Source organism: Croceibacterium soli (assembly GCF_009828065.1).
Taxonomy (GTDB): domain Bacteria; phylum Pseudomonadota; class Alphaproteobacteria; order Sphingomonadales; family Sphingomonadaceae; genus Croceibacterium_B; species Croceibacterium_B soli.
Window position 1 is genome coordinate 1 of record NZ_WTYK01000001.1, and the last position, 53,433, is coordinate 53,433.

Annotated in this window: 62 protein-coding genes (1 of these 62 only partly in view); 16 read left to right on the forward strand and 46 right to left on the reverse strand. The window is 68.3% G+C overall.

Features of this window, described 5'->3' with window-relative positions; all coding sequences use genetic code 11:
• Positions 1 to 66: 66 nt before the first annotated feature.
• The 4 genes from GRI75_RS00005 to gluQRS form a co-directional block, all read right to left on the reverse strand.
• Positions 67 to 492, reverse strand: a complete 426-nt coding sequence (locus tag GRI75_RS00005) for a hypothetical protein (RefSeq protein ID WP_202389504.1) — start codon at positions 490 to 492, stop codon at positions 67 to 69.
• A 52-nt stretch (positions 493 to 544) separates the two neighbouring features.
• Positions 545 to 1,126, reverse strand: a complete 582-nt coding sequence (locus GRI75_RS00010; RefSeq protein ID WP_160744901.1) for a cob(I)yrinic acid a,c-diamide adenosyltransferase — start codon at positions 1,124 to 1,126, stop codon at positions 545 to 547.
• 96 nt (positions 1,127 to 1,222) lie between these two features.
• Positions 1,223 to 1,450 carry a hypothetical protein gene (locus GRI75_RS00015; protein ID WP_160744902.1) on the reverse strand — a complete coding sequence of 76 codons (228 nt, stop codon included), beginning with the start codon at positions 1,448 to 1,450 and terminating at the stop codon, positions 1,223 to 1,225.
• Positions 1,447 to 2,298 (reverse strand): tRNA glutamyl-Q(34) synthetase GluQRS, encoded by an 852-nt coding sequence (gene gluQRS / locus GRI75_RS00020; protein WP_160744903.1) that lies wholly within the window; start codon positions 2,296 to 2,298, stop codon positions 1,447 to 1,449. The genes GRI75_RS00015 and gluQRS overlap by 4 nt, the downstream gene beginning before the upstream one ends.
• Before the next feature lie 200 nt (positions 2,299 to 2,498).
• On the opposite strand from gluQRS, the gene GRI75_RS00025 reads away from it, so the two are divergent.
• Positions 2,499 to 3,107: an HNH endonuclease gene (locus tag GRI75_RS00025; RefSeq protein ID WP_160744904.1), complete on the forward strand. Its 609-nt coding sequence runs from the start codon at positions 2,499 to 2,501 to the stop codon at positions 3,105 to 3,107.
• Positions 3,108 to 3,312: 205 nt separating this feature from the next.
• Here the strand turns inward: GRI75_RS00025 and kynU are convergent, their stop codons facing one another.
• From kynU to dksA, 6 genes are all read right to left on the reverse strand, one after another.
• Positions 3,313 to 4,536, reverse strand: a complete 1,224-nt coding sequence (gene kynU / locus GRI75_RS00030; protein ID WP_160744905.1) for a kynureninase — start codon at positions 4,534 to 4,536, stop codon at positions 3,313 to 3,315.
• A 339-nt stretch (positions 4,537 to 4,875) separates the two neighbouring features.
• Positions 4,876 to 5,667: a tryptophan 2,3-dioxygenase gene (locus GRI75_RS00035; protein ID WP_160744906.1), complete on the reverse strand. Its 792-nt coding sequence runs from the start codon at positions 5,665 to 5,667 to the stop codon at positions 4,876 to 4,878.
• A gap of 247 nt (positions 5,668 to 5,914) precedes the next feature.
• Positions 5,915 to 6,343, reverse strand: a complete 429-nt coding sequence (locus GRI75_RS00040; RefSeq protein ID WP_235911079.1) for a DUF4112 domain-containing protein — start codon at positions 6,341 to 6,343, stop codon at positions 5,915 to 5,917.
• A 23-nt stretch (positions 6,344 to 6,366) separates the two neighbouring features.
• Positions 6,367 to 7,860, reverse strand: coding sequence for an ABC transporter substrate-binding protein (locus GRI75_RS00045; RefSeq protein WP_160744907.1), 1,494 nt, complete (start codon positions 7,858 to 7,860; stop codon positions 6,367 to 6,369).
• Between the two features lie 38 nt (positions 7,861 to 7,898).
• The gene (locus GRI75_RS00050; protein WP_160744908.1) at positions 7,899 to 8,270 is read right to left on the reverse strand and encodes a PilZ domain-containing protein; all 372 of its coding nucleotides are present in this window, start codon (positions 8,268 to 8,270) and stop codon (positions 7,899 to 7,901) included.
• A gap of 143 nt (positions 8,271 to 8,413) precedes the next feature.
• On the reverse strand, positions 8,414 to 8,872 hold the full coding sequence (gene dksA / locus GRI75_RS00055; protein ID WP_160744909.1) for an RNA polymerase-binding protein DksA: 459 nt from the start codon (positions 8,870 to 8,872) through the stop codon (positions 8,414 to 8,416).
• A 302-nt stretch (positions 8,873 to 9,174) separates the two neighbouring features.
• Here dksA and GRI75_RS00060 point away from each other — a divergent pair, with 302 nt between their 5' ends.
• Positions 9,175 to 9,510, forward strand: coding sequence for a sel1 repeat family protein (locus GRI75_RS00060; protein ID WP_160744910.1), 336 nt, complete (start codon positions 9,175 to 9,177; stop codon positions 9,508 to 9,510).
• Between the two features lie 68 nt (positions 9,511 to 9,578).
• On the opposite strand, the gene GRI75_RS00065 is transcribed toward GRI75_RS00060, so the two are convergent.
• The 6 genes from GRI75_RS00065 to GRI75_RS00090 form a co-directional block, all read right to left on the reverse strand.
• Entirely contained in the window at positions 9,579 to 10,292 is a 714-nt protein-coding gene (locus GRI75_RS00065; RefSeq protein WP_160744911.1) for a DNA helicase, read from the reverse strand.
• Between the two features lie 207 nt (positions 10,293 to 10,499).
• A complete protein-coding gene (locus tag GRI75_RS00070) occupies positions 10,500 to 11,636 on the reverse strand; it encodes a GNAT family N-acetyltransferase (protein WP_160744912.1) in 1,137 nt (378 codons plus the stop codon).
• Positions 11,637 to 11,646: 10 nt separating this feature from the next.
• Positions 11,647 to 12,423, reverse strand: a complete 777-nt coding sequence (locus tag GRI75_RS00075) for a glycerophosphodiester phosphodiesterase family protein (RefSeq protein ID WP_328597889.1) — start codon at positions 12,421 to 12,423, stop codon at positions 11,647 to 11,649.
• A gap of 148 nt (positions 12,424 to 12,571) precedes the next feature.
• The gene (locus tag GRI75_RS00080) at positions 12,572 to 13,039 is read right to left on the reverse strand and encodes a RidA family protein (protein WP_160744914.1); all 468 of its coding nucleotides are present in this window, start codon (positions 13,037 to 13,039) and stop codon (positions 12,572 to 12,574) included.
• Positions 13,039 to 13,665, reverse strand: coding sequence for an HAD family hydrolase (locus GRI75_RS00085; protein ID WP_160744915.1), 627 nt, complete (start codon positions 13,663 to 13,665; stop codon positions 13,039 to 13,041). The genes GRI75_RS00080 and GRI75_RS00085 overlap by 1 nt, the downstream gene beginning before the upstream one ends.
• Positions 13,662 to 13,943, reverse strand: coding sequence for a DUF3572 domain-containing protein (locus GRI75_RS00090; RefSeq protein WP_202389538.1), 282 nt, complete (start codon positions 13,941 to 13,943; stop codon positions 13,662 to 13,664). The genes GRI75_RS00085 and GRI75_RS00090 overlap by 4 nt, the downstream gene beginning before the upstream one ends.
• Before the next feature lie 64 nt (positions 13,944 to 14,007).
• Between GRI75_RS00090 and GRI75_RS00095 the strand changes: the two genes are divergently transcribed.
• The 3 genes from GRI75_RS00095 (at position 14,008) to spt (ending at position 15,977) form a co-directional block, all read left to right on the forward strand.
• A complete protein-coding gene (locus tag GRI75_RS00095; RefSeq protein WP_160744916.1) occupies positions 14,008 to 14,409 on the forward strand; it encodes a response regulator in 402 nt (133 codons plus the stop codon).
• Positions 14,410 to 14,476: 67 nt separating this feature from the next.
• Positions 14,477 to 14,719 (forward strand): acyl carrier protein, encoded by a 243-nt coding sequence (locus tag GRI75_RS00100; RefSeq protein WP_160744917.1) that lies wholly within the window; start codon positions 14,477 to 14,479, stop codon positions 14,717 to 14,719.
• A 7-nt stretch (positions 14,720 to 14,726) separates the two neighbouring features.
• Positions 14,727 to 15,977, forward strand: coding sequence for a serine palmitoyltransferase (gene spt / locus GRI75_RS00105; protein WP_160744918.1), 1,251 nt, complete (start codon positions 14,727 to 14,729; stop codon positions 15,975 to 15,977).
• A gap of 15 nt (positions 15,978 to 15,992) precedes the next feature.
• Here the strand turns inward: spt and GRI75_RS00110 are convergent, their stop codons facing one another.
• The 6 genes from GRI75_RS00110 to GRI75_RS00135 form a co-directional block, all read right to left on the reverse strand.
• Positions 15,993 to 16,274, reverse strand: coding sequence for an usg protein (locus tag GRI75_RS00110; RefSeq protein WP_160744919.1), 282 nt, complete (start codon positions 16,272 to 16,274; stop codon positions 15,993 to 15,995).
• A 74-nt stretch (positions 16,275 to 16,348) separates the two neighbouring features.
• Positions 16,349 to 17,380, reverse strand: a complete 1,032-nt coding sequence (gene arsB / locus GRI75_RS00115; RefSeq protein WP_202389539.1) for an ACR3 family arsenite efflux transporter — start codon at positions 17,378 to 17,380, stop codon at positions 16,349 to 16,351.
• Positions 17,381 to 17,477: 97 nt separating this feature from the next.
• Positions 17,478 to 17,981, reverse strand: coding sequence for an arsenate reductase ArsC (locus tag GRI75_RS00120; protein WP_160744921.1), 504 nt, complete (start codon positions 17,979 to 17,981; stop codon positions 17,478 to 17,480).
• A 5-nt stretch (positions 17,982 to 17,986) separates the two neighbouring features.
• The gene (locus GRI75_RS00125; RefSeq protein ID WP_160744922.1) at positions 17,987 to 18,457 is read right to left on the reverse strand and encodes an ArsI/CadI family heavy metal resistance metalloenzyme; all 471 of its coding nucleotides are present in this window, start codon (positions 18,455 to 18,457) and stop codon (positions 17,987 to 17,989) included.
• Positions 18,454 to 18,783, reverse strand: a complete 330-nt coding sequence (locus tag GRI75_RS00130; protein WP_160744923.1) for an ArsR/SmtB family transcription factor — start codon at positions 18,781 to 18,783, stop codon at positions 18,454 to 18,456. The genes GRI75_RS00125 and GRI75_RS00130 overlap by 4 nt, the downstream gene beginning before the upstream one ends.
• Positions 18,784 to 19,056: 273 nt before the next feature.
• Positions 19,057 to 19,698 (reverse strand): YqaA family protein, encoded by a 642-nt coding sequence (locus GRI75_RS00135; RefSeq protein WP_160744924.1) that lies wholly within the window; start codon positions 19,696 to 19,698, stop codon positions 19,057 to 19,059.
• Between the two features lie 486 nt (positions 19,699 to 20,184).
• Here GRI75_RS00135 and GRI75_RS00140 point away from each other — a divergent pair, with 486 nt between their 5' ends.
• From GRI75_RS00140 to GRI75_RS00180, 9 genes are all read left to right on the forward strand, one after another.
• The gene (locus tag GRI75_RS00140; RefSeq protein ID WP_160744925.1) at positions 20,185 to 20,670 is read left to right on the forward strand and encodes a hypothetical protein; all 486 of its coding nucleotides are present in this window, start codon (positions 20,185 to 20,187) and stop codon (positions 20,668 to 20,670) included.
• The gene (locus GRI75_RS00145; protein WP_160744926.1) at positions 20,660 to 21,985 is read left to right on the forward strand and encodes a DNA-packaging protein; all 1,326 of its coding nucleotides are present in this window, start codon (positions 20,660 to 20,662) and stop codon (positions 21,983 to 21,985) included. The genes GRI75_RS00140 and GRI75_RS00145 overlap by 11 nt, the downstream gene beginning before the upstream one ends.
• Positions 21,986 to 22,205: 220 nt before the next feature.
• Positions 22,206 to 23,366, forward strand: coding sequence for a phage portal protein (locus GRI75_RS00150; protein ID WP_160744927.1), 1,161 nt, complete (start codon positions 22,206 to 22,208; stop codon positions 23,364 to 23,366).
• On the forward strand, positions 23,363 to 23,671 hold the full coding sequence (locus GRI75_RS00155; protein ID WP_160744928.1) for a DUF6127 family protein: 309 nt from the start codon (positions 23,363 to 23,365) through the stop codon (positions 23,669 to 23,671). The genes GRI75_RS00150 and GRI75_RS00155 overlap by 4 nt, the downstream gene beginning before the upstream one ends.
• Positions 23,672 to 23,727: 56 nt before the next feature.
• Positions 23,728 to 23,928 carry an HK97 family phage prohead protease gene (locus GRI75_RS14795; protein WP_407925125.1) on the forward strand — a complete coding sequence of 67 codons (201 nt, stop codon included), beginning with the start codon at positions 23,728 to 23,730 and terminating at the stop codon, positions 23,926 to 23,928.
• Positions 23,925 to 24,329, forward strand: a complete 405-nt coding sequence (locus GRI75_RS00165; RefSeq protein WP_160744929.1) for an NlpC/P60 family protein — start codon at positions 23,925 to 23,927, stop codon at positions 24,327 to 24,329. The genes GRI75_RS14795 and GRI75_RS00165 overlap by 4 nt, the downstream gene beginning before the upstream one ends.
• A gap of 412 nt (positions 24,330 to 24,741) precedes the next feature.
• On the forward strand, positions 24,742 to 26,925 hold the full coding sequence (locus GRI75_RS00170) for a GTA baseplate fiber-binding domain-containing protein (RefSeq protein ID WP_160744930.1): 2,184 nt from the start codon (positions 24,742 to 24,744) through the stop codon (positions 26,923 to 26,925).
• A gap of 19 nt (positions 26,926 to 26,944) precedes the next feature.
• Positions 26,945 to 27,403, forward strand: a complete 459-nt coding sequence (locus tag GRI75_RS00175; RefSeq protein ID WP_160744931.1) for a DUF2793 domain-containing protein — start codon at positions 26,945 to 26,947, stop codon at positions 27,401 to 27,403.
• 60 nt (positions 27,404 to 27,463) lie between these two features.
• Positions 27,464 to 27,994, forward strand: a complete 531-nt coding sequence (locus GRI75_RS00180) for a superoxide dismutase family protein (protein WP_160744932.1) — start codon at positions 27,464 to 27,466, stop codon at positions 27,992 to 27,994.
• On the opposite strand, the gene GRI75_RS00185 is transcribed toward GRI75_RS00180, so the two are convergent.
• The 6 genes from GRI75_RS00185 to GRI75_RS14710 form a co-directional block, all read right to left on the reverse strand.
• On the reverse strand, positions 27,981 to 29,522 hold the full coding sequence (locus tag GRI75_RS00185; RefSeq protein WP_160744933.1) for a spinster family MFS transporter: 1,542 nt from the start codon (positions 29,520 to 29,522) through the stop codon (positions 27,981 to 27,983). The genes GRI75_RS00180 and GRI75_RS00185 overlap by 14 nt on opposite strands.
• A complete protein-coding gene (gene queC, locus GRI75_RS00190) occupies positions 29,522 to 30,241 on the reverse strand; it encodes a 7-cyano-7-deazaguanine synthase QueC (RefSeq protein WP_160744934.1) in 720 nt (239 codons plus the stop codon). The genes GRI75_RS00185 and queC overlap by 1 nt, the downstream gene beginning before the upstream one ends.
• Positions 30,242 to 30,296: 55 nt before the next feature.
• Positions 30,297 to 31,202, reverse strand: a complete 906-nt coding sequence (hslO, locus tag GRI75_RS00195) for an Hsp33 family molecular chaperone HslO (RefSeq protein ID WP_160744935.1) — start codon at positions 31,200 to 31,202, stop codon at positions 30,297 to 30,299.
• 43 nt (positions 31,203 to 31,245) lie between these two features.
• Positions 31,246 to 32,175 (reverse strand): ornithine carbamoyltransferase, encoded by a 930-nt coding sequence (gene argF, locus GRI75_RS00200; RefSeq protein WP_160744936.1) that lies wholly within the window; start codon positions 32,173 to 32,175, stop codon positions 31,246 to 31,248.
• Positions 32,176 to 32,177: 2 nt separating this feature from the next.
• Positions 32,178 to 33,365, reverse strand: a complete 1,188-nt coding sequence (locus GRI75_RS00205; RefSeq protein WP_160744937.1) for an aspartate aminotransferase family protein — start codon at positions 33,363 to 33,365, stop codon at positions 32,178 to 32,180.
• A 129-nt stretch (positions 33,366 to 33,494) separates the two neighbouring features.
• Positions 33,495 to 34,238, reverse strand: coding sequence for a cold-shock protein (locus GRI75_RS14710; RefSeq protein ID WP_160744938.1), 744 nt, complete (start codon positions 34,236 to 34,238; stop codon positions 33,495 to 33,497).
• A gap of 208 nt (positions 34,239 to 34,446) precedes the next feature.
• Between GRI75_RS14710 and GRI75_RS00215 the strand changes: the two genes are divergently transcribed.
• Positions 34,447 to 35,244 (forward strand): TerC family protein, encoded by a 798-nt coding sequence (locus GRI75_RS00215; protein WP_160744939.1) that lies wholly within the window; start codon positions 34,447 to 34,449, stop codon positions 35,242 to 35,244.
• Positions 35,241 to 35,681 carry a TIGR01244 family sulfur transferase gene (locus GRI75_RS00220; RefSeq protein WP_160744940.1) on the forward strand — a complete coding sequence of 147 codons (441 nt, stop codon included), beginning with the start codon at positions 35,241 to 35,243 and terminating at the stop codon, positions 35,679 to 35,681. The genes GRI75_RS00215 and GRI75_RS00220 overlap by 4 nt, the downstream gene beginning before the upstream one ends.
• Before the next feature lie 611 nt (positions 35,682 to 36,292).
• Here GRI75_RS00220 and GRI75_RS00225 read toward each other — a convergent pair.
• The 18 genes from GRI75_RS00225 to GRI75_RS00310 all read right to left on the reverse strand — a co-directional run.
• A complete protein-coding gene (locus GRI75_RS00225; protein WP_160744941.1) occupies positions 36,293 to 37,408 on the reverse strand; it encodes an OmpA family protein in 1,116 nt (371 codons plus the stop codon).
• A 441-nt stretch (positions 37,409 to 37,849) separates the two neighbouring features.
• Entirely contained in the window at positions 37,850 to 39,175 is a 1,326-nt protein-coding gene (locus GRI75_RS00230; protein ID WP_160744942.1) for an ammonium transporter, read from the reverse strand.
• Between the two features lie 20 nt (positions 39,176 to 39,195).
• Complete coding sequence (locus GRI75_RS00235) at positions 39,196 to 39,534, reverse strand: P-II family nitrogen regulator (RefSeq protein ID WP_160744943.1); 339 nt, start codon at positions 39,532 to 39,534, stop codon at positions 39,196 to 39,198.
• Positions 39,535 to 39,692: 158 nt separating this feature from the next.
• Entirely contained in the window at positions 39,693 to 40,403 is a 711-nt protein-coding gene (locus GRI75_RS00240) for an endonuclease/exonuclease/phosphatase family protein (protein ID WP_235911081.1), read from the reverse strand.
• Complete coding sequence (locus tag GRI75_RS00245; RefSeq protein WP_160744944.1) at positions 40,400 to 40,978, reverse strand: pyridoxamine 5'-phosphate oxidase family protein; 579 nt, start codon at positions 40,976 to 40,978, stop codon at positions 40,400 to 40,402. The genes GRI75_RS00240 and GRI75_RS00245 overlap by 4 nt, the downstream gene beginning before the upstream one ends.
• A 128-nt stretch (positions 40,979 to 41,106) precedes the next feature.
• Positions 41,107 to 42,630 (reverse strand): peptide chain release factor 3, encoded by a 1,524-nt coding sequence (locus GRI75_RS00250; RefSeq protein ID WP_160744945.1) that lies wholly within the window; start codon positions 42,628 to 42,630, stop codon positions 41,107 to 41,109.
• 132 nt (positions 42,631 to 42,762) lie between these two features.
• Positions 42,763 to 43,179 carry a hypothetical protein gene (locus GRI75_RS00255; RefSeq protein WP_160744946.1) on the reverse strand — a complete coding sequence of 139 codons (417 nt, stop codon included), beginning with the start codon at positions 43,177 to 43,179 and terminating at the stop codon, positions 42,763 to 42,765.
• Position 43,180: 1 nt separating this feature from the next.
• Positions 43,181 to 45,568, reverse strand: coding sequence for a phenylalanine--tRNA ligase subunit beta (gene pheT, locus GRI75_RS00260; RefSeq protein ID WP_160744947.1), 2,388 nt, complete (start codon positions 45,566 to 45,568; stop codon positions 43,181 to 43,183).
• Positions 45,565 to 46,701 carry a phenylalanine--tRNA ligase subunit alpha gene (gene pheS / locus GRI75_RS00265; protein WP_160744948.1) on the reverse strand — a complete coding sequence of 379 codons (1,137 nt, stop codon included), beginning with the start codon at positions 46,699 to 46,701 and terminating at the stop codon, positions 45,565 to 45,567. The genes pheT and pheS overlap by 4 nt, the downstream gene beginning before the upstream one ends.
• 40 nt (positions 46,702 to 46,741) lie before the next feature.
• Complete coding sequence (locus GRI75_RS00270) at positions 46,742 to 47,647, reverse strand: helix-turn-helix domain-containing protein (RefSeq protein WP_160744949.1); 906 nt, start codon at positions 47,645 to 47,647, stop codon at positions 46,742 to 46,744.
• 180 nt (positions 47,648 to 47,827) lie between these two features.
• On the reverse strand, positions 47,828 to 48,187 hold the full coding sequence (gene rplT, locus GRI75_RS00275; RefSeq protein WP_160744950.1) for a 50S ribosomal protein L20: 360 nt from the start codon (positions 48,185 to 48,187) through the stop codon (positions 47,828 to 47,830).
• A gap of 29 nt (positions 48,188 to 48,216) precedes the next feature.
• Positions 48,217 to 48,420, reverse strand: a complete 204-nt coding sequence (rpmI, locus tag GRI75_RS00280; protein WP_160744951.1) for a 50S ribosomal protein L35 — start codon at positions 48,418 to 48,420, stop codon at positions 48,217 to 48,219.
• A gap of 123 nt (positions 48,421 to 48,543) precedes the next feature.
• Positions 48,544 to 49,323 (reverse strand): inositol monophosphatase family protein, encoded by a 780-nt coding sequence (locus GRI75_RS00285; RefSeq protein WP_160744952.1) that lies wholly within the window; start codon positions 49,321 to 49,323, stop codon positions 48,544 to 48,546.
• Complete coding sequence (locus tag GRI75_RS00290; RefSeq protein ID WP_160744953.1) at positions 49,320 to 49,724, reverse strand: cupin domain-containing protein; 405 nt, start codon at positions 49,722 to 49,724, stop codon at positions 49,320 to 49,322. Before GRI75_RS00290 ends, GRI75_RS00285 begins: the two co-directional genes overlap by 4 nt.
• Complete coding sequence (locus GRI75_RS00295) at positions 49,724 to 50,659, reverse strand: ribose-phosphate pyrophosphokinase (protein WP_160744954.1); 936 nt, start codon at positions 50,657 to 50,659, stop codon at positions 49,724 to 49,726. The genes GRI75_RS00290 and GRI75_RS00295 overlap by 1 nt, the downstream gene beginning before the upstream one ends.
• A 120-nt stretch (positions 50,660 to 50,779) precedes the next feature.
• Entirely contained in the window at positions 50,780 to 51,778 is a 999-nt protein-coding gene (gene glpX, locus GRI75_RS00300; protein ID WP_160744955.1) for a class II fructose-bisphosphatase, read from the reverse strand.
• Positions 51,779 to 51,847: 69 nt separating this feature from the next.
• Positions 51,848 to 53,140 (reverse strand): homoserine dehydrogenase, encoded by a 1,293-nt coding sequence (locus tag GRI75_RS00305; protein WP_160744956.1) that lies wholly within the window; start codon positions 53,138 to 53,140, stop codon positions 51,848 to 51,850.
• Positions 53,141 to 53,197: 57 nt separating this feature from the next.
• Positions 53,198 to 53,433, reverse strand: the 3' end of a protein-coding gene (locus GRI75_RS00310; RefSeq protein ID WP_160744957.1) for a hypothetical protein. 631 nt of this gene lie beyond the right edge of the window; the window shows 236 of its 867 coding nt (coding positions 632–867); its start codon lies off the right edge, out of view; it ends in the stop codon at positions 53,198 to 53,200.

Below are 53,433 nucleotides of genomic sequence, written 5' to 3' on the forward strand. Positions count from 1 at the left end.
GTCCAGGCCAAGCCCCCTCCACCACCGCCTTCGGCGGCGGTCCCCCTCCCCCAGAGGGGGAGGATTTTAGGACTCTTCCTCGTATCCGTCGTCCAGGTCGGCCAATTCGTCGTCTTCTTCCTCGTTCTCGCCGGCCGTGGGATCGTTGCTTTCGGTCGTGCCGTCGCCGGGCAGGTCGTCGAGCTTGTTGTCCTCGCCGTACTTGTCCTCGTTGTCGTCCATGTTGGGCTCGCCAAGATAGGCGCCCATGTCGATGCGGCCGGACTGCTCCATGTCGCGCATTCGGTCGACGAGATCCTGGGCCGAGTTGTCGTCGATCCCGCGATTGACTTTCACGCTGTCGAGCGGGCTGCCCTCGCCCGCGCGGGTGCGGGCCTCCCCGGCGACTTCCTGCGCCTGGGACAAGTGATCGTCCTGCTCGTCGTTGTGCAATTCGGGCGCCAGGTCGGCCATGCGCTCTTCCTGGTCTTTGACGGGCTTACGATCGGTCACGGCTGGATCTCCTTCTGCCGGATCAACCCTCGGCCCCAGCCGCGCGTTCCCGCTACCGGTTGGCCCCCGGCTGCCACAGCACATCGCCCGCGCCGCCGGCATTCACCGCCCGCGCCAGGACGAAGAGATAGTCCGACAGTCGGTTCACGAAGGCGAGCGCCGCGGGGTTGACCGGCTGGCTTTCGGCGAGCGCCGTCATCGCGCGTTCGGCGCGGCGGACCGATGCCCGCGCGATATGCACCCTTGCCGCGGCTTCGCTGCCGCCGGGGAGGATGAAGCTGCGCAGCGGCTCGAGGCTGTCGTTGAGCGCATCGATGCGCCCTTCCAGCCACTCGGCCTGAGCGGGGACGATCCGCAGGACCATCTCGGACGGTGCGAAGTCCTCACCCCCCATGTCTCCTAGGGGAGTGGCGAGATCGGCGCCTAGGTCGAACAGGTCGTTCTGCAGCCGGCGCAAGTCCGCCGCGTTCTCCCCGTCCAGCGCAAGCACCGCAAGCCCGAGCGCGGAGTTGGCTTCGTCGACCGCGCCGATCGCCTCCATCCGCGCGGCATGCTTTGGCACGCGCGAGCCGTCGACGAGGCCGGTGGTGCCGTCGTCCCCCGTGCGGGTGTAGATCTTGTTGAGCCTGACCAATGCTTCCCTCCGTCATCCCGGCGAATGCCGGGATCGCTGGCGGCCAGATCACGACCTAGAGGCCAGCGGTCCCGGGTCAAGCCCGGGACGACGATGTCAGCGGTTGATCATCAGCAGGACGGCGACGACGACGATCGCCAGTGCCTGGTACTTGATCCGCGAGAACATCGCCTTGTTCTGCCGCAGCTGCATGTCCTTCATCCGCTCGTCGCCGCTTTCGAGGTCGAGCTTGGTCGATTGCAGGAAGGCGATGATCCCGCGGACAAGCGAGACGACGACCATGATCGCGAGCAGCACGATGGCTATGACGAGAACCGTGTTCATGCCGGAGTATCTAGGCCTTCGCCCAGCGTAATGCCAGAAGGGAGGCGCCCCTGGCGCAGCGAATTCGCCAGCGTGCGCCCGTCCTCCCCGGCCAGCCTGCGATCCGCCAGCGACGGCGAGCCACGCCGCTTGGCGAGCTTCTGCCCGGTCTCGTCCAGCAGCAGCGGATGATGGTGCCAGGCGGGCACCGGCAGGCCGAGCAGCGCCTGCAGCAGCCGGTGGACATGGGTCGCCGGGAACAGGTCCATTCCCCGGGTCACCAGCGTGACCCCGTCGGCGGCATCGTCGATGGTCACCGCCAGGTGATAGCTCGCCGGCGTCTCGGCATCCTTGCGGACGAGGACCACGTCCCCGCCGAGCTCCGGCCGCGCCTGCTGCTCGCCGGCGCGCTCGTCGAACCAGGCGAGCGTCCCAGTACGCCGGAGGGCTTCGGCCACGTCGAGCCGCCAGGCGGCCGGATCCTGCGGATCGAATGCCGCATCGCGGCAGGTGCCGGGATAGACCGGCCCGTCCGGGCCCATTTCGCGGGCCGCCTCGGCGATTTCAGCGCGGGTGCAGCGGCAGGGGTAGAGCAGGCCTTCGGCTCGCAGACGCTCCGCCGCCGCCGCATAGGCCGCGAGCCTAGTGGACTGCGCCGGGACTTCCTCCCATTCGAGCCCGAGCCATTCGAGGTCGGCGCGGAACGCCTCCGCCAGCTCGGAACGCGAGCGGGCGCCGTCGATGTCCTCGATCCGCAGCAGGAACCGCCCGCCGCGCGCTTTCGCCAGGTCGTGCGCGGCAATGGCGGAGTATGCATGACCGAGGTGCAACGGGCCGTTCGGGCTCGGAGCGAAGCGGGTGACGGTCATGCCGCTGCCCTACCCGCTCGCCGCAAGCCTGTCGAAGGGCCAGGCGGCGAAACCCCTGTCATAATGTGCTATGATAAGGCCTGGCACGGCCGGACCGTGGGCTCGGAGCAAGCAAGTTCCTGTGGATTCGGGAATTGTCACAGGCTTGACGCTTTCGATTGCAAATGCTCCCCTCGGTACAGCCAAGGAGAACGCGAAGCGTGTTCAAGGCCGAACTGATCGAGCGCGCCGCGCATTTCCGCAGCGCCATGGAGGACCCCACCCGGCGGCTGGAGAGCTGCCCGGCGCTGGTGCTCAACGCCGATTTCACCCCGCTGTCCTATTATCCGCTGAGCCTCTGGCCGTGGCAGACCGCGATCAAGGCGGTGTTCCTGGAGCGGGTGGACATCGTCGCCAGCTACGACCGGCTGGTCCACTCGCCCAGTCTCGACATGCAGATCCCGAGCGTGATCGCGCTGCGGCAATATGTCCGGCCGAGCGAGTTCCCGGCGTTTACCCGGTTCAACGTGTTCCTGCGCGACCGCTTCGCCTGCCAGTACTGCGGCTGCGAGCAGCAGCTGACATTCGACCACGTCGTCCCGCGCCGGCTCGGCGGGCGCACGACCTGGGAGAACATCCTCACCGCCTGCGCCCCGTGCAACATGCGCAAAGGCGGCCGCACGCCGAAGCAGGCGCAGATGCACCCGCTGGTCAAGCCGATCCGCCCGACCAACTGGCAACTGCAGCAACGCGGCAAGAGCTTCCCGCCGAACTACCTCCACGAAACCTGGCGCGACTGGCTTTACTGGGACATCGAGCTGGAGGCTTAAGGTTCGATCTCACACGACGGCATAAAGGCTCTCTCCCCTGGTGGAGAAGGGAAGAGGGAAAGCGCCCATCCCACCCCCGTTCGCCCTGAGCTTGTCGAAGGGCGGTTTTTACTTTTAGCGCCGCGCTGGAAGAAAAAGCGGTCCTTCGACGAGCTCAGGACGAACGGATGAAGGGGATGGACAACGGGCTTAAAAAGGCAGCCGATCAAGTCACCGCCGCCCGCTGGCGGTACTCCGGCCGCTCCCACTCGCCGCTCTCCAGCACCTCGCCGAGGGCCTGGGCGGCGTTCCAGCAGTCTTCGAAGCGGGTATAGGCCGGCGCGAGGCCGAGGCGGAGGATGTCGGGATCGCGGAAGTCGCCGATCACGCCGCGGGCGATCAGGGCCTGGCAGATCGCGTAAGCCTCGGGATGGCGGAAGGAGAGCTGGCTGCCGCGTGCCGTGGGATCCTCCGGGCTGATGCAGGGGAGGCCGGGTGCTGTCTCGGCGATGGCGGCGCGGAGGAATTCGGAAAGGGCGCGGGACTTCGTCGTCAGCCGCTCCATGCCGATGCCGGCGATCAGCTTCACGCCTTCCTCCAGCGCGGCGAGAGCGAGGATCGGCGGGGTGCCGGTGAGCAGGCGGTCGATCCCGCTGGCCGGGGCATAGTCGTCGGTGAAGGCGAACGGCGCGGCGTGGCCCATCCAGCCGGTCAGGGGCTGCTGCAGCGCTTCGTGGTGCCGCTCCGCCACGAAAGCGAAGGCCGGAGCCCCCGGACCGCCGTTGAGGTACTTGTAGCCGCAGCCGACTGCGAGATCGGCCTCGCAGCCGGTCAGGTCCACCGGCACCGCCCCGGCGCTGTGCGACAAGTCCCACAAGACCAGGGCGCCGGCATCGTGCGCGGCGCGGGTCAGCCGGGCCATGTCGTGCATCGCGCCGGTCTTGTAGTGGACGTGGGTGAGCAGGAGCAGGGCGACGTCTTCGTCGAGCGCCGCCACCAGCTCTGCACGCGGCGCGAGCCGCCGTTCGGCGAGGCCTTGCGCCTCCAGCCCGGCGATCATGTAGAGATCGGTCGGGAAGTTGCCCGGCTCCGACAACACCACTTTCCGGCCGGGCCTCATCGCCAGAGCGGCGGCGATCAGCTTGAACAGGTTCACAGAGGTCGAATCGCAGGCGATCACCTCGTGCGGCGCGGCGCCGACCAGCGGGGCGATCATCGCGCCGACCCGGCGCGGCAGCGAGATCCAGTCCGCCGTGTTCCAGCTGCGGATCAGCCCTTCGCCCCATTCGCGGCGCATGACCTCCCCCAGCCGCGATGCCGTGCCGAGGGGTAGCGCGCCGAGCGAGTTGCCGTCGAGGTAGACCACGCCCGGCGGCAGCGCGAACAGCCCGCGCCAACTGCGCAGCGGATCGGCGGCATCGAGCGCGCGGGCTTCGGGGAGGTTAGACATCAAGCGCTCTCCCTTCGTAAGAGCGATTTGGGAGAGACCTCACTCCTTGCGGAAGAGCGCTCACCCCCCACCCCGTTCGCCCTGGGCTTGTCGAAGCCTGTCCTGAGCGGCTGGCTTCGCCAGCCAGCCGAAGGGGGCCGTTCTTCCTTTCTAGCGCCGCGCCCAAGGGAAAGCGGTCCTTCGACAAGCTCAGGACGAACGGATTTGAGGAGGGGGTTAGGACGAACGGATTTGAGGAGGGGGTTAGGACAAACGGATTTGGGGTTGGCCGCAGGGCGAACGGAATTGGGGTTGGGGCAGGTCCGAACGGTTCTCGGGGAGCTCTGCCTACGCGCACAATCAGATCGCCGTCCGCACGGAGAGCAGTTCCGGGAAGAAACCCTTTTTCAGCACGGATTCGAGGTAGGGCACGCCGGCGGTGCCGCCGGTGCCGCGCTTGAAGCCGATGATGCGTTCGACCGTCTTGAGATGGCCGAAGCGCCAGCGCTGGAAGTGGTATTCGAGATCGACCAGCTTCTCGGCCAGTTCGTAGAGGTCCCAGTACTCCTCCGGCGAGCGATAGACCTGCGCCCACGCTTCGACGATCTCCGGGTGGGAATCGTGCGGCCGCTCTAGCCCGCGCTCGAGCACGGCGGGCGGAATGGCGAACCCGCGCCGGGCGAGCAGGCGGAGGGTCTCGTCGTAGAGGCTCGGCCGGTCCAGTTCGGCGCGGAGCGCCTGCGCCACTTCGGGCACCGCCTCATGCATCGTCACCATGTCCGGGTCGCGGCCGCCGAGCATGAACTCCATCAGCCGGTACTGGGCCGACTGGAAGCCGCTCGACCCGCCGAGGTGGGGGCGGACTTGCGAATAGTCATGCGGGGTCATCGTGCTGAGCACGTCCCAGCTCGTGATCAGCTGCCCTTGCGCGCGGGCCACGCGGGCGAGCATCTTGAACGCCGGCCGAAGGTCGTCCGCCGCGATCAGGGAGCGGGCGGCGGTCAGCTCGTGCAGACACAGCTTGAGCCACAGTTCGCTGGCCTGGTGGACGACGATGAACAGCATCTCGTCGTGCGCGCCCGAGACCGGGTGCTGCGCTGCGAGGATGCGATCGAGGTCGAGGTAGGAGGAGTAGGTGACGTCCTTGGCCATGCGCGGGCTATGGACGCGGGCGGCGGGAATTGGAACTGCCGCTTGTGCCGCCAGCCATGCTCGCACCGTTAGCAGGATAGTCTCACACGAAGGCACGAAGACACGAAGAGGGCGTGCCTGCGGCGAAGCCGCATGCAAAGTCCACGTCGCTTCTTGGAGCAGCGTTGCCGCCGCAGGGCGGCTTCGCCGCTGGCGCTACACCTTCGTGTCTTCGTGCCTTCGTGTGAGAAAACCGAAGTACGAACGCCTACCCCTCGATCACCTTCGTCGCCGGGTGGTGTTTGTCGAGGTGGCGCTTGATGATCTTCAGGTTGCGGCTGTTCGAGCGGAACATGAAGTCGAACAGGTCGCCCGCCACCGGGATCGCGCCGACGGCGGTGTCGAAGGCGATGTTGCCGGCCATGCGCCAGAGCTTCCACTTGGGTATGCCGAGGTTGTTCGCCTCCCAGACGATGTAAGCGCCCATTGCCGCGGTGACGATGTCGCCGACGATCGGGATCAGGCCGGCGATCGAGTCGAGCCCGACCGGGCGGTTGATGCCAGGTATGACGAAGCTGCGCTCCAGCAGCATCTCCAGCGTCTCGATCCGCTGGCGGATTTCCGTGGGATCGTTGCCGATCGGCAGGCTCGCGCCCATCGGCTGCGGACGGCGGGGCGGCTCGTCGAATTGGTCCATCGCAGACGGCTCCTCTCGCCGATTCATCTGGGGATCACGGCCAATTCGGGCAAGGGATGGTAGGCCCAGGGATTGGCCGCGTAGCCTTCCACGGTGCCGCGCACCATCGACCAGCGCAGGGGCGCGGCCAGCGGGATGTAGATGTTGTCGGCGGTCAGCATCGCCTCCGCCCGGGCGATCGCGTCCATGCGCGCCTGCGGGTCGGCCGTGGAGAGCGCCTGCCGCACTTCGGCGTCGGCATCGGACGAGCACATGCCGCGGCGGAGCGCACAGTTGAACTGGTTGAGGAACCAGCGCGGCTCGGCATAGCGGGCGACGCGGTCGATCAGTTCGAGGTCCGCCGGCTGGTCCGCCCCAACCCCATCGAGCGCGATTCCGACGGTGGCCAGCTGGCCGGCCAGTTCGTTGAACAGCATCGCCAGCCCCGGCTCGTCGGCCAGTGCCACGGTCAGCCTCGGCCCCTCCCCCTGCCCCAGGGTCGTGCGCCAGATGGCCACGCGGTTGCGAGCTTCGCCGCGCAGCCGCTCCAGCTCGATCCCGGCCCAGCGCTCGGCGGCGCCTTCCCCGGCTATCGCGGCGGGAACGATGCGGTTGGTCGGCGTCCAGCCGCCGATGTTGAACGGGGCGAGCAGCGCCGCGCGGTCGATCGCCATCGCCAGCGCCTCGCGGTTCTCGGTGCGCGCGAGGAAGCCGCCGGCGCGCCGCACCTGCAGGCCGAACAGGCCGACCGCGGGATCGATCCGCAGCGTCCCGCGCGACAGCGGCCCGGGATCGGCCAGCGGCCACGAGCCCACCGAGCCGCCGAGGACGACGTCGACTTCGCCTTCGGCGAACGCGTCGAGGGCCCCCTGCGCATCGAGCGCACGGAGCCGGACCGGACGGACATGCTCCTGCCAGCCTTCCTCCTGCGGGAGGCCGCGCATCTCGGGCGGCCGGAGGGTCAGCTGGGCGGCGGCGGCGCCGGGCTCCGCGCCCTCGCCGATCGCTTGCAGGTTCATCGGGCCGGAAGGGAAGCCGCCATGCGACAAGGCCAGTTCCGGCTGCGCGAGCAGGCGCAGGAAATCCGGCATCGCAGTGCTCAGGCGAATCTCGACGACCCGCCCGGCCATGGCGCGGATCTCGTCGACCGGGGCCAGATCGAGCCCGAGCGAGGTGCCGCGCAGCTGCCGGATCGCGCGCCGCAAGGCGTCGCGCGCGCTTTCGCCGCTGAGCTCGGCGCCGCCCGGCCAGGTGCCTTCGCGCAAGCGGAAGATGTAGCTCCGGCCGTCGTCGGTGACGATCCAGCGGTCGGCCAGCGCGGGCTTGATCTCCCCCTGCGCATCGAGCGCCACGAGGCCCGACGCGACGGCGCCGCGCACGGTCTGCGCGCCTTCCGACAGGCGCAGCCCGTCGGCCATGACCGATTCCGGGGTGCCGATGATGGCGACGTTCAGCGGCCCGTCCGCATCGCGGCCACAGCCGGCCAGCGCCAGCAGCGCACTGCAGAAAAGGATCAGGAAGGGCGCCCGCCCGCTCATGGGCTATGCCCTAAGGGGTCCCGGGGCGCGGGGAAAGGTCAGATATTGCGCAACCTGACCGGGGCCTTCGGCTGGCGCAGAGGCGGGCGGGTGAAGCGCGGCGCGGAAAGGTCGGGAGCGCCGGTCGAGACCGGCGTGCGAGCCTGCTTCGGATCGATTTCATCGACGAAGGCGATGCCGAAGCGGTCGCCCTGCTTCCACGCCACGGACCCATCGACCCAGCCGATGTTGCGCAGCTCGACCGAGACGACCGAGCCGCGCGAAACGGGCGCCTCGCCTTCGGCCATCATGCCGCCGGCCGAAAGGTTGCGCACTTTCACACGGTAATCGGTTTCGCCGCCTTCGACGCGCACCTGTGCCATCAGCAGCAGGCTGTCGCGTTCGACCTGGCGGGTTTCGACGTTGCTCATCCGGTCGCTCACTCCAGCCGTCCCTCACGCGCCAAGCGGGACAACCGCAGGCGCGTGAAATCATGCGGCTTTATCGGCCCCGCGTGGTTATCTTTCCGTTAAGGAGCATGGGCTTTTCGCCGCAAACATCCGCGAAAAACCGATCAGTCCTCGCGGGAAATCTTCTCGCGCCGCTCGTGCGCCTGCTGCGCTTCCACGGTCATCGTGGCGATCGGCCGGGCGATCAGGCGATTGATGCCGATCGGCTCGCCCGAGACTTCGCACCAGCCGTATTCGCCTTCGTCGATGCGGCGCAGGGCGGCGTCGATCTTGGCGATCAGCTTGCGCTGCCGGTCGCGGGTGCGCAGCTCGATGCCCCAGTCGGTCTCGCTCGACGCGCGATCGTTGAGGTCCGGCTCCCGAATGGGGCCGTCCTGCAGCGACTGCAGCGTGGTTTCGGAGGCGGAGAGAATGGATTTCTTCCATTCGAGCAGCAGGACGCGGAAATAGTTGAGCTGCTGCTCACCCATATATTCCTCGTCTTCGCTGGGCGTGTAATCGGCGGGCAGCGCGCGCCTCGCTTTTGCGAGAATGTCGATGTCGTCACCCAAGACAGACGCCATCCCAGCTACTCCGCATCATGATCCAAACCCACCCGGCGCCGAATACCGTGCTGAATTCAGCCCCGTTTCCGCACCGCTGTGCGGCCCACAGGGCGCGCCTATAAGGGCACCACCGTATCGGCACAAGCGGCAATGGCGCTTTGGCTGGGGGCAAATTGCTGGAGTCCTGTCGAACCGAGCCAAGGAACGCGCCCGGTCATGGTTAAAGTTACGCCAGGCGCGTTAACCATTTGTAGAGCGCGCGGGCGGAAACTTGCCCAATGGAGCCGGCCGCCAAATGCCGCCGGAACTTCGGGAGACGGATGATGGGTTCGACCAACATTGCGAATTTCCACAGCGGACGAAGCAAGCGCGCGGGTGCGGCCGACACGCTGATCGCGAAGTGCCTGGCCGCCGCCGCCGCCGGCGACGTGGGCGCGTACCACGATCTCGGCGTCGCTTTCTCGACCGGCAGCCACGGCGTCGCCTGCGACCTGATCGAGGCCCACAAGTGGTTCAACCTCGCCGCTTCGAAAGGGCACGAGGAGGCGGCCTTGTGCCGGGCGGACCTTTCCGACGAGATGACCGCCCGCGAAATCGCCGAAGCCCAGCGCCGCGCCCGCGAATGGCTCTGCACCGGGGCGCGGCGCGCGGCCTGAGGTTCGAGACGAACCGCGGTCAGGGCGCCTGCCGAGAGGCTGCGAACGCATCCCGGCAGGCGGTCGGTTCACGCCAGATCGTGAAACCGCACTGTCCCTTGGTGCAAGAAGCAGGCTTTCGAAAAGATGCCTGTTTCGATGGGGTTCGGCAGACGAATGTCTCCCATCCCCGGCACCGAGCCGGGTTTCAGATCGACAGCGCGGTCGACCTGCGAAATGAAACACAGGATGATTCCATTAGCGCGGGCGGATTGGCGGAGGCGCTCCATCTGGGCCGCGAGCGAGGGCTTGCTCCTCTGCTGATCGAGTATTTGCAGGTAGTCTACCACGGCGACTGTCCCGGGAGGTGAGCCGGAAAGGTGCTCGACGATGACGTCGGCGCTGATCTCCTCCGATGTGACGATCTCCAGCTTGTCACCAAGCGCGTCAGCATGATCCCCGAGCGACCGGATACGCGACCGCGTCTCGCACTCGGTCCATTCCAAGGTGAAGAAGACCGCTCTTCTGCCCTCGAGCGCCGCATCGAGCAGGATCCTCAGTCCGAGCATGGTCTTGCCGTGGCCAGGGCGAGCGCCCAGCAACAGCAGGTCTCCGCCGGAAAGCCGTGACAGGACGGCGCGTTCTGGCGTGTCCGGGACCGAGCGGGATGAGAGCAGGCTCCATCGGGCGAAGCCTTCCTCCCGCGCGATGCGGTCCAGTGCCTCGTGCAGGGGCAGTTTCTCGTTTCGCGCAAGGAGTTTGGCTTTGCGCTTGAGTTGGTAGATCGGTGCAGAAAGCTTCATCGTAACCTCCATTCCGAGCGCAACACGCAGTCCCCCCTTATGCGAATGCTCGAACAGATGGTTGTGATGTCCTGCCCCGTATGTGCGATACTTCCCCGTTGGGAGGGAGGAGGCGCGGGCCAAGCCTATGCTGCTGAGGATACGCCTGGTCGGCGATCGCGACAAGTCCATCGAGATCGTGGATGCCTGCGACCGGCGGGCCGGCCGTCAGCCCTTCCTGAAAGGGGTGCGCTGGCCGAGGAAGAGGCTTTCTTGCGCCACGCCTTCGCGTTCGCGCTCGAGGAAATCGGCAACGGCTTCGCGGAAGCCGGGGTCGGCGATCCAGTGGGCCGACCAGGTCCGCACCGGTTCGTAGCCGCGGGCGAGCTTGTGGCCGCCCTGGGCGCCCGCCTCGACCCGGGAGAGGCCGCGCTCGATCGCCGTGTCGATGGCCTGGTAGTAGCACAGCTCGAAATGGAGGAACGGCTTGTCGCGGGTGCAGCCCCAGTAGCGGCCGTAGAGCGCTTCCCCGCCGATGAAGTTGAGCGCGCCGGCGATGGGCTTACCATCGGCGTAGGCGAGCACGAGCAGGAGCCGGTCGGCCATTCGCTCCCCGAACAGGTCGAAAGCCTCGCGGGTCAGGTAGGGGTGGCCCCATTTGCGCGCGCCGGTGTCCTGGTAGAAGACCCAGAAGGCGTCCCAATGCTCGCTGCGGATGTCGGCGCCGGACAGGCGGCGGATCTCCACGCCCTGCTGCGCTTCGGCCCGTTCCTTGCGGATCGCCTTGCGCTTGCGTGAGGCCAGGACGCCGAGGAAATCCTCGAAGCTGCCGTAGCCGCGGTTCTCCCAGTGGAACTGGATGTCGTTGCGCAGGAGCCAGCCGGCGCGTTCGAACAGCGCGCGCTGGGCCGGCTCGACAAAGGTCGCATGCGCGGACGACAGGCCGTTTTGGTGGCAGAGGCTTTCGGCGGCGCGCAGCAGCGGCGCGGCATAGCCTTCGTCCGCCAGCAGAAGCCGCGGGCCGGTCGCGGGGGTGAACGGCGCGGCGATCTGCAGCTTGGGGTAGTAGCGGCCGCCGGCCCGCTCCCAGGCATCGGCCCAGGCGTGGTCGAACACGTATTCGCCCTGGCTGTGCCCCTTCAGGTAAGCCGGCGCCGCCGCCAGCAGCGATCCGCAGCCGTCTTCGATCACCAGCGGGGCCGGGCTCCATCCGGTGCCGGGGCCGACGCTGCCCGAATCCTCCAGCGCAGTGAGGAAGGCGTGGCTCATGAAGGGGTTGCCCGGCCCCGCCAGCCGGTCCCACGCTTCGGCCGGGACCGCGCCGACGGCGGGCGCGACGCGGGCTATGAGATCGCTGTCAGCCATTGCCCCTCACCTAAGCGCTCGGGCCGGATTCGGCGATACCTTCCGCTTCGGCGATCGGAGAATCGGCGTGCTGCGCCGCCCGCCGGCGCAGCGCCGCGTCGCGAACCGTCCAGGTGAGCACCGGCAGGCCGCGCCGGCGCTGGGCGGCGGCAAAGCGGCTCGGCAAGTCACGCACGTCGTAGGCGAGGAAATCGGGCCGCGCGTGCCACACGCCCGCGTGCCGCCTGATCGTGCCGGACAGGGTGCGGGAGCCCGCCTCGCTCACCACCAGCCCGCGGATCACCGACGGCGCGTACCGGTGGAACCAGGCGCCGACTCGCGGATCGAAGCCCATGACCGCCACTTCGCCCGGATAGCCTTCGAGCTCGTGCCGCACGGCCTCGCACAGCGTATCGACGCGATAGTCGCTGCGGGTCTTGAGCTCGATCAACAGCGGCACTTGCCCGCCCACGACTTCGAGCAGGATGCGCAAAGGCGGGATGCGGTCGTTGCAATCGCCGATGCGGATCTGGCTCAGTTGTGCAGAGCTGCGGCCATCGACGGGTCCGCTAGTGGCGGTCAGGCGTTCAAGCGACCAGTCGTGGAACACGACCGCGCGCCCGTCGCCGCTTTGCTGGACGTCGCACTCGATGCCCAGGCCCCGGGCGATCGCGGCCCAGACGGCGGAGAGCGAGTTCTCGGGCACATCGCCGCCGTGCAGGCCGCGATGAGCGAACACCCGGCCCTTCAGCCAGGCGACCCGCGCCGGATCGGGCGCGGGAGCGAGCAAGGCGTCAAGCGGGCGCAAGAGCAAACCCTACTCCTCCCCGGCACGGGGAGGGGGACCGCGCGAAGCGCGGTGGAGGGGGCCCGCCGCACGCGCTGCACCAGGAGGCGGGCCCCCTCCGTCACCGGCCTGCGGCCGGCGCCACCTCCCCGTCCCGGGGAGGATTTTTTCAAAGGGAGGCGCTGCTGAGCGCAACGACCGCGTCCACCTCGACTGCGGCGCCGAGCGGGAGGACCGGGACGCCGACGGCGCTGCGGGCATGGCGGCCGGCGTCGCCGAACACTTCGGCCATGAGGTCGGAGGCGCCGTTGGCGACTTTGGGCTGGTCGGTGAAGCCGGCGGTCGAGCTGACGAAAGCGCCGAGCTTGACGATCCGTTCGACCCGGTCGAGCGAGCCGAGGGCGGCCTTGAGCTGGGCCAGGATCATCAGCCCGCAGGCGCGCGCGGCGCGGATGCCGAGATCGAGCTCCACGTCCTCACCGAGCCGGCCGGTCACCAGGGTTCCGTCGAGGAACGGCAACTGGCCGGAAACGTGGGCGAGGTTGCCGGTCACGACCACCGGGACATAGCTGGCCACCGGCGCCGCGGGTTCGGGCAGCACGATGCCGAGTTCGGCGAGACGGGATTCTATGCTCATCAGCGGTCTCCATGCAGGGTGTCGAGAAGCCAGGGCAGAGCCTCGCGCCAGGTGTCGATGCGGGCGTGGGCATGCCCGGCCACCAGCGCGCAGGGCACGTGCGGGGCGATCGCCGGTTCGCCGCAGAAGTGCAGCCGCGAAATGTCCGGCAGCACTTCGGCCGCGCTGGCGTGATGGACCGCGAGATCGTCGATGAACACCGCGCGCGCCGGGGCGAACTCCGCGACGATTCGCCGCAACGCCTCCCCCTTGGGGCCCTGGTTGGTGAAGACCCGCGCCTCGATCCCGTGCTCGCGCAGCTGCCGCAGCCGGCTTTCGCCGTAATGGTCGCGCAAGTTGGTCAGCACGACCACGTCGGCTTCGCGCTGCAGTTCGGCCATCGCCGCGGCCGCGCCTTCGATCTCGGTCTGCCGGGCCATCTCTGTATCGAAGAACCGCGTCAGCAGGTCCCAGACTTCCGCCTCCTCCAGCGGGGGTTCGCCCCCGCGGCGGCGCATGGACTGGACGAACGGATCGCCTTCGAGAGCGAAGTCGATGCCGTGCTCGGCGCCCAGCCAGTCGCGGAAATGCCGCACCATGTGCAGCAGCACTTCGTCGCAATCGGTGACGACCAGCGGGCGGTTCATCGCGCTAGCTTCTCGCGCGCGGCGGCAATCGCGCCCGGCTGGACGCCCAGCGATTCGGCGGCCGCCAGCAGGTCCGGCTCGTGGGCGCAGAGGAATTCGAGGACCGAGAGCTGCAGTTCGGGCGACTCGATCCGCGCGCGCATCTGCTCCGGCGTCAGGCCGGTGAGATCGAGGAACCGATGGGCGCGCCGTTCGTCTGCCAGAACCCAGGCGAGGGCGCTGAGCGAAAGCCCGGCCGCATCGGGCGCTTCGAATTGATTACCTGTAAGAATTGTCAGTTATCCACAAACCCGCTACGTAGATATCCATACCTCCGTGGGGACGGAAGGAATCGGGGGCGAAATGGCGAAACGAATCCTCGTTGTCGAGGACAACGATCTGAACCGGAAGCTTTTCTGCGACGTGTTGCAGGCGAGCGGTTTCGACGTCGAACCGGTAGCCGATGGCGCGGTGGCTATCGAGCGGGCCAAGGCGTTTGTCCCCAACCTGGTGATCATGGACATCCAGCTGCAGGACATCTCCGGGCTCGACCTGATCGCCGGGCTGAAGCGCGACAAGGACTTGCGCAACGTGCCGGTGCTGGCGGTGACCGCCTATGCCGGCAAAGGCGACGAGCAGCGGATCCGCGACGTCGGCGCCGAAGGCTACCTCTCCAAGCCGGTTTCGATCATTCCGTTCATGAACGCGGTCAACGGCCTGCTCGCCCGCTCCAACGGCCACGAGCCGATCCCCCTCCACGCCTGACCGGCCCCGCCCCGGCGGACGATCGCGGGCATTGCCAGCCATGCGATCCGATCCTAGGGAGTGCCGCATGGACCGAACCGACGTCGACGAACGCATCCGCACGCTGATCGAACCCTCCAACAAGAAGGGCGTCGATATCGGCGACGGCACCAGCTTCGCCGGCGATCTCGAGTTCGACAGCCTGACTGTGATGGATTTCGTCGCGGCGATCGAGGACGAGTTCGACATCATCATCTCGATGAACCAGCAGGCCGAGATCGAGACGTACGGGCAGCTGGTCGACGCCGTGTGCCGGCTGCAGAACGATTGAGCGAGCGATGAGCGAAGGCATCAGCCAGCCCGATGCGCCCGTCCAGGCGGAAGGCAACGCCACCGACCTGTTCAGCAAGTTCGATTCGCTGATCCAGCAGCGGGAAGCCCTGTTGGCGAACGGAGTCGAGGATCCGTTCAGCCTGGTGATGGAGAAAGTCCTCTCCCCCACCCGCGCGGTGTGCAACGGGCGGGACACGATCCTGCTCGGCACCTACAACTACATGGGCATGACCTTCGACCCCGACGTGATCGCGGCGGGCAAGCAGGCGCTCGACGATTTCGGCAGCGGCACGACCGGCAGCCGCGTGCTCAACGGGACTTACGGCGGGCACCGCGACTGCGAGCAGGCGCTGCGCGAATTCTACGACATGGACCACGCGATGGTCTTCTCGACCGGGTACCAGGCCAACCTCGGGATCATCTCGACGGTCGCCGGCAAGGGCGATTACGTCGTGCTCGACATCGACAGCCATGCTTCGATCTATGACGGCTGCGCCCTCGGCAACGCCGAGATCGTGGCCTTCCGGCACAACGACATCGACTCGCTCGACAAGCGGCTCGGGCGGATCCCGGAAGGCGCCGGTAAGCTGGTGGTGCTGGAGGGCGTCTACTCGATGCTCGGCGACGTGGCGCCGCTCAAGGACATGATCGCCGTCTGCAAGAAGCACGGCGCGATGGTGCTGGTGGACGAAGCGCACTCGATGGGCTTCATCGGCCCCAACGGGCGCGGCGTGGCCGAAGAGCAGGGCGTGATCGACGACGTCGATTTCATCATCGGCACGTTTTCCAAGAGCGTCGGCACGGTGGGCGGTTTCTGCGTTTCCAACCACCCCAAGTTCGAGATCCTGCGGCTGGTCTGCCGGCCGTACGTGTTCACCGCCAGCCTCCCGCCCAGCGTCGTCGCCACGGCCGCGACCAGCATCCGCAAGCTGATGCAGGGCACTGAGAAGCGGGCGCACCTGTGGGAGAACTCGAAGCGGCTGCACGGCGGACTGAAGGCCCTCGGCTTCCAGCTCGGCACCGAGGAACCGCAAAGCGCGATCGTGGCGGTGATCATGCCCGATCTCGAGCGCGGCGCGGCGATGTGGGAAGCGCTGCTGAAGGAAGGGCTCTACGTCAACCTGGCCCGCCCCCCGGCAACTCCCGCCAACATGACCCTGCTGCGCTGCTCGCTCTGCGCCGAGCATACGGCCGAGGAAGTCGAGACGATCCTCGGCATGTTCGAACGCGCCGGCAAGGCTGTCGGGATTATCTGACCGGCGAACGCCGCTTCAATTGATAGTGATAATTCCATCCACGGCGCGCCATTCGGTGGGGCCGAGGAGGTGTTTGTGGGCGATGCGGACGGAGTGGAGGACGGCTTCGATCTCGTGGCGCCAGTAGTAGAGGAAGCGGTCCAGCTCCGGGAACTGCGGGGCGACATCGTATTGCTGCATGACGAAGAGCTGCAGCAGGCTGGGATGATCCGGCATGTAGTAATGGATCTGGACCGTCGTGAGGCCGTAGCCGTCCAATTGGCGGACGAAGTCCGGATCGGCACCCTTTGCTTCCATTCGCGTCTTGCCTCCACTGGTGAAGAACAGGCGATGGAACAACGGTTTCGGCGTGGGCCGGGTTCCCGCAGGGCTCAGGCCGCGGCGGGCGCTTCGTACCAGCCGCGGGTGCGCTTCACGAGGGCGACGACCGAGAGCATGACCGGGACTTCCACCAGCACGCCGACGACCGTGGCGAGAGCCGCGCCGGAGTTGAGGCCGAACAGCGAGATCGCGGCGGCGACGGCGAGCTCGAAGAAGTTCGAGGCGCCGATCAGCGCAGCGGGAGCGGCGACGCACCAGGCGACGCCGAACTTCTTCGACAGCCAGTAGGCCAGCCCCGCGTTGAAATAGACCTGGATCAGGATCGGAACCGCGAGGAGGAGAATGACCAGCGGCTGGGCGAGGATCTGCTCGCCCTGGAAGGCGAACAGCAGGACCAGGGTGGTCAGCAGCGCGACGAGGGAGACCGGGCCGAGAGCGGCCAGCAGGCGCTGCAGGGCCGGTTCGCCTCCCGAAGCGAGGACCTGGCGGCGGATCGCCTGGGCGACGATCACGGGCACGACGATGTAGAGCGCGACCGAGAGCAGCAGTGTCTCCCACGGCACGACGATCGAGGCGACGCCGAGCAGCAGGGCGACGAGCGGCGCGAAGGCGAAGACCATGATCAGATCGTTGAGCGCGACTTGCGAGAGGGTGTAGTTCGGCTCCCCATCGCAAAGGTTCGACCAGACGAAGACCATCGCCGTGCAGGGCGCGGCGGCGAGCAGGATCAGCCCGGCGATGTAGCTTTCGATCTGCGCTTCCGGCAGCAGCGGGCGGAACAGCCAGCCGATGAAGATCGCGGCGAGCAGCGCCATCGAGAACGGCTTCACCGCCCAGTTGATGAACAGCGTGACCCCGACCCCGCGGGCGTGCTGGCGCACCCGGCCCATCGCGGCGAAATCGATCTTCAGCAGCATCGGAATGATCATCAGCCAGATGAGCACCGCGACCGGCAGGTTGACGTTGGCAACTTCCGCCGCCGCGATCGTCTCGAACACACCGGGCACGGCGGCGCCGAGCGCGATGCCGGCGACGATGCACAGCGCGACCCAAAGGGAGAGGTAGCGCTCGAAGAGCGACATGGCGGGGCGGGCTTTGGCTGGTGCTTCGACGGGCTCAGCACGAACGGAGGTTGGGTTGGTCATTCGGGTTTCCTGGTTCGTCGCTGCGAGGAAGCGATCACGCCCGCGCCGCCTCGCTGGCGCCTTCGGACTGGCCGATTGCCTTGAGGGCCAGGGCGTCGATGCCTTCGTCCGGGAGGGCGAGGAGGAGGGAGATGCGGTTGTGGAGGTAGCCGAGGGCGCGTTCGAAGGCGGCGCGCTGGCCCTCCCCTTCGACCGCCGCCGGATCCTCGATGCCCCAGTGCGCGGCGATGGGGCGGCCGGGCCAGACCGGGCAGCTCTCCCCCGCGGCGTTGTCGCAGACGGTGACGATCAGGTCGATCGGTTCGGCATCGGGGCCGGCGAACTCGTGCCAGCTTTTCGAGCGGAAGCCCTCCGCCGGCAGGCCGGCGGCGCGCAGGACTTCGAGCGCCATCGGGTGTGGCTGGCCCTTCGGCTGGCTGCCGGCGGAGACCGCGCGGAAGCGGCCCCCGCCCATGTGGTTGAGGAGCGCTTCCGCGAGGATCGAGCGCGCCGAGTTGCCCGTGCAGAGGAACAGGACGGTGCGCGGCTGGCCGGTCATCGCCGTTACCCGCAGCAGCTTACCGGCGCGGGGGCCAGGCTCGGCGCGCAGCAGGCGTTGGCGGCGGTCTCCGACACGAGGTGATCGAGGCCAGGGCCCTGCCCGTAATCGACCGCTTCGCCGGTGGTGTGGAAGGTTTCCCACACGACGCCCTGCGGATCGGCGATCCAGCTTTTGGCGGACTTGGCGTAGCAGCAGGTGGTCGCGCCTTCCTCCAGCACCGGGCGGTCGGCGGCCTTGAGGCGTCCGTAGACTTCGGCCAGCTCTTCGGCGCTTTCGACCTGGATGCCGAGGTGCTCGATGCCCTTGGCCGCGTGGTCGCCGGAGGAGATGGCGAAGTTGACCCGCGGATCCTCCAGCATCCACTTGGCGTAGTCGGTCTTGGTGACGGTCGGCTGCGCGGCGAACAGGGTGGAATAGAACCGGATCGAGGCGTCGAGGTCGTTCACCCCGACATGGACATGCAGACGCTTCATCGTTCGTTCTCCTTGCCATTGGCCGTGGGGGCGTCGCACGCGGCGCCGGCACAGCAGTTCTCCATCAGGAAGCCGACCAGCCGGTCCATCGCCGCATAGTCCGCGGAGTAGATCAGGCTGCGCCCTTCCCGCCGCTGCCGCACCAGGCCCGACTCGGCGAGCTGGGCGAGGTGGTGGGACAACGAGGAGTTGGGCACGCCGAGTGCCTCGGCAATACGCCCCGCCGGCATCCCTTCCGGCCCCGCCTGGATCAGCAGGCGGAACAGGGCGAGGCGATGCTCCTGGGCGAGAGCGGACAGTGCGAGGATGGCTTCGGCTGACTTCATTTCGAGAGTTATCGAAATGTTTGGGGGTGGAGTCAAGGGTTATTTCGATGATTGTCGAAATGTGGTGGTGGGTGTGTGCCGCGGGCCCTCGTCTGCGGGCCCTCATCCAACTTCGCCTAAGCCCCTGCGGGGCTAAGGCTTCGTATCCTTCTCCCACGAGTGGGAGAAGAAGGGCGGTCGGTCGCGGGGGTCTTCCTTCTCCCACTGGTGGGAGAAGGATAGCGGAGCTTGCGAGCGTAGCGAGCTAGCGGAGCTTGGATGAGGGCCGGCGGCTCAGGCGATCGTTGCCATCGTCGCGGACTCGCACTTGTCGGCGGCTTCCTGGCTGCTGCCGCGGTCCATCTGGGTGACGGCGAGGAAGCCGCCGACGACGAGGACCACGAACAGGGCGGTGAGGGGGCCGAGGTACTTGTCGATGAAGCGCTTGATCGGGGCGCCGAACAGGCGGAACAGCACGCCGACGGTCATGAAGATCAGCCCGCGCCCGGCGATGCTGGCGAGGATGAAGGGGACCAGGGCCATTTCGATGAAACCGGCGGTGATCGTCAGCAGCTTGAACGGCACGGGGGTGGCGCCGGCGATGAGGATCACCTCGACGTCGTATTCGCGCAAGTAGCAGGCGGCCTTGGGGAACGCCTCTGTCAGGCCGAGGAAGGCGAGCAGCGATTCGCCGACGGCTTCGTAGAGGAAGTATCCGATGGCGTAGCCGAACAGGCCGCCGAGGACGGAGGCGGCGGTGCAGATGACGGCGAAGCGGATCGCCTTCTTCGGTTCCGCCAGGCACATCAGGCCGAGCAGCGGGTGCGGGGGGATCGGGAAGAAGCTCGATTCGATGAAGCTGATCAGCGCCAGCCACCACTGCGCGTGGGGGTGCGCGGCTTTCTGAAGGGTCCAGTTGTAGAGCGTGCGCAGCATTGCGGTCCCCCGGTCGCGGTTCGCGGCGCACTAGGCGAGCGGGGGATTTGGGGCAAGCGCGTGGCGATAGTGGTCCTGGCTTTTGGGGATGACGAGCCGCTTCGGCATTCTTCTTCGCGCCTTTGCGTGAGATCCAATCCTCCCCGGTACGGGGAGGTGGCAGCCCGAAGGGCTGACGGAGGGGGTTCTCGGCAGGCGCTGCGCGTGTGGCGGGCCCCCTCCACCATCCTGCGGATGGTCCCCCTCCCCGTCCCGGGGAGGATCGATCCACTACGCGCGAGTTTGGTTCTGTGCCTCCACCACCCCCCGGCCCCCTCCTCTGAAGAGGAGGAGGAGTGGGAACCTATCTGGTACTTTTCTCTTGACATCGTGACGTTGTTCGGTTAGGGAAGAGGAACATCGCGATGGTGTGATTCGAAGAGGGCGGTCCTGAGGGGCCGCCTTTTCCGTTGGTGCCGTCGCTTCCCAGCAGAATGGAGTTGTCCGATGAGCGAGCCGAGGAAGAAGGCCGGCACCGGCGCGCGTGATTGGCAGCGGCGGTTCCTGGCGGCGCTGGCGGAGACGTCCAATGTGGCGCGTGCCGCGAAGGCGGCGGGAGTGGCGACGTCGACCGTGTACGACGCGCGGCGCAAGAGCGGGGAGTTCCGCCGGCGCTGGCAGTCGGCGCTGTGCGAAGGTTACGACAATCTCGAGATGGAGCTGCTCGGCCGCCTGCGCGAAGGCGAGATCAAGCGCGCGGCGAGCGCCCGGACCGGGGTGCGGACGTTCGATAACGCGACGGCCTTTCGCCTGCTGAGCGTGCACCGCGAGGCGGTGGAGAAGGAGCGTGCCGGGCGGGCGAACGTGACGGCGGCAGAGGTGCGCGCCTCGATCGAGCGCAAGGTGGCCGCGCTCAAGGCGCGGGTGCTCGCCCGCCAGGAAGCGGAGCAGCTGGAGGCGGAAGCGGAGGGCCGCGGCAGCCATGGCGAGTAAAAGGAAGGAGCCGGGCGACTGGCTCAGGCGGGCCAGCCGCAGCGAGATCGGCGCGCATGTCCGCGGACTGAAGCAGGCGGAGAGGGACGAGTACGACTATACTTTCTCGACCACGGCCCATGCCGGGCAGCTGCCGCCGCCGGGCGAGTGGCGCACCTGGCTGGTCATGGCCGGGCGCGGGTTCGGCAAGACGCGCGCGGGCGCCGAATGGGTCCGGGCGGTGGCCGATGAGGATCCCGAAGCGCGGATCGCCCTGGTCGCGGCGTCACTGCAGGAGGCGCGCAGCGTGATGGTGGAAGGCGAAAGCGGGCTGCTCGCCTGCTGCCCGCCGCACCGCCGGCCCGCATTCGAGCCGAGCCTGCGGCGGGTGCGCTTCGCCAACGGGGCACAGGCCCTGCTCTATGGCGCGAACGAGCCGGAGACGCTGCGCGGGCCGCAGCACAGCCACGCCTGGTGCGACGAGATCGGCAAATGGAGCGGCGCCCACCGACGGGCCTTGCGGGCGTGGGACAACCTGCTGCTCGGCCTGCGGCTGGGCGCGGACCAGCGGATCGTCGCCACTACGACCCCTCGCCCGGTGCCGCTGTTGCGGCGGCTGCTGGCCGGCGAGGCGCTGGCGGTGACGCGCGGGCGCACGGTCGACAACGGGCACTTGCCGGCGGGCTTCCGCCGGGCGGTGAGCGTCGAGTTCGGCCGCTCCCTGCTCGCGCGGCAGGAACTGGGCGGCGAGCTGATCGAGGAGATCGAGGGCGCGCTGTGGAGCCGGGCGCTGCTGGAGGACTGCCGTGAGGAGAGCGCGCGGGCCGATGCGGTGCGGGTGGTCGTCGGGGTCGATCCGCCGGCTTCGGCGGAGGGCGATGCCTGCGGGATCGTGGTCTGCGCACTGGGTGCGGACGGGATTGGGCGGGTGCTGGCCGATGCTTCGGTGCGGAAGCCGACGCCGGAGCGCTGGGCCCGCGCGGCCGCCGCGGCGGCGCGGGCGTGGGGGGCCGACCGCGTCGTCGCCGAGGCCAATCAGGGCGGCGAGATGGTCCGCAGCGTTCTGCGCGCCGCGGATATCGCCCTGCCGGTGAAGCTGGTCCACGCCAGCCGCGGCAAAGCGGCGCGGGCGGAGCCGGTCGCGGCTTTGTACGAGGCTGGCAAGGTGCGGCACTGCGGGCAGTTCCCGGAGCTGGAGGACCAGCTTTGCGGGCTGATGGCCGGCGGCGGGTACGAAGGACCGGGGCGCTCGCCGGACCGGGCGGATGCGCTGGTCTGGGCGATGAGCGAGCTGATGCTGGGCCAGCGGCGGGCGCCGCGGGTTTGGCGGTTTTGACGTTGCGCGTGCCTCCACCACCCCCAACCCCCTCCTCTGAAGAGGAGGGGGCTTTGGGCGTGAGATCGGATCCTCCCCTGGAAGGGGAGGTGGCAGCCCGGAGGGCTGACGGAGGGGGTTTTCGGCTGGCGCTGCGCTGGCGGCGGGCCCCCTCCACCATCCTGCGGATGGTCCCCCTCCCCGTCCCAGGGAGGATTTTCTTTGCATGAAGGAAATTACGATGTCTTTCCTCTCGACGCTGCGGGCCGCCTTCAAGGGCGGGGCGCGGGTGCCGTTGGCGCGGTTTGTTTCTCCGTGGAGCTGGGCTTTCGAGCGCGGCGGGGGGCGGGCGCCGTTCGATTATCGCAGTGCGGTGCGGCATGCGTTCCTGGCGAACCCGGTGGCGCAGCGGGCGGTGCGGATCGTGGCCGAGGGGATCGGCGGCGCGCCGCTGTGCGACTGCGGGGAACGGGTGCGGAGGCTGGTCGGGGCGACCAGCGCTGGGCAGTCGCTGCTGGAGACGCTGGCCGCGCACCTGCTGCTGCACGGTAATGCCTTCGTGCAGATCGCCCGCGACGGCGCGGGCCCTTCGACAAGCTCAGGACCGGCGGAGCTGTTCGCGCTGCGGCCGGAGCGGGTCTCGGTGGTGCCGGACGGTGACGGGTGGCCGGCGGCTTACGAGTACAAAGTGGGCGACCGCAAGCTTTCCATCCCGGTGGAGGACGAGGACGGCTGGCCGGGGCTGATCCACCTGAAAGGGCTGCATCCGGCGGACGACCATTACGGCGCTGGGTGCCTGGCGGCGGCGGAGCAGGCGGTGGCGATCCACAACGCGGCGAGCGCGTGGAACCGGTCCTTGCTGGAGAACGCGGCGCGGCCTTCGGGCGCGCTGGTGTTCGACGGCGGGGACGGCGGCGGGATGACCGCCGATCAGTTCGAGCGGCTGCAGGCGGAGCTGGCGCAGGCCTATGCCGGCGGGGCCAATGCCGGGCGGCCGATGGTGCTGGAGGGCGGGCTCAAATGGCAGAGCCTGTCGCTTTCGCCGGCGGACATGGACTTCGCCGAGCTGAAGGCGGCGGCGGCGCGGGACATTGCGCTGGCCTTCGGCGTGCCGCCGATGCTGCTCGGGCTGCCGGGCGACAATACCTATTCGAACTACCGCGAGGCCAACCGGGCGCTGTGGCGGCTGACGCTGCTGCCGCTGGCGGGGAAGATCCTCTCCGGCCTGGCCGAAGGGCTGCGGCCGTGGTTCCCGGGGCTCGAGCTCGCCGTCGACCTCGACCGGGTGCCGGCGCTGGCGGAAGACCGCGAGCGACTGTGGGCGCAAGTCTCGGCGGCGGATTTCCTCGAGGGGCACGAGAAGCGGGCGATGCTCGGGCTGGCGGCGGGAGGCGGGCGATGAACCGGAGCGACATGCTGGCGGGGCTGCTCGCCCAGGCGGCGGTCGAGGGCAGCGAGCTGCTGACGCTGCGGGCGATCGTCGAGGAGGCGAGCGAGCTCGGCGCCGAGCGGGTGCTGAGCCGGCTCGGCCTGGCCGACGACGGCGCGCCGGAGGACCTCGGCGAACTGCGCGAGCTGCTCGGCGCCTGGCGCGCGGCCAAGGCGAGCGCGTGGAAGGCGGCGGTCGGCTGGACGGTGCGCGGGGTGTTCGCGCTGCTGCTAATCGGCATCGCCGTGCGGCTAAACCTGCCGGAGCTGCTGAAGTGAGCGCTTTGAGGTCCGTTCGTCCTGAGCCTGGCGAAGGAGGAGATGGTGCGCCGGTCGTGGTTCGACAGGCTCACCACGAACGGAAAGGGGGGAGCTTGCGCATCGCGGGATATGCGGCGCTGTTCGGGGTGGCGGACGGCGCGGGCGACAGGATCCGGCCGGGGGCGTTCGCGCGGGCGCTGGCGGAGGGAGGCGCGTTGCCGCTGTTGTGGCAGCACGACGCCGACATTCTCACCCGCTACCCGACCGGCCGATGAGCGAGGCAGCGCGGGCTTTCGCGGCGGCGGCGGAGGGCTTGGTGGGAACGCCGTTCCGGTTTCGCGGGCGCGATGCGGCGACGGGGCTCGACTGCGTCGGGCTGGTCGCGGCGGCGCTGCGGGCAGCGGGGCGGACCGTGCCGGCGGTGCCGGCCTATTCGATGCGGCAGCGGGACTTCGGCGCGCAGCTGGGCAGTGCGGTGTTGGCGGGGTTTTTGGAAGCTGGCGGAGCGGCGGAGGCGGGGGATCTCCTGCTGGTTCGCGCCGGACCGGGGCAGGTGCATCTTCTGGTCGTCGGCACGGGGTGCAAGCTGATCCATGCCCATGCGGGGCTCGGCCGGGTCGTGGCCACTCCCCCGCCCTGCCCCTGGCCCATCGAGCGCCACTGGCGTTTGGAGTGACTTCGTCGGCGGTGATCCCTGCGGGGTGAGCCTTTGAAAGGCCGCGCTTCTCGTGGTTCGACAAGCTCACCACGAACGGGAACAAGCTCACCACGAACGGGAACAAGCTCACCACGAACGGGAACAAGCTCACCACGAACGGGAAAGGGTGCTTGCCCCAGATCACCGTTCGCGGGCGTGTTTGGCCCTTTGCCACCGTTCGTCCTGAGCTTGTCGAAGGACGGGAGCGGGGCGCGTGCGTGGTTCGTCAGGCTCACCACGAACGGTGGGGTTTGCCCCGCATCGCCTTTCGCGGGAGTGTTCGCCCCGCATCACCGTTCGTCCTGAGCTTGTCGAAGGACGGGAGCGTGGTTCGACAGGCTCACCACGAACGGGGTGGTGCGGTTGGGATATCTGTCTTGGGAGCCTCATCATGGCGACACTGGTGTTTACCGCGATCGGGACGGCGATCGGCGGGCCGCTCGGCGGCGCGCTGGGGTCGCTGATCGGCAACAGGATCGATCACGCGGTCCTCGGCGGCGGGGGGCGCGAGGGGCCGCGGCTGAAGGAGCTGGGGGTCAGCAGCTCGAGCTACGGCTCGGCCATTCCGCGCCATCATGGGCGTGTGCGTGCGCCGGGGACGATCGTCTGGGCGACGGACCTGGTCGAGCGCAGGGAGGAAAGCGGCGGGGGCAAAGGGCGGCCCTCGACGAGCAGCTACAGCTATTCGGTGTCGTTCGCGGTGGCCCTGTCGAGCCGGCCGATCGTGCGGGTGGGCCGCATCTGGGCCGACGGCAACCTGCTGCGCGGCGCGGCCGGGGACCTCAAGACCGGCGGGACGCTGCGGGTTTATCGCGGCCACGGGGACCAGGAGCCGGACCCGTTGATCGCCTCCGCCGAGCCCGGCTGCCCGGCCTTTCGCGGGCTTGCCTATTGCGTGTTCGAATCGCTCGAGCTGGCGGACTTCGGCAATCGCATTCCGACGCTGACGTTCGAGATTATCGCCGACGAGGAGCCGGTGACGATCGGGGCGGTGCTCGAGCCGCTCGGCGAGCCGGTCGAGCTCGACCGCCCGCTCACCGGGCTTCAGGGGTTCAGCGACGAAGGCGGGCCACTGTCGCTGACGCTGTCGGCGATCGGCGAGCTTTATCCACTCGCCTGCGACGCGGGGGGTGCGAGCCTTTCGGTCAGGGCGGCGGACCGGGTGCCGGGGTCGGTGCCGGTCCTGCCCGAGGCGACGGCGGCGGCGGACGGCGAGAGCTTCGGGACGGCGAGCGGGGAGAGCTGGCGGCGCCATGCCGACGCGGCGGAGGTCCCCGACGGCCTGCGCTATTACGACGTCGCGCGGGATTACCAGCCGGGGCTGCAGCGGGCCGACGGGCGGGCGCGGCCGGGGCGGAGCCGGGCGATCGAGTTTCCCGGCGCGCTGGCCGCCGCCGATGCGCGGGCGCTGGCGAATGCGGCGGCGGCGCGGGCTGCGTGGTCGCGTGAGACCGTAGCGTGGCGCACGGCGGAGCTCGATCCTGAGCTGGCGCCGGGCGCGGTGGTGCGGGTTCCCGGCCGAACCGGCAACTGGCTGATCGAGAGCTGGGAATGGCGCGAGCAGGGAATCGAGCTGGAACTGCGGCGCTTGCCGCGCGGGCCGGCACGGCAGCCGGCGGCCGATCCCGGCGAGGCGCTTCCGGCGGCCGACGACCTGGCTACGCCGACGGTGCTGGCCGCTTACGAGTTGCCGTGGGACGGCTCCGGAACTGGCGTGACTGCGCAGGCTTTCGCGGCGGTGTCCTCCGCCTCGCGGGGCTGGCGGGGCGCGGCGCTCTATGTCCAGCAGGGCGCGCAGCTCCTGCCGCTCGGGCCGAGCGGGCAGCAGCGCAGCGTTGTCGGCGAGACGGTGACGGGACTGCCCTCTTCGGCCGGGCTGCTGTTCGACTGGCGGGCGGAACTGGAAGTCGATCTCGCATCGGCCGACTTCGTGCTCGACCCAGCCACGCTGGCGGAGATTGCCGGCGGCGCGAACAGGGCGCTCGTCGGAGGAGAGGTGCTGCAGTTCGCGGGGGCCGAGCGGGTCACCGGGGCGCGCTGGCGGCTGAGCGGGCTGCTGCGCGGACGGGGCGGCACGGAGCCGATCGCGCTGCAGGGGCATGCGCCGGGCAGCGGCTTCGTGCTGCTGGACGATAGGCCGGTCGCGCTCGATCCGGCGAAGCTGAGCGAGGGCGCGGCCGCTATCGCCGCGATCGGCCTGGCCGATCCGGAGCCGGTAACCGCGCCGCTGGAGCATGCCGGCTCGACCCGGCGCCCGCTGGCTCCGGTGCATGGGAAGGCCGCGGCACAGGCCGACGGGGGCCTCTTGCTGACCTGGCGGCGCCGGGCGCGCGGGGCGTGGCTGTGGCAGGACGGCGTCGAGGTTCCGCTGAACGAGCAGGCCGAGGCCTATCTCGTAGGGATTGGCGCCAGCGATGCGCCGGTGCTGCGCTGGGAGCCGGCCGTGCCTCGGCTGGAGATCGGGGCGGCGGCGTGGGCTTCGATCCGCGCGGCCCATGCCGGGCAGCCGCTGTGGGTCCGCCAGGTCGGCACCGCCGCGCTTTCGCCGCCGCTGCTGCTGGCGATCATCGCATGACACCGAGGAGGACCGAACAATGACCGATCCGATCAGCTTCCCTTCCGCCACGCCGCGCTTCTCGCTGCCCCTGCTGTTCGCGGGGCAGGCGCAGAAGGAGTTCAGCGTCAACGAGGCGCACGCGCTGTGCGACGCCCTGCTCCATGCGGCTTGCGAGGGCGAGGCCACCGCGCCTCCGGCGGAACCGGCGGACGGCGAGACATGGATCGTGGGGAGCGGTGCGACCGGAGATTGGGCCGGCGAGGACGGCAGGATCGCCGCGCGGCAGAGCGGGAACTGGTTGTTCGTAGAGCCGCTGGACGGGATGCGGCTGTTCGACCGGGCGACCGGGCAGGTGCTGCTCTATCGGGGCGGGTGGCAGCGCCCTGCCGCCCCTGCCGCTCCGAGCGGCGGTGTCGTGACCGACGCCGAAGCGCGGGCGGCGATCGCGGAGCTGATCTCGGCGCTGCAGGATGCGGGCGTTCTGCCGCCAAGCTGACTTGCGGGACCGATCGCTTTGCTGTTTCGTTGGGCTGACGACAAACCAAGGAGCAAGCCAATGCCGAACGTCCGCATCGCCGCCCTGGGACTTTTCAGCCTCGCGCTGGCGGGCTGCCAGACGCTGGAGCAGCTACCGACCGAGCGCGCCGGATCGGCGACGCTCCGCGCGAGCACCGGCGTGCCGGCGGGCACGGCGCAATTGCTGGCGAGCGGGACGAGCCTGAGCATTTCCGTGGGACTCGCGGGCCTGACCCCGGGCACGCACGGCATTCACCTGCACACGACCGGAAAGTGCGATGCGCCGGGCTTCGAGTCCGCCGGCGGGCATCTCAATCCGGGCGGGCGGCAACATGGCGCCGCGAACCCGCAAGGGGCGCACCTCGGCGACTTGCCGAACGTGACCATCGGGGCGAACGGCGCGGGCACCGTGAGCGCCACGCTGGCCCTGCCCCGCGCGGAAGCGCTGGCGGCGATCTTCGACACCGACGGGACCGCGATCGTGGTTCACGAGAGCGCCGACGACAACCGGACCGATCCTTCGGGCAATTCCGGCAAGCGCATCGCGTGCGGGGTGCTCACGCGGAGCTGAGCGCTTTCAGTTCGGCCAGCTTCCCCGGCATGAGGCGCACGGCGACGGCGATGGCGGCGAGCCCGATCGGGACGACCGCCAGGGTCGCGATGACCCCGTAGGCCAAGTTCCCCGTCGCTTCGGAGACGAAGCCGGCGGTGAACGGGCCGAGCGCGAGGCCAAGCAGGGTCGTGCCGAGGAAGAAGATAGCCGTGGCCACGCCGCGCATGCGCGGGAGGACCAGCGACTGGCTGGCGGCGGCCGCCGCGCCGAGCGCCGAGGACGTGGCGAGCTGGACCAGGAAGTTGCAGACCAGGAACACGGTCATGCTCTCCGCCAGGTAGCCGACCAGGATCGCCGGGACCGCGCCGAGCAGCGCAATGACCAGCACCAGCGCCCGGCCGCCGTGGTGGCGTTCGTGGAGGAAGTCGGCCAGGCGGCCGCCGAGGATCACCCCGAGGAAGCCGCCGACCGCGTTGGGCGCGCCGATCAGCAGGCCGAGCTCGGCCTTGCCGAGGGCGAAAGTCCGTTCGGCATAAGGCGCCGCCCAGTAGCTGACGGAATAGCCGACGAAGCAGATCATCCCGTAGGCGAGGACAACGGCCATGAACGCCGTCGAGCGCCAGGTCATCGAGAAGGTCGCCCGGTCGCGGGTCCTGAGTCCGCTGGCCCAGCTGAACACCGCGTAGAAGCCCACCGCGAGGAACCAGAACTGTTCGCGGTTTCCGGTCAGCCGGGACAGAGCCCAGGCGGCGAGCGCGATGACGGCGGCAGCGGCGAGGTTCGCCGCAAGGGCGCCCCGCCCGCGCCGCGCAGAGGTCACCAGGGTGAACGGCGGGATCAGTTGACCGAGCTGGGCGAAGAATTCGGCGAACGGGCGCTCGGCAGGCGGAGTGGGGATGCCGTCGAGTACGCCGCGTGCGGGCTCCCGCAGCGAGGCGACCCAGAAGGCCATGGCTATGCCGGGCAGACCGACAGCGAGGAAGGCGGCCTGCCAGCCGGCGAGGCCGAGCGGCGCGTCCTGCGGGTAGGCTGCGTTCCAGGCTTCGACGATGGCGCCGCCGATCACCAGCGATACCCCGCTGCCGACGAACAGCCCGGCCGAGTAAATCCCCAGCGCGGTTCCGCGCATCCGGGGCGGAAACCAGTCCGAGATCAGCGAATAGGAACAGGGGGCCGAAGTCGCCTCCCCCACCCCGACCCCGATGCGGGCGACGGCCAGCGTCGTACCGCTCTTCGCGAAGCCGCTGAGCGCGGTCATGCCGGACCACAGCGCCAGGCCGATGGCGAGCAGGCGGGTGCGGTTCCAGGTGTCGGCCAGGCGGCCGAGCGGGATGCCGAACAGGGCGTAGAAGATCGCGAAGGCGGTGCCGTAGAGGAAGCCGAGCTGGGCGTCGTCGAGCCCGAGGTCCGCCTTGATGTCGTTGGCCAGGATCGAGAGGATCTGCCGGTCGACGAAGTTGAGCAGGTAGACGATCGAGAGGACGCCGAGGGCGTACCAGCTATAGGCCGGGGCGCGGACCTGATCGGAAGCTTCGCCTTGCGCCATCAGGGCTGTTCGTCGGGCCGTGCTGCGTAAGCGAGAGTGTCTTCCAGGCCGGCATCGGCGAAGCCCTTCAGGCGCAGGCGGCAGCTGTCGCAGAGGCCGCAGGCGAGGTCGTCGTCCGTTGGATCGTAGCAGGACCAGCTCCACGCCGGATCGAGCCCGAGCCGCGCGGCTTCACGGGCGATGTCTGCCTTGCCCATGTGCTGCAGCGGGGCGTGGATCGTGAAGGGCGTGCCTTCGACGCCGGCCTTGGTCGCGAGCCGGGCCGTTTCCTGAAAGCTGGCGATGAATTCGGGCCGGCAATCGGGGTAGCCGGAATAATCGAGCGCGTTGACGCCGATGAAGATGTCGGACGCGCCGGATGCTTCGGCGAAGCCAACGGTCAGCGACAGGAAGATCAGGTTGCGCGCGGGCACGTAAGTGATCGGGATGTCGCCCCCTACCCCGCCCTTCGGAACCGCGATGTCGGCGGTGAGCGCGGAGCCGCCGAAGCGGCTGAGATCGAGCGGGAGGACGATGTGCCGCGCCGCGCCGAGCTTTTCGGCGATGAGATCGGCGGACTGCAGTTCCCGCCGGTGGCGCTGGTTGTAGTCGATCGTCAGCGCATGGACCGCAAAGCCTGCTTCCCGCGCCAGGGCGGCGCTGACCATCGAATCGAGACCGCCCGAAAGCAGCACGACTGCGCTGCGCCCATTCCCCGCTGTCGTCGATTGCTCGGCCATGCGCAGGGGCTAAGCCGCGCGGGCATCCGCCGCAAGCCCCACACGCGGGCTGGGCTCAATCCTCGATCAGGAACTCGCGCGAGCAGAAGGCGCAGTCGACGCGGATCACGCCGGTGTCGTCGCGCATTTCCCTGCGGTCGTCCTTCGGGAAGCGGGCGAGCACTTCCTCGAAATGGCCGACGGAACAGCGGCAGCCGCGGGCGAGCGCAGCGCCCGGCAGCACGCGCACCTCGCGCTCTTCGTGGAACAGCCGCCAGACGAGCGCTTCGAGGCTCAGCTCGGGATCGACAAGCTCGTCATGGCGGGTGCTGCCCGCGAGTGCGGCGACATGCTCCCACTCCGGGTGGTCCATCTGCGCGTGGAGCCGTTCGCGGCCTTCCTCGCCATCCGGCAAGTGCTGGACCAGCAGCCCGCCGGCAACGCAGCCGCCGTGCGCTGCCCTGATGCCGCTGCGGATGAGCGTCGGCACCTGCTCGCTTTGCGCGAAGTAGCGCTCGACGGCTTCGGACAGTGACGCACCTTCCAGCGGCACGATGCCCTGGTAGCGCTCTCCGGTCACCGCGAGATCGAACGTGATCGCCAGGTAGCCGCCGCCGAACAGCACTTCGAGCGAGGGGTTGGCGCCGAGCCCGGCGAAACGTTCGCTGTCGTGACGGGCGTAGCCGCGCAGCTCGCCGGCGCGGAAGTCGCAGACCAGCAGGCTGACGATACCGTCTTCCGACTGCGCCTGCATCGTGAGCTGACTGCCTTCGTCCTTCAGCAGCGAGCCCATCAGCGCGGTGAGCACCAGCGCCTCGCCCAGCAAGTGCTTGAGCGCGGGCGGATAGTCGTGCGCGCCGAGGATCTCGTCCAGCACGGGGCCGAGCCGCACGACGCGGCCGCGAGCGTTGCGATCGGGCAGGGTGAACTGCAGCAGGCGGTCGAAGCCGGTTTCGGCTCCGCTGTCGATTTCCTTGGTCATTGCCCGCCCATATGGGCCCGTTGCCCCGGGATTGAAGGTGCCGTTAGAGCTTGCCGAAGCACCAGAGCAGAATCGACTTCTGCGCGTGGATGCGGTTTTCGGCTTCGTCGAAGACCACCGACTGCGGCCCTTCGAACACGCTCTGGCTGACCTCCTCCCCCACATGCGCCGGCAGGCAGTGCAGGAAGCGGGCATCGGCCTTGGCCCCTGCCATGAGAGCGTCGTTGACCTGGAACGGCTCCATCGCTGCGAGCTTTTCGTGCGCGTGATCCTGGCCCATCGAGATCCAAGTATCGGTGACGACGATGTCCGCCCCGGCGACGGCTTCCGCCGCATCGCCCGTCAGCGTGACCTGCACCCCGGCGCGGCGCGCCAGCTCGACGAACTCGCTGTCCGGCTCGTAACCCTGAGGGGTACCGACGCGGACGTTGAACTTCATCAGTGCGGCGGCTTCGAGGATCGAATGAAGCACGTTGTTGCCGTCGCCGAGCCAGGCCACCTCGAGCCCGGGCAGCGCCTTGCCGTGCTCGATCACCGTCAGCAGATCGGCGACGATCTGGCAGGGGTGGGAGCGATCGGTCAGGCCGTTGATCACCGGGACCGTGGCGTGGCGCGCCATTTCCTCGATCTTCGCGTGGTCGTCGGTGCGGATCATGATCGCGTCGGCCATGCGGCTGAGAACGCGCGCGGTGTCGGCGATGCTTTCCCCGCGCCCGAGCTGGGTCGTGGCGGAGTCGAGCACCAGCGGAACGCCGCCGAGCTGGCGCACGGCGATGTCGAAGCTCACCCGGGTGCGGGTGGAGTTCTTTTCGAAGATCATCGCCAGGACGTGGCCGGCGAGCGGGGCGTCGGCGTCCGCCTTGCCCCTGGGCCAACCGGTGCGCGCCGCCTTGCGGTCGATCGCGTCGTTCAACATCGCCGCTATGGCATCGCCGCCGGCATCGGACAGCTCGAGGAAGTGCCGCAAGGCCATCGTCACGACTCCGGGTGCCGGTAATCGGCCGCGCCGGCCGAAAGCTTGTCGAAGAACTCGTCGATCTCGGCGTCGCCGATCACGAGCGGCGGCAGGATGCGCAGCGTCTGGTCGCCGGCGGCGACGGTCAGCAGCTGGTGGCTGTCGCGCAAGTGCTGCATGAACGGCCTCGGCTCCACCTTCATCCGCAGGCCGAGCATCAGGCCCTTGCCGCGCACGCCTTCGAACAGTTCGGGATAGTTGCCGATGAACTGCTCCAGCCGGGTGCGGATCCGCTCCCCCTTCTCGCGCACTTCGGCGAGGAACTCGTCGTTGGCCACGGCGTCGAGCACGGCCATGCCGGCGGCCATCGCGAGCGGGTTGCCGCCATAGGTCGAGCCGTGGGTGCCGAAGGTCATGCCGCGCGCCGCCTTCTCGGTGGCGAGGCAGGCGCCGAGCGGGAAGCCGCCGCCGATGCCCTTGGCTGTGGCGAGAATGTCCGGCTCGATCCCGTATTGTTCGTAAGCATAAAGAGTGCCGGTCCGCGCGACGCCGGTCTGCACTTCGTCGAACACCAGCATCAGGTCGTTCTCGTCGGCGAGCTGGCGCAGGCCCGTGATGAACTCGTCGGTGCCGGTGCGGATGCCGCCTTCGCCCTGGATCGGCTCGATCAGGAACCCGGCCGTGTTCGGGCCCATCGCCGCCTTGACGCCCTCGAGATCGCCGAACTCGACGTACCTGAAGCCGGGCAGGAGCGGCGCGAAGCCTTTGTGCATCTTCTCCTGGTTGGAGGCGCTGATCGTAGCCATCGTGCGCCCGTGGAAGGCGTTGGCGAAAGTAATCAGCTCGAACTTGTCGTCGTTGCCGGCGGACTGGTGATAAGCGCGCGCGGTCTTGATCGCGCATTCGACCGCTTCGGCGCCGGAGTTGGTGAAGAACACGGTGTCGGCGAAGGTCAGGTCGACCAGCCGCGCGGCCAGCGCCTCCCCCTGCGGGCTGCCGTAGAGGTTGGAGACGTGCATCAGCGTCTCCGCCTGCCGCTGGATGGCGCCGATCAGACCGGGATGCGAATGGCCGAGGATGTTGACCGCGATACCCGCCGCGAAATCGAGATAGCGTGTGCCGTCCTCGTCGATCAGGTGGCAGTGCTCGCCGCGAACGGGCCGCACGCCGCTCCGGGGGTACACGGGCATCAGCGGAGTGATCGACATCTTGGGAGTTCCTTGGATCAGAAAAACGACACCTGACGGAACGACAAATGGCGGCCGTGAAGGCCGCCATTTGCGTCCGTTTATGGACTAGTCAGCCCCGGTCGAACAACCGGGCGCTGCGCAGGCGTGTCAGCCCTGAACGGGCACAAGGTTGACCGCCGAGTACTTCCCTCGTCGGTCGACTTCGAGGTCGAATTCGAAGCGATCGCCTTCGTTGATGCCGGGCAGGCCGGAGCGTTCGACGGCGCTGATGTGGACGAAGGCATCTTCCTTGCCGTCATCGCGCGTGATGAAGCCGAAGCCCTTCATGGCGTTGAAGAACTTGACCGTGCCGCTGGCCTTTTCGCCGGTCAGTTCCCGCTGCGGAGCCTTCTGCTCCACGGCGATCACGTCGCCGACGACCTGCAGGTCGGCCGCGGAGACCTTCCCGCCGCGATCGACCAGGTTGAACTGGAGTTCCTGGCCTTCGGCCAGGCCTTCGAGACCGGCGCGCTCGACCTGGCTGATGTGGACGAACACGTCCTCACCGCCCGAATCCTGCTGGATGAAGCCAAAGCCCTTCTGGACGTTGAAGAACTTCACCTTGCCCTGGCCCGTGCCGACGACTTGGGCGGGCATGCCGCCGCCACCGCCACCGGGGCCACCAGGCCGCGGGCCGCGTGGGCCACCGAAGCCGCCACTGTCGCTGCGCGGGCCGCCGAAGCCGCCGCCGCGAGAGCCACCGCCGCCGCCCGAGAATCGGTCACCGCCGCCGCCCCAGCGGTCTCCACCGCCACTGGGCGCACCACCCTCTACGAACGGATCGAAAGTTTCTTCTCCGAAACCGTCCCGCTTGTCGCGTCCCCGGCCGCGACGACCTCTATCGTAACCCATCTAACGAACGTACCTTCGTTTCGCCCTATCCTTCACCCGGCGGCGTGGACGAAATCGCCCCCCGGACGGCTTGCAGAGGCGATCCCCCCACACAGTCGCCTGCGACTCATAGCGTAGATGCGCGGGGAGTGCGAACAATTTAACTGAGGCCCTCAGAGGCGCTGCTGAACGCTTGCCTCCGCCCCGGCGCTTGGGCAGAAGCCCGGCCATGGACATCCTCTCCCTGCTCTCCGATCCCGCAGCCTGGCTCGCGCTCGTTACCCTGGTGATCCTGGAGGTCGTGCTCGGCATCGACAACCTGATCTTCATCGCCATCCTGTCGAGCAAGCTGCCGGTGCACCAGCAGCAGAAGGCCCGGCGAATCGGGCTGATCCTGGCGCTGATCATGCGAATCATGCTGCTGATGGTGATCGGCTGGATCGTGACCCTGCAGGTCCCGCTGTTCGACCTCGGGATCGCCGGCGCGCCGGGCCCGCATGGCGAGCCCACGTTCGAGACCGCCTTCTCCGGGCGCGACCTGATCCTGCTGGCCGGCGGGCTTTTCCTGCTGTGGAAGGCGACCAAGGAGATCCACCACAACATGAGCCCCGAAGAGGATTCCGGCGAGCTGCTCGACAAGACGCAGAGCGTAGTGAGCCTGACCTTCGGCAGCGCGATCGTGCAGATCATCCTGCTCGACATGGTGTTCTCGGTCGATTCGATCCTCACAGCCGTCGGCATGACCGACCACGTGCCGATCATGGTCGCCGCGGTGATCATCACCGTAGGGATCATGATGGTTGCCGCCGACCCGCTGGCCAAGTTCATCGAACGGAACCCGACCCTGGTGATGCTGGCGCTGGCCTTCCTGGTGATGATCGGACTGGTGCTGATCGCCGACGGATTCGGCTTCCATGTGCCGAAGGGCTATATCTACGTCGCGATGGGCTTCTCCGTGGGCGTCGAGATGCTCAACATGGTCAAGCGCCGCCAGCGCGCGCAAAAGAAGGCCGAGGCACAAGGATGAGCCGTTTCCACGAGCTTTCCGGCAGCGTGCTTGCCAGCGCGCAGATCACCACTGCCGATGTCGAGCTGGCGCACGCAGAGGGCGTTCGGCTGATCATCAACAACCGCCCCGACGGCGAAGCGCCCGACCAGCCCCCGGGCAGCGAGATAGAGGCGGCGGCGCGCGCGGCCGGCATCGATTATGTCGCGATCCCGGTGAGCCCCGGCGGCTTCGACGAGGGACAGGTGCGCGCGATGGCCGACGCGCTGGCGAACGCCGACGGCAAAGTGCTGGCCTATTGCCGCTCCGGAACGCGGTCGACGCTCCTCTGGGCGCTGGCGCAAGCGGCTGCGGGCAGCGATCCGCAGGGGATCGCCGACGCCGCGGCCGACGCGGGATACGACGTCTCGCCGATTCGCGGGGCGATCGACCGGCTTTCCGCGCAAGCATCGCGCTGATCCGCTCCCGACCGGAGCACGGGGGCAGAGGCCCGGCAACTCGGGCGCGCGGGCGTCCTTCGAGACGGGCTCTCAGCCTGCAGCTTCGATCCCTCCTCAGGACGAACGGTTTGGGGGTGATCCGGTTTTGGTCGCCCGAATGCTACGAGCAGACTGCAGCCACCCCCCAACCCCGTTCATCCTGAGGAGCGAGGACGCATTCCGAGCGTCTCGAAGGACGTGTGGCTCACACGAAGACAGGAATACACGAAGACACAAGGAGACTCACCTTCGTGGCTTCGTGGCTTCGTGTGAGATCTGTCTTTTTGATGCGCTCGCAGAGGCGCAGAGGCGCGGAGGGTTTTTCGTCACGCGAAGCCGAAAAGAAGGAGCGGCTTTGGGCGCTGCGCTCTGGAGCATCCATCGAGTGTTCGGATAGCGGCTTCGCCGCGGGATCTTCGCGCCTTCGCGCCTTTGCGTGAAAATCATCTGCTCTGCGCCTCTGCGCCTCTGCGAGCGCAAATCCTCCACGGCCTGCCCGAAGTGCCCCCTAAGCAACATGCGCCGGGCAAAGAAAAAGGGCCGGAGGATTTCTCCCCCGGCCCCGTTTCGCTTGGCTTTGTAGAAGCCGCTTACATGCCCGAGCCGGGACCGTAAGTGATTTCCACGCGGCGGTTCTGCAGTTCGCGCACGCCGTCCGCGGTCGGGACACGCGGCATGGACTCGCCGAACGCCTGGCCGGTGATCGCACCGCTCGGGATGCCCCGGCCGGTGAGGTACTGACGGACGCTGGCGTTGCGACGCTCGGCCAGGCCCATGTTGTACTGGGTCGAACCCGAACGGTCGGTGTGACCCGCCAGCATGATCGGCACGCTGTTGCAGTTCGCATAAGCCGTGACGGCGCTGTCGAGGATGGTCGCAGCCTCAGGCGTGATGTTCGACTTATCCCAGTCGAAGAACACGATGTACGGGCCCTTGTTGCAGACCGCGGCAGGCGGCGGCGGCGGGGGCGGAGGAGGCGGCGGCGGGGGCGGCGGCGGCGGGGGCGGCGGGGGAGCCACGACCGCAGCAGGACCACCGAAGTTGGCGATCAGGCTGAACAGGAACGAGTGCGTCGCCAGTTCGGTCTGATAGGAGCGACCAATCTGGTCGACCATGTCGAACTCGTGGGTGTTGAGGTACTTGTACTTCAGACCGAGTTCCGCACCTTCGGTAACCGGAACGCGCACCTGCGCAATGGCCTGGTAGGCCCATGCGCTGTCGCTGTCGTTGAGATAGGTCTGGTAAGGCGCAGTCGTGAAGTGGCTGTCGAGCCAGGCGCGACCGGCACCCACGCCGGCAGAGAAGCCGACGCCATCGTTGCCGCCGAAGTCCAACAGAGCATTGGCCATCGCGGTCGTCAGGCGGGATTCACCGCCGAGGTCCCAGGTTCCGGGGGTCGGGTTCGTGGCGTCGAACACCGGCACGCCGAAGGAACCGGCCGTTACGTTGTCCGGATCGAATTCCTTGTAGGCCACTTCGGCTTCCGTCCGGAGCATGCCCCAGTCGTAGCCAAGGAAGGCGCCCAGTTCGAACCCTTGCTTTTCCTCGACCTCGAAACCGTTATCGAAGCCGTTCACGTAAACGTCGTGATCTTTGACGTCGACGAGGCCGATGTCAGCACCGAAATAGCCGTAGCCATCGCGCGCCAGGGCAGGGCTGGTCAAAGCCGTAGCCGCTACCGCCATTCCTAGGATAATTTTTCGCATGGGACCTCCTTCAAAAGCCGTACGTTGTTCGCAACGGTCTTGTAAAAATCTAAACTTCAAGTTGCCGAATGCCGCGACCCTGCGGCGCCCTGCCCCTGTGGAGACAGCCTTGTGTTCCGAAACCAATATTCAGCCAAGAGTGAATTGTTCCTCAAGACGAGCAAAATCGGACCTGTGGCGCGCCGAAAGGGGCAGTTCACGCAAGACTGTTGCCGAAATATCACGGCTTTTCGGCCGTGCCATCTTTAGCCGACCAGCGCTGTCGCACAAGGCACAAGTGTAGCGGCGTTCATTTCATGCCCGCCGCTCCGCCCGTCATACGGTAGACGAAAAAAGGGGCCGGAGCACTTGCTCCGGCCCTTCGAGTTACGTTCGCAGGAGGAACGTCGGGTGGCGGGACCGGGGAGGAGGAGGAGGAGTTCCGGCCCCGCCGAACTGGCATCAGTTGTAGGCACGCTCCCCGTGTTCGGCGATGTCGAGACCTTCGACTTCCGCCTCGTGGGAGACCCGCAGGCCGGTGAGCAGCTTGACGATGAACGCGGCGATCAGGGTTCCGATAGTGGCCCAGGCAACGGCCACGAGCACGGCGATGATCTGCGTGGTGACTTGCGCGCCCATCGCATATTCGGCCGGATCGCCCGGACCACCGAGAGCCGGAGAGTAGACCACCCCGGTGCCGATGGCGCCGACGATGCCGGCGACCCCGTGGATGCCGAAGGCGTCGAGGGAGTCGTCGTAGCCGAGCGCCGGCTTGAGCTTGGCGACCGCGAAGTAGGCGACCACGGAAGCGATGGCGCCGAGCACCAGTGCGCCCATCGGGCCGGCGTTGCCAGCCGCCGGAGTGACCGCAACGAGGCCGGCGATCACGCCCGAGCACCAGCCGAGAGCGGAAGGCTTGTGGCCCATCAGTTTCTCGACGAGCATCCAGGTGAGCGCCGCGCCGGCAGTGGCGACGAAAGTGTTGATCATCGCCAGGCCGGCAATGCCGTCGGCCTCCAGCTCGGAGCCGGCGTTGAAGCCGAACCAGCCGACCCACAGCAGGCCGGTGCCGACCATGGTCAGCGTCAGCGAGTGCGGCGGCATCGGCTCCGCCGGATAGCCGCGGCGCTTGCCGAGCAGCAGCGCGAGGATCAGACCGGTCACGCCGGCATTGATGTGCACCACGGTGCCGCCGGCGAAATCGAGCGCGCCCATTTCGAACAGCAGGCCGCCCCCGGCCCAGACCATGTGCGCGATCGGGAAATAGACGATCGTCAGCCAGATCGTCATGAACAGCATCGTGGCGGAGAACTTCATCCGCTCCGCCGTGGCGCCCAGCACCAGAGCGGCGGTGATCGCGGCGAAGGTCATCTGGAAGGCGATGAACACGTACTCGCTGATCACCTCGTCGGAGAACGTCGCCGCCGTGGTTTCGGGCGAGCTGTTCAGCAGGAAGGCGTTGCCCCAGGCGAAGAAGGCGTTGCCCTCGGGCCCGAAGGCCGTGGAGAAGCCCCACAGGATCCAGATGACCATCGCCAGCGCGGCCGTGGCGCCGATCTGGGTCATCATAGAGAGCATGTTCTTCGAGCGGGTGAGGCCGCCATAGAACAGCGCCAGGCCCGGCAGGATCATCAGCAGGACGAGCAGGGTCGAAGTCATCATCCAGGCGTTGTTGCCGGGATTGGGAACGGCGGCGGCCGCTTCGGCAGCCTCTTGCGCGTAAGCGGCGGTGGCGGCGAAGATCGACGCACCGAGCGCCATGCCGCCGCAGAAAAGTTTGCGGATCATGTTGTTACCCCTCATGTCGCTCAAAGCGCGGTGTCGCCGGTCTCGCCGGTGCGGATGCGCGTGGTCGACGCGAGGTCGAGCACGAAGATCTTCCCGTCGCCGATGCTGTCGGTGCTGGCGGACTGCTGGATGGTTTCGACCACTTGCGGCGCGAGCGCGTCGCTGGCGGCGATCTCCAGCTTCACCTTGGGCAGCATGTTGGTGGAATACTCCGCCCCGCGGTAGATTTCCGTCTGCCCCTTCTGGCGGCCGAAGCCCTTGACCTCGGAGACCGTCATCCCGGCGACGCCGATGGCGCTGAGCGCCTCGCGGACTTCGTCGAGCTTGAACGGCTTGATGATGGCGATGATGAATTTCATCACGAGTCCCTATTGCTTACCGGTTCGGTTCCGGCCGGAGTTCGCAATGCAACTGCTGTGCCAGATCGGCAGGAACACTACATTTCAGCGGGTTGCACGAAAGCGCGGTACCCGGCTGCGATGGCGCTCGCCCGTCGAACGGGCAGACTGCCTAAAAGTTAGGCAGTCAGGGCCAGCTTCGCTGTGACAGGCAGGTGATCGGACGCGATCGCGGCGAGCGCGCTATGGTGCACGCGTGCATCGTCGCAGCTCCAGCCGGGCGAGTGGACGATGCGGTCGAGCTGGGCAAGCGGGCGGTTGCTGGGGAAGCTGCGCCCCGGGGCGAGCACGGTCCACCCGTCCCCGAAGGCCCGGAAGCAGCGGGAGCGAGGGGACCATTCGTTGAAGTCGCCGAGGAGCACGGCGGGTTCGCGGTCGTGCAAGTGGGCGCGCACGGCCTCGATCTGGTGCAGCCGGCGCAGGCCCGAGAGATCGAGGTGCATGCCAACGACATGGAGCGGCCGCCCGTCGATGCGTAAATGAGCGCAGACGGCGCCGCGCGGCTCCAGCCGCGGCAGGTCGACCGGTTCGGCGCCGGCGATCTCGATCCCGTCGCGCACCAGGATGGCGTTGCCGTGCCAGCCGATGCTGGCGGGGCGGCTGCGCAGCGGGGCGATATGCCAGCCATGCTCTTCCACCGACTGGCGCGGCAGGACGGATTCGCGGCTGCCGAAGCGGCGGTCGACTTCCTGCAGCGCGACGATGTCCGCGCCGAGTTCGCGGATGACCGAGAGGATCCGCTCGGGATCGCGCTTGCGGTCGAGCCCCACGGCCTTGTGGATGTTGTAGCTGGCGAAAGTGAGCTGCACGGTGGCTAAGGAAGTGCTCAATCTGACGGAACGGTTCCGGGATCCCCGGCGATGTAGCGATCCGTGGTTTTCGCCGGCAGGCCGTCGATGCTCGTGCGCCGGGTCTTGAACTTGCCGGCCCATACGACGGGATCGGCCTTGGCGTGGTACTTGACCAGCGTGGTGCGTTCTTTCTCCAGAGTCATCAGCGGCACGCCCCAGCCGCAGCTCGTCTGCACGCTCTCGACCTCGATGTCGAAGATCTGGCGGGTGCCGGGCAGCAGCGTGAAATGCGCAGCGAGATCGTCCCAATCCCTGTCCCACGGCACGACCGGGCGGCCCTTGCCGTAGATCCGCAGGATCAGCGCCGGCTGCTGGAAGTTGCAGAACATCGGCGTGATCCGCCCGTCGGCGAGAAGATGGGCGTTGGTCTCGTTGCCCGAGCCGCCGAGGTCGAGATAGGCGACGCGCTTCGGCGAGAGGATGCGGAAGGCGTCGTAGCCTTTGGGGCTGAGGTTGATCCGCGCGCCTTCGGCCGCGGTCGCCACAAAGAACACCGGCTGCTGCGCGATCATTGCCGCGTGTTGTTCGGTCAGCTCGTCGAAGAAATCGGCCATAAGCCGGCGCTAGAGCGGCGGCCGATCCGAGACAACAACTTCGTCATCCCGGGCTTGCCCCGGGATCGCTGGCCGCCCGGGCCGGACCTTACTGGCAGCGGTCCCGGATCGGGTCCGGGACGACGCGGTCAACGTTCCTTGATGGCGGAGAAGGTCAGCTCCGGGTTCTTTTCCTGCTGGTAACCAACGTCCCACGGGCTTTTGGCCATGAACACCATGTCGCCGTCGCGGTCGCGCGCGAGGTTGGCGCGGTTGAACTCGGCGAAGCTGTCGAGCGCCGCTTGCGGGCCCTTGAGCCAGCGCGCCGTGGCGAAGGGCGATGCCTCCAGCCCGGCTTCCACTTTGTATTCGGCCGAGAGGCGCGAGACGAGCACTTCGAGCTGGAGCTGGCCGACGACGCCGACGATCCACTGCGCGCCGAACTCCGGATAGAAGACCTGGATCACGCCTTCCTCGGAAAGATCGTCGAGCGCCTTCCTGAGCTGCTTGGTCTTGGTCGGGTCCTTGAGCTGGACGCGGCGAAGGATTTCCGGCGCGAAGTTCGGCAGGCCGGTGAAGCGCACGGCGTTCTTCTCGCTCAGCGTGTCGCCGACGCGCAGGGTGCCGTGGTTCGGGATGCCGATGATGTCGCCCGCCTCGGCAGTGTCGGCGATCTCGCGGTCCTGGGCGAAGAACAGGATCGGTGAATGTACGGCGATCGGCTTGCCGGAGCCGCTCGGCGTCAGCTTCATACCGCGCTTGAAGGTGCCGGAGACCATTCGCATGAAGGCGATCCGGTCGCGGTGCTGCGGGTCCATGTTCGCCTGGACCTTGAAGATGAAGCCGGTCACTTCGTCGCGCTCCGGGCTGATCGGCCCCTCGTCGCTTGGCTGCGGGCGTGGCGGTGGAGCGAACCTGGCGATCGCATCGATCAGCTCGCTGACGCCGAAGTTCTTCAGCGCGGAGCCGAAATAGACCGGGGTGAGGTCGCCGTTGCGGTAGGCCTCGATGTCGAATTCGGGATAGCCTGCGCGGGCCAGCTCGATTTCCTCGGCGAGGTCTTCCGGCAGTTCGGCGTTCTCGTCGCGGCGGCCGAGGAACTCCTTGCTCGGTCCCTCCGGCCGGCTGACCGACCCGGTGGCGAAATCGAGCACGCCCTGGAACATGCCGCCCATGCCGACGGGATAGCCCTGCGGGCTGACGTCGAGCGCAAGCATGTCGGCCACTTCGTCGAGCAGCTCGAACACCGGGCGCCCTTCCCGGTCGACTTTGTTGACGAAGGTGATGATCGGCACGGAGCGCAGGCGGCAGACCTCGAACAGCTTGCGAGTCTGCGGCTCGATGCCCTTGGCGGCGTCGATCACCATGATCGCCGAATCGACCGCGGTCAGAGTGCGGTAGGTGTCTTCCGAAAAGTCTTCGTGGCCCGGGGTATCGAGCAGGTTGAAGGTCACGCCGTCGCGCTCGAAGGTCATCACGGAGCTGGTTACCGAGATGCCGCGCTGCTGCTCGATCTTCATCCAGTCGGACCGCGCGCGCCGCGCCTGTCCCCGCGCCTTGACCTCGCCGGCGAGATGGATCGCGCCGCCCTGCAGCAGCAGCTTCTCGGTCAGCGTGGTCTTGCCGGCGTCGGGGTGCGAGATGATCGCGAAAGTGCGGCGGTTGGACGTCATGGTGGCCTCGTGCCCGTCCCGGTTGCGGGAGGATTGGCGGATAGGGTTGTCGGGAGAGCAATCTTGCAGGCGCGCATATGCCCACGGGTGGGCGCTCCCGCAAGCGCTAGGCGTACGGCTGGACTGCCCTAGCTAGATGTCGTCGATGCTGCGCGGCTCGGCGAGGTGCCAGCGGGCGCCGTCGTAGCGGTCCTCGCGATCTTCCCACTGCACCAGCGTGCCCGCCGGCGCGCCGAGCTCCGGCAGGTGCGTCCGCAGCAGCGCCCGTGCGCGGTCGATGTCCGTCGCGTCGACATCGAGCACGCAGAAGGCGATCTCCTCCTCCTCGGCACTACCTGCGTCGTCCTCGTCGCCGGTGTCGTAGAACAGCGTGCCGCCGCCCATGCTGCACCCCAGCCCCGCCAGCCGCAGCTCGGCATCGACATAGACGCTGAAACGGTAGTGGCGCTGGAGCGGATCGATGTCGCCCGGGATGACGACCGTCATGTAGGAGCAGTCGTCGGGGTCCTCCATCTTCTCGCTGAGGCCGTGGAGGAACCGCTCGATCATCTCAGCCCCTGAGCTCCGCGCCGAGCTTGCCGGCGGCGGCGACGATGCGATCGGAAATCGCCTTCAGCTCCGCGTCGGTATAGCTCTTCTCGCCCGGCTGGAGCGTGACCTCGATCGCCAGCGACTTGCGTCCCTCGGGCACGCCCTGCCCGCGGAAATCGTCGAAAATCCGCGCATCGGCGATGTTGGCCTTGTCGGCGCCGCGTACCGCGCGCAGCAGATCGCCTGCCGGCAGGGCAGCATCGACCAGGAACGCGAAGTCGCGCAGGACCGACTGCAGCGCAGGCGGGCTGTAGGCCGGGCGGGCGAACGCGCCGCCGCCTTTCCTCGCCGGAATGGCGTCCAGGAACACTTCCACCGCCATCACGGGACCGTCGATGTCGAAAGCTTCGAGGGTACGCGGATGCAGCGCGCCGAACCGGGCCAGGATGTTCTTCGGGCCAAGCCGGAGGGTTGCGGACTGGCCGGGGTGGAACTGCTCCCCAGCCTCTCCGGCGACTTGCAGGTTAGCCACGGGCGCGCCGGCCGCTTCGAGCAGCGCCAGCGCTTCGGCCTTGGCGTCGAACGCGTCGAACGCCGCTGCCTTGCCGGTCGCCCAGCCGCGCGGGGTCTTCTCGCCTGCGAGCAGCACGGCCACTGTCGGACGTTCGTCGCTGCGTCCGTCTTGCCCGCGCAAGTACCGGCGGCCGACTTCGAACAGGCGCACGCCTTCCGCGCCGCGATCCGCGTTGCGCTTGGCGGCGGAGAGCAGGCCCGGCAGCAGCGAGGGGCGCATGGCCTTCATGTCTTCGCTGATCGGGTTTTCGAGCTTCCACAGATCGCCGTTCGCGAAGTGCGCGGCCTCGGCTTCGGGGATGAACGACCAGGTGACCGCCTCGTTCAGGCCGCGCGCTGCGGCTGCGCGGCGCACGCGGCGCTCGCGCGCTTGCTCGGCCGTGGCGGTCGGGCGGGCCACGCCGTCGGCGCGGGGCAGGGCGACGCTCTCGATCGAATCGAGCCCGTGGATGCGGACCACCTCCTCGACGATGTCGGCCGGGCCTTCGATGTCGTGGCGGCGCAGCGGCGCGGTGACCCGCCAGTCGCCGGAGACCTCGAACTCGAGCATCTCGAGCGTGCGGCGCTGCTCCTCTTCCGAGATCGCGATGCCGCCCAGGCGCTCGGCCAAGCCGGGATCGTAGGCGATCGTCTTAGCCTCGCACGGCGGCGAACCGGCGCGAACCACTTCCGAAGCCTCGCCGCCGCAGATCTTGAGGATCAGCGCGGTGAGGATCTCGAGTCCCTCGTCCAGGAACGCCGGATCGACGCCGCGCTCGAAGCGGGTGCGGGCATCGCTGGCGAGGCCGAGGCGGCGGCCGGTCTGGCCGATCCGCTCAGGGTCGAAGTACGCGATCTCGAGCAGGACATCGGTCGTGCTCTCGGACACGCCGGAGTGCTCGCCGCCCATGATCCCGGCGATATCGTGCACGCCGCTGTCGTCGGCGATCACGGTCATTTCGGCGTCGAGCGTGTAGGTCTTCTCGTTGAGCGCGAGGACCTGCTCGCCGTCCTTCGCCCGCCGCGCAACCAGAGCGCCGCTGAGCTTCGCCAGGTCGTAGGCATGCGCGGGCCGGCCGAAGGCCAGCATCAGGTAGTTGGTCATGTCGACCAGTGCCGAGATCGGCCGCTGGCCCGCCGCGATCAGCCGCTGCTGCATCCATTCGGGCGAGGCGCCGTTCTTCACGCCGCGGATCACCCGGCCGTAGAACGCCGGGCAGCCTTCGGGATCGTCGGTGCGGATCTCGATCGGACAGGCGAACGTGCCGGCGACCGGTTCGACGGAGAACGGCTTGAACGTGCCCATGCCTGCGGCTGCAAGGTCCCGGGCGATGCCCATGACGCCCATGCAGTCGGGCCGGTTGGGCGTGATCGCCACGTCGAACACCGGGCTGGCGCCGTGGTACTCGGCGAAGCTCGTGCCGACCGGTGCGTCCGCCGGCAGCTCGATGATCCCCTCGTGCTCGTCGCCGAGCTGCAGCTCGCGAACCGAGCACATCATGCCGTTGGATTCGACGCCGCGGATCGCGCTCTTGCGCAGCTCCATGCCGTTTGCGGGGACGATCGCGCCCGCCAGGCCGAGCACGCCCTTCATCCCGGCGCGCGCGTTCGGCGCACCGCAGACGACCTGCAGCGGCTCACCCTCGCCCGTGTTCACGGTCAGGACCTGCAGCTTGTCGGCATCCGGGTGCGGCCGGGCCGTGAGCACTTCGGCCACGCGGAAGCCGACCAGCTTGTCGGCCGGATCCTCGATCCCCTCCACCTCGATGCCGATGCGGTTGAGCGCGCCGGCGATCTCCGCGGCGGAAGCCTCGGTCTCGAGGAAGTACTTCAGCCATCCGAGCGAGAACTTCATGCGCGCGCTCCCACCCCGGCGGAAAGCGTCGGCTGGTCGAACGGCGAGAAGCCGTAGTGCCGCAGCCAGCGCACGTCGCCGTCGAAGAAAGCCCGCAAGTCGTCCATCCCGTACTTGAGCATCGCCAGGCGGTCGACGCCGACCCCGAAGGCGAAGCCCTGCCATTCGTCGGGATCGAGACCGGAGAACTCGATCACCCGCCGGTTGACCATGCCGCTGCCGAGCAGCTCCATCCAGCCGTGGCCCGGCTCGTCGCCCGAGCCGCCAAGGACACGCCGGCCGTTCTCGATCGCGAAGCCGACATCGACCTCCACCGAAGGCTCGGTGAACGGGAAGTAGCTCGGGCGCAGGCGCAGGACGATGTCCTCGCGCTCGAAGAACGCCTTGAGGAACGTCTCCAGCGTCCACTTGAGGTGGCCGAGATGAATGCCGCGATCGATCATCAGGCCTTCGATCTGGTGGAACATCGGCGTGTGCGTCGCATCGGAATCGGAGCGATAGACTCGGCCCGGCGCGATGATCCGCACCGGCGCGCCCTGGCTCATCATCGTGCGCACTTGCACGGGGCTGGTGTGCGTGCGCAGCAGCATGCGCCTTTTCTGGCCTACCGCTGCGCTGCTTGAGGCCGGCTCACCCTCAGGCGCCGCATCGGGAAAATAGAACGTATCGTGCATCGCCCGGGCTGGGTGGCTTTCCGGCATGTTGAGGGCGGTGAAGTTGTGCCAGTCGTCCTCGATCTCCGGCCCGGTCGCGACCGCAAAGCCGAGGTCGGCGAAAATCTCTGCCAGCTCGTCCATCACCTGGCTGACAGGGTGGACCGAGCCTTTCGGCATTTCCGGCGCGGGCAGCGAAAGGTCCAGGGTCTCGGCGGCCAGCCGCTGCTCGAGCTCGGCCGCTTCCATCTCCGCCTTGCGCGCGGCGAGCGCATCGAACACGGACTGGCGCAGCGCCTGGATCGCCGGCGCCTTCTCCTGCCGCTCCTCCGGCGCCATCGCGCCCAGAGTCTTGAGCAGCGCCGAGACGCTGCCCTGCTTGCCGAGATACTCGACGCGCAGCGCTTCGAGCGCGCTCAGGTCGGCGGCTGCGGCGATCCGCTCGCGCGCCTGGTCTTCAAGGGTCCGGTAGTCTTCCATCGGCGCGCCTGTTAGCGGGCGCGACGCCGCGGCCCAAGCCCTAATCGGCCTGCGGCGGACGCGCGGTATAGCGCAGCAGCGTCGGCAAGTCGGTCTGCGGCGCGGCGCCCTGGTCCGCCATGCGCTGGGCGATGATCCGGTCGAGGATCGGGTGCGGCATCTCGGCATATTCGCTCGGCGTCATGCCCATGAACGCCCGGAAGTCGCGCACGAACTGCGCCTGGTCGTGATACTGCCCGTCCAGTGCCTCGCTCCAGCTGCGGCGCGAGTTGAGCATGAATTCGGCGAGGCTGCGCAGGAAGCGCTGGCGGCGCAACAGCAGCTTGGGCGGAAAGCCGAAATGCTGGCCGCAAAGCCGTTCCAGCGACCGCGCGCCGAGGCCGAGCCGCTCTCCCAGCTGCGAGACGCTGGCGATCTCCGGATCGCTCAGCGCTTCGTGGCAATCCGAGATGAGCCGGTTCTCGGGCGGCCGGTCGGCTTGAGCCATCAGATAATCGTTGATCCTGACGGCCATGCTGTCGAGGTCCGTATCCTCCTGCTCCACCATTCGCTGGATCGGCGCGAACAGCGTGAAGGCCGGGTGCGTCGACCCGTCGACGGTCTGGTCCGCAATCGCCTGGGCCGGGCCTTTCGCGAACCGCGCCCAACCGGCCGGTTTCAGGCCAAGCCCCCAGACCTTGCCGGCGCGCAGGGCGAAGCGAATCGAGCGGCTGGTCGGCCCGCTGGCTACGAACGGCCATTGTTCGCGCAGCGGCCCGGGGCCGATGCAGGCATGCGGCGGAGCGCCCTTGAAGAACCGCATCTGCGACCATTCCGGATGCAGGTGATCCTCGATCGCGCGATCGGGCGGGCAGTCGAACGCGAAACCGTAGAGGGCGGTGAAATAGGGCTGGAGCGGCTCCGAAAGCCGGTAATAGCGAACATCGATCGCGATCGTCGCGTCCATCGCTTAGCCCCCAAGTGTGCGGGCGATGCACCGATCGACAGTTCATCCCCGCGCCCCTGCACCGCCTGTTTACCATCTTTTGTGGCAATGGCGAGGACCGCGATGCACATTTTTCTTCGCAAAAACAAAAGGGCGCGAACGGCTGACCGTTCGCGCCCTCGGTGTTCCGGCAGCGGCGGCTTATGCCGGCAGCGCGTCCTTGGCCTGCTTGAGGATCGCGGCGAAGGCGCCGCTCTCGTTCATCGCCAGGTCGGCCATGACCTTCCGGTCCAGCTCGATCCCGGCCAGCTTGGTGCCGTGGATGAACTGCGAGTAGGTGAGGCCTTCCGCGCGGACGGCAGCGTTGATGCGCTGGATCCACAGGGCGCGGAAGTTCCGCTTCTTCACCTTGCGGTCACGGTAGGCGTACTGGCCTGCCTTCTCGACCGCCTGGCGGGCGACGCGGATGGTGTTCTTGCGGCGGCCCCGGTAGCCCTTGGCCTGTTCCAGGATCCGCTTGTGCTTGGCGCGTGTGGTTACGCCGCGCTTGATACGTGACATGTCGAAATACTCCTGTCTCTAAACCGGGCTCAGCCGAGGCCGTAGGGGGCCCACTTCTTGATCGTCCGCGCATCGGCGTCGGAGATCACGGTGGTGCCGCGGTTCTGGCGGATGTACTTCGCGTTGTGGCTGATCAGGCGGTGGCGCTTGCCGGCGACACCATGCTTGACCTTGCCGTTGGCGGTGATCTTGAAGCGCTTCTTCACACCGCTCTTGGTCTTCAGCTTGGGCATTTTCGTCTCCTTGTCAGGGACACGTCCAACCAGCCCTGGCAGCCCTTTTGGCCAGACCGGCAGATGAATTACGTGTCGTTGAAGAGCGCGCCCCTAGAGGCAACGGGCGCGAAAGGCAAGGCGTCAGTGGCCGCCCACCGCCTCCAGCACGTCCTCCAGCCGCGCCGGATCGCCGATCGCCAGCACGTGACCGTCGGATCCGGCGTGGAGAGGCTCGCCGTTCCAGTCGCACATCGTGCCGCCGGCGCCTTCGACCACCGGCACCAGCGCCGCAAAATCGTGCAGCTTGAGCCCCGATTCGCAGACCACGTCGACGAAGCCGGTCGCCAGCAGGGCATAGTTGTAGCAGTCGCCGCCCATGATCATCCGCTTGTGATCGGTCTTGCCGGCGAGCGCCATGAACACGTCGCCTTCGGCTTGCGTGAAGTACTGCGGGCCGGTGGTGGCGAGCGTGGCGTCGGACAGCTCGCGGCAGGGGCGGGTCGAGACCGGCTTGCCGTTGAGCGTCGTGCGCTGCCCGGCCACGCCGAGCCAGCGTTCGTCCTGGATCGCCTGGTCGACCACGCCGAGCACCGGGAAGCCGTCCACCAGCAGCGCGATCAGTGTGCCGAACGTCGCTCGCCCGGCCAGGAAGGCGCAAGTGCCATCGATCGGATCGAGCACCCACTGCCGGCCCGAGCGGCCTTCGCTGACGCCGAACTCCTCGCCGTGCACCCCGTCCTGCGGCACTTCGGCGGTGAGGATCCGGCGCATCGCCTGCTCGGCTTCGCGGTCGGCGATGGTCACCGGGGTCGCGTCGCCCTTTCGCTCCGAGGCGACCGGCTCGCGGAAGTGCGGGCGGATCGCCGCGCGCGCGGCGTCGGCCAGGCGGTGGGCCAGGGCGATTTCGGCCGAGAGGTTCATTCGGGCACCGGCACGCGCAGCGGCTGCCCATCGGCGGCGACCCACGAGGCGACGGCACGTACGCCGTTCGGCCCCGCGCGGCCCCAGTGGACCGTGCCGGGCGGGATTCGCAGCCCCTGCCCCGGCAGCAGCGTCAGGTCGGGCGCTCCGGGCCGGGAGACCACGGCCGATCCGCCGATCACGTAGAGGAACTCATCCCCATGATGGTAATGCCGCGGGATCTCGCTGCCCGCAGGCATGACCAGGTCGCCGACCACCAGCTCATGCCCTGGCGCCGCCTGGATCGGCCCGCGCAGCACTTCGTTCGAGCCTTGCGCCGGCTGGTACGTGGCAATGCGCGAATCGGCATCAGCGCAAGCTGCGAGACCGGCAAGCAGCGGGAGGGCGATCGCCGCGCGCATCAGTCGAACAGCGAGCTGACCGAGCTTTCGTCGGCGATCCGGCGGACCGCCTCGCCGATCAGCGGGGCGATCGGCAGGATGCGGATGCGGGTGGAATCCTTCGCCGCGTCGGTCGGCAGGATCGAATCGGTGATCACCAGCTCGGTCAGCGCCGACTTGTCGACCCGCGCCACCGCGCCGCCCGAAAGCACGCCGTGCGTGATGTATGCGGCGACGCTCTTCGCGCCGGCATCCATCAGCGCCTGCGCGGCGTTGCACAGCGTGCCGCCCGAATCGACGATGTCGTCGATCAGGATGCAGCTGCGGCCTTTCACGTCACCGATGATGTTCATCACCTCGGATTCGCCGGGGCGCTCCCGCCGCTTGTCGACGATCGCCAGCGGCGCGTTGTCGAGCCGCTTGGCCAGCGAGCGGGCGCGGACCACGCCGCCCACGTCGGGAGAGACGACCATCAGGTCCTTGTCGCCGAGGCGCGCCTGGATGTCGGCCGCCATCGTCGGCGCGGCATAGAGGTTGTCGGTCGGGATATCGAAGAAGCCCTGGATCTGCCCCGCGTGGAGATCGACCGAGAGCACCCGGTCGGCACCCGCTTCGGTGATCAGGTTAGCGACCAGCTTGGCCGAGATCGGCGTGCGTGGGCCGGGCTTGCGGTCCTGCCGGGCATAGCCGAAATAGGGAACCACCGCGGTGATCCGCTTGGCCGAGGCGCGCTTGCACGCGTCGATCGCGATCAGCAGCTCCATCAGGTTGTCGTTCGCCGGATAGCTGGTCGACTGGACGATGAAGAGGTCCTCGCCGCGGACGTTCTCGTGGATCTCGACGAAGATCTCCTCGTCGGCGAAGCGGCGCACGCTCGCATCGGTCAGCGGCATCTCGAGATAGCCGCAGATCGCCCGGGCAAGCGGCAGGTTGGAATTGCCGGCCATGATCTTCATCGACGGGGAGCTCCTTGATGCCGCTGAACGCCGCGCGGGGAATCGCTTCGGCTGCCTCTACCCCGGATGCCCGCCTTTGCAACAGGAGCGGGGGGCTTTTCCCCCTGCCTGCCGCCGAAACTAGCCGCGGTGGTGCTCGCCCTTGATCCAGCGCACGGTGCCGGAGCTGGCGCGCATCACCACGCTCTCCGTGGTCATGCAGCCGGCTTTCTTGTACTTCACGCCTTGCAGCAGCGAACCGTCGGTCACGCCGGTGGCGGCGAAGATGCAGTCGCCCTTGGCGAGTTCTTCCAGCTTGTAGATCCGGTCGAGGTCCTCGATCCCCCACCTGCGGGCGCGGCCCCGCTCGTCGTCGTTGCGGAACAGCAGCTTGCCGTTGAACTGCCCGCCGACGCAGCGCAGCGCGGCAGCGGCGAGCACGCCCTCGGGCGCGCCGCCGGAGCCCATGTACATGTCGATCGTGGTTTCGGGATTGGTCGTGGCGATGACCCCGGCGACGTCGCCGTCACCGATCAGCACGACGCCGCAGCCGATCGCGCGCAGTTCGGCGATCAGATCCGCGTGGCGCGGGCGATCGAGCACGCAGACGATGATCTGGTCGGGAGCGACACCTTTCGCAGCGGCGACCGCGTGCACGTTCTCGGTCGCGCTCTTGCGCAAGTCGATCACGCCTTCGGGATAGCCGGGGCCGACGGCGAGCTTTTCCATGTAGACGTCGGGCGCGTTGAGCAGGCAGCCCTCCTCGGCGGCGGCGAGCACCGCGAGCGCGTTCGGGCCGCCCTTGGCGGTGATCGTCGTGCCTTCGAGCGGATCGAGCGCAATGTCGATCCGCGGCCCGGTGCCGATCGCGCCGCCGACCTTCTCCCCGATATAGAGCATCGGCGCCTCGTCGCGCTCACCCTCCCCGATCACCACGGTGCCGTCGATCGCCAGTTCGTCGAACGCCTGGCGCATCGCCTCGACCGCGGCGTGGTCGGCCGCCTTCTCGTCGCCGCGCCCGATCAGCTTCGAAGCCGCCACCGCGGCGGCTTCGGTCACCCGCACCAGTTCGAGCACGAGCACACGATCGAGAACGTGGCTGGAGGAGATGGATCGGGCGGAACCGGCGCTTTGGCTCATATGGGATTCGGACCTCTCGAAATGCCTGGCCGGCGGTTAAAGCCGAAGGCGTTCGCGATGTCGAGCGTGCTAGAGCAGGCGCATGATCAGCGGCGGCTCGGTGAGGCTGGGCGAGCCTTCGAGCAGGCGCAGGGCTTCCGCGATCCGCGCCTCCGGCCCTTCGTGGGCGACCATCGCGACCAGCACTTCGCCGCCCTCCTCGGGCCGGCCGTGCTGGATCAGGCTCTCTATGGAAACCTGCGCATCGCGCATCGCCGCGGTGATCTCCGCCAGCACGCCGGGGCGGTCGGTGACCGTGAAGCGCAGGTACGTGCGGCTGGTCCGGTGCCCGGCGTCGGCGGGCGCGCGGACCGCCAGCGCGGCGGCGGGGACGGAGAACGGCGCGCCGATGTCGCCGCGGGCGATGTCGATGATGTCGGCGGCGACCGCACTGGCGGTCGGTCCGTCGCCGGCGCCGGCGCCCTGGAACAGCAGGCGGCCGGAGAAGTTGCCTTCGGCCACGACGGCGTTCGTCGGGCCGTCCACGGCGGCAAGCGGGTGGCCGTGCGGCACGAGGCAGGGCTGGACGCGCTGGAACAGCCCCTCGCCCTCGTCGCAGTCGGCGATGCCGAGCAGGCGGATACGGTAGCCGAGCGCTTCGGCCTGGGCGATGTCGGCGGCGCGGACGCGGCCGATCCCGCCGATGTCCACGGCCGGGAAATCGATGCGCGCGCCGAAGGCGATCGCCGCCAGGATTGCCAGCTTGTGCGCCGCGTCGATGCCCTCGACATCGAAGGTCGGATCGGCTTCGGCATAGCCGAGCGCCTGGGCTTCCGCGAGAACCTCGCCGAAGTCGCGCCCGGTCTGCTCCATCGTGGAGAGGATGTAATTGCAGGTGCCGTTGAGGATCCCGTAGATCCGCTCGATCCGGTTGGCCGCGGCGCCTTCGCGCAGCCCCTTGATCACCGGAATGCCGCCGGCAACCGCGGCCTCGAACTTCAGCGCAATGCCCTGGCTTTCGGCGAGCTCGGCCAGTTCCATGCCGTGGTGCGCGATCATCGCCTTGTTGGCAGTCACCAGCGCCTTGCCGGCCCGCAGGGCGTTGCGCGCGGTGGTCAGCGCGGGGCCGTCGGCGCCGCCGACCAGTTCGACCACGACATCGACATCCTCGCGCTCCGCCAGCGCGGTCATGTCGTCTTCCCAGACGTAGGGCGACAGATCGACTCCGCGGTCCTTCGACCGGTCCCGCGCGGAGACGGCGACGATCCGCACCGGGCGCCCGGCGCGGCTTTCGATGAGCGCGCCGTTGGTTTCGAACAAGCGCACGAGCCCGGCCCCGACGGTGCCGAGCCCGGCCAATGCGATACGAAGCGGTTCCGCCATTCCCAAATGCCCTCTGCCTGAAACGGGGCGGGCGTTAGTGAGAAGGCTGCGGCTTGGCTAGTCCCGCGTCCGCTCGCACGGGCCGAGTTGTTCGAGGACGAAGCGGTAGTCGGTCTCCGCCCGGCTGCGCCCGGCTGCATCGGCCTGGAGGTAGGCACTGGCCGGCAGGGCGGGCGGAAGGGAGCAGGCGAGCCGGTACCATTCGAGCGTGCCGGGCGCGGGCGCCTGCGCCGCCTGGTCGACGATCTCGGTCCACGAAACGCCCCACTGCGGGTCCATCCCGGGCCGGCGAA

Coding starts and splice junctions, on each gene's coding strand:
- GRI75_RS00250 (WP_160744945.1), bottom strand. CDS start 42,630: ATGACGTCCAACCGCCGCACTTTCGCGATCATCTCGCACCCCGACGCC.
- GRI75_RS00295 (WP_160744954.1), bottom strand. CDS start 50,659: ATGAAGATCATGGCCGGCAATTCCAACCTGCCGCTTGCCCGGGCGATC.
- dksA (WP_160744909.1), bottom strand. CDS start 8,872: ATGGCGTCTGTCTTGGGTGACGACATCGACATTCTCGCAAAAGCGAGG.
- GRI75_RS00235 (WP_160744943.1), bottom strand. CDS start 39,534: ATGAAATTCATCATCGCCATCATCAAGCCGTTCAAGCTCGACGAAGTC.
- GRI75_RS00150 (WP_160744927.1), top strand. CDS start 22,206: ATGTCTTTCCTCTCGACGCTGCGGGCCGCCTTCAAGGGCGGGGCGCGG.
- rpmI (WP_160744951.1), bottom strand. CDS start 48,420: ATGCCCAAGCTGAAGACCAAGAGCGGTGTGAAGAAGCGCTTCAAGATC.
- GRI75_RS00100 (WP_160744917.1), top strand. CDS start 14,477: ATGGACCGAACCGACGTCGACGAACGCATCCGCACGCTGATCGAACCC.
- kynU (WP_160744905.1), bottom strand. CDS start 4,536: ATGTCTAACCTCCCCGAAGCCCGCGCGCTCGATGCCGCCGATCCGCTG.
- GRI75_RS00155 (WP_160744928.1), top strand. CDS start 23,363: ATGAACCGGAGCGACATGCTGGCGGGGCTGCTCGCCCAGGCGGCGGTC.
- GRI75_RS00065 (WP_160744911.1), bottom strand. CDS start 10,292: ATGAAGCTTTCTGCACCGATCTACCAACTCAAGCGCAAAGCCAAACTC.
- GRI75_RS00125 (WP_160744922.1), bottom strand. CDS start 18,457: ATGAAGCGTCTGCATGTCCATGTCGGGGTGAACGACCTCGACGCCTCG.
- GRI75_RS00305 (WP_160744956.1), bottom strand. CDS start 53,140: ATGGCGGAACCGCTTCGTATCGCATTGGCCGGGCTCGGCACCGTCGGG.
- GRI75_RS00070 (WP_160744912.1), bottom strand. CDS start 11,636: ATGGCTGACAGCGATCTCATAGCCCGCGTCGCGCCCGCCGTCGGCGCG.
- GRI75_RS00290 (WP_160744953.1), bottom strand. CDS start 49,724: ATGCGCGCGGCGATCGCCCTCCCGCTGCTTGCCGGTCTCGCAGCTTGC.
- GRI75_RS00180 (WP_160744932.1), top strand. CDS start 27,464: ATGCCGAACGTCCGCATCGCCGCCCTGGGACTTTTCAGCCTCGCGCTG.
- GRI75_RS00045 (WP_160744907.1), bottom strand. CDS start 7,860: ATGAGCGGGCGGGCGCCCTTCCTGATCCTTTTCTGCAGTGCGCTGCTG.
- GRI75_RS00165 (WP_160744929.1), top strand. CDS start 23,925: ATGAGCGAGGCAGCGCGGGCTTTCGCGGCGGCGGCGGAGGGCTTGGTG.
- argF (WP_160744936.1), bottom strand. CDS start 32,175: ATGGCCTTGCGGCACTTCCTCGAGCTGTCCGATGCCGGCGGCGATGCC.
- GRI75_RS00140 (WP_160744925.1), top strand. CDS start 20,185: ATGAGCGAGCCGAGGAAGAAGGCCGGCACCGGCGCGCGTGATTGGCAG.
- GRI75_RS00225 (WP_160744941.1), bottom strand. CDS start 37,408: ATGCGAAAAATTATCCTAGGAATGGCGGTAGCGGCTACGGCTTTGACC.
- GRI75_RS00040 (WP_235911079.1), bottom strand. CDS start 6,343: ATGGACCAATTCGACGAGCCGCCCCGCCGTCCGCAGCCGATGGGCGCG.
- GRI75_RS00175 (WP_160744931.1), top strand. CDS start 26,945: ATGACCGATCCGATCAGCTTCCCTTCCGCCACGCCGCGCTTCTCGCTG.
- GRI75_RS00110 (WP_160744919.1), bottom strand. CDS start 16,274: ATGGAAGCAAAGGGTGCCGATCCGGACTTCGTCCGCCAATTGGACGGC.
- GRI75_RS00255 (WP_160744946.1), bottom strand. CDS start 43,179: ATGATCGAGCGGTTCCTCCACGGCCTCAGCGAGAAGATGGAGGACCCC.
- GRI75_RS00085 (WP_160744915.1), bottom strand. CDS start 13,665: ATGAACCGCCCGCTGGTCGTCACCGATTGCGACGAAGTGCTGCTGCAC.
- GRI75_RS00220 (WP_160744940.1), top strand. CDS start 35,241: ATGAGCCGTTTCCACGAGCTTTCCGGCAGCGTGCTTGCCAGCGCGCAG.
- GRI75_RS00060 (WP_160744910.1), top strand. CDS start 9,175: ATGATGGGTTCGACCAACATTGCGAATTTCCACAGCGGACGAAGCAAG.
- GRI75_RS00270 (WP_160744949.1), bottom strand. CDS start 47,647: ATGGACGCGACGATCGCGATCGATGTTCGCTATTACCGGCTTTCGGAG.
- arsB (WP_202389539.1), bottom strand. CDS start 17,380: ATGTCGCTCTTCGAGCGCTACCTCTCCCTTTGGGTCGCGCTGTGCATC.
- GRI75_RS00015 (WP_160744902.1), bottom strand. CDS start 1,450: ATGAACACGGTTCTCGTCATAGCCATCGTGCTGCTCGCGATCATGGTC.
- GRI75_RS00230 (WP_160744942.1), bottom strand. CDS start 39,175: ATGATCCGCAAACTTTTCTGCGGCGGCATGGCGCTCGGTGCGTCGATC.
- queC (WP_160744934.1), bottom strand. CDS start 30,241: ATGGCCGAGCAATCGACGACAGCGGGGAATGGGCGCAGCGCAGTCGTG.
- gluQRS (WP_160744903.1), bottom strand. CDS start 2,298: ATGACCGTCACCCGCTTCGCTCCGAGCCCGAACGGCCCGTTGCACCTC.
- GRI75_RS00120 (WP_160744921.1), bottom strand. CDS start 17,981: ATGACCGGCCAGCCGCGCACCGTCCTGTTCCTCTGCACGGGCAACTCG.
- GRI75_RS00205 (WP_160744937.1), bottom strand. CDS start 33,365: ATGTCGATCACTCCGCTGATGCCCGTGTACCCCCGGAGCGGCGTGCGG.
- spt (WP_160744918.1), top strand. CDS start 14,727: ATGAGCGAAGGCATCAGCCAGCCCGATGCGCCCGTCCAGGCGGAAGGC.
- rplT (WP_160744950.1), bottom strand. CDS start 48,187: ATGTCACGTATCAAGCGCGGCGTAACCACACGCGCCAAGCACAAGCGG.
- glpX (WP_160744955.1), bottom strand. CDS start 51,778: ATGAGCCAAAGCGCCGGTTCCGCCCGATCCATCTCCTCCAGCCACGTT.
- GRI75_RS00245 (WP_160744944.1), bottom strand. CDS start 40,978: ATGGCCGATTTCTTCGACGAGCTGACCGAACAACACGCGGCAATGATC.
- GRI75_RS00185 (WP_160744933.1), bottom strand. CDS start 29,522: ATGGCGCAAGGCGAAGCTTCCGATCAGGTCCGCGCCCCGGCCTATAGC.
- GRI75_RS00035 (WP_160744906.1), bottom strand. CDS start 5,667: ATGGCCAAGGACGTCACCTACTCCTCCTACCTCGACCTCGATCGCATC.
- GRI75_RS00170 (WP_160744930.1), top strand. CDS start 24,742: ATGGCGACACTGGTGTTTACCGCGATCGGGACGGCGATCGGCGGGCCG.
- GRI75_RS00285 (WP_160744952.1), bottom strand. CDS start 49,323: ATGAACCTCTCGGCCGAAATCGCCCTGGCCCACCGCCTGGCCGACGCC.
- GRI75_RS14710 (WP_160744938.1), bottom strand. CDS start 34,238: ATGGGTTACGATAGAGGTCGTCGCGGCCGGGGACGCGACAAGCGGGAC.
- GRI75_RS00050 (WP_160744908.1), bottom strand. CDS start 8,270: ATGAGCAACGTCGAAACCCGCCAGGTCGAACGCGACAGCCTGCTGCTG.
- GRI75_RS00080 (WP_160744914.1), bottom strand. CDS start 13,039: ATGAGCATAGAATCCCGTCTCGCCGAACTCGGCATCGTGCTGCCCGAA.
- GRI75_RS00215 (WP_160744939.1), top strand. CDS start 34,447: ATGGACATCCTCTCCCTGCTCTCCGATCCCGCAGCCTGGCTCGCGCTC.
- hslO (WP_160744935.1), bottom strand. CDS start 31,202: ATGACCAAGGAAATCGACAGCGGAGCCGAAACCGGCTTCGACCGCCTG.
- GRI75_RS00095 (WP_160744916.1), top strand. CDS start 14,008: ATGGCGAAACGAATCCTCGTTGTCGAGGACAACGATCTGAACCGGAAG.
- pheS (WP_160744948.1), bottom strand. CDS start 46,701: ATGGAAGACTACCGGACCCTTGAAGACCAGGCGCGCGAGCGGATCGCC.
- GRI75_RS00130 (WP_160744923.1), bottom strand. CDS start 18,783: ATGAAGTCAGCCGAAGCCATCCTCGCACTGTCCGCTCTCGCCCAGGAG.
- GRI75_RS00145 (WP_160744926.1), top strand. CDS start 20,660: ATGGCGAGTAAAAGGAAGGAGCCGGGCGACTGGCTCAGGCGGGCCAGC.
- pheT (WP_160744947.1), bottom strand. CDS start 45,568: ATGAAGTTCTCGCTCGGATGGCTGAAGTACTTCCTCGAGACCGAGGCT.
- GRI75_RS00135 (WP_160744924.1), bottom strand. CDS start 19,698: ATGCTGCGCACGCTCTACAACTGGACCCTTCAGAAAGCCGCGCACCCC.